This window comes from Nitrospirillum amazonense, from assembly GCF_007828035.1.
Lineage (GTDB): Bacteria > Pseudomonadota > Alphaproteobacteria > Azospirillales > Azospirillaceae > Nitrospirillum > Nitrospirillum amazonense.
Map to the genome: position 1 here is coordinate 1 of NZ_VITV01000017.1, position 57,671 is coordinate 57,671.

A 57,671-nucleotide genomic window follows, 5' to 3' on the forward strand; every position below is an offset into this window, starting at 1 on the left:
CTCAGCAATTACTCGGTGAGCTACGCCGACGGTACGCTGACGGTGAACCCTGCCGCACTGACGATCACGGCCAGCGGGGCGAGCAAGACCTACGGCACCAGTGCCAGCCTGACGGGGTACAGCAGCAGCGGGCTGGTGAATGGTGACAGCATCAGCGCGGTGACGCTGGCGTCCGGCGGCAGCGGCACCGCGGCCTCGGTGGGCAGCTACAGCATCACGGCCAGCGGCGCCACGGGCACGGGGCTGAGCAACTACTCGGTGAGCTACGCCGACGGCACGCTGACGGTGAACCCGGCGGCGTTGACGATCACGGCCAGCGGGGCGACCAAGACCTACGGCACCAGCGCCAGCCTGACGGGGTACAGCAGCAGCGGCCTGGTGAATGGCGACAGCATCAGCGCGGTGACCCTGGCATCCAGCGGTTCTGGCACCGCCGCGTCGGTGGGCAGCTACACCATCACCGCCAGCGGCGCCACGGGCACGGGTCTGAGCAACTACTCGGTGAGCTACGCCGACGGCACGCTGACCGTGAACCCGGCGGCGCTGACGATCACGGCCAGCGGGGCGACCAAGACCTACGGCACCAGCGCCAGCCTGACGGGGTACAGCAGTTCCGGGCTGGTGAACGGCGACAGCATCAGCGCCGTGACCCTGGCCAGCACGGGCAGCGGCACCGCCGCCTCGGTGGGCAGCTACACCATCACGGCCAGCGGCGCCACCGGCACGGGGCTCAGCAACTACTCGGTGAGCTACGCCGCCGGGACGCTGACGGTGAATCCGGCGGCGCTAACCATCACGGCCGGCGATGAAAGCAAAACGGCCGGTCTTGATCTGATCCTGGCGGGTTACGGTGTGACGGGGTTGACGAACGGCGACAGCGTCACCGGGGTGACGTTGAGCAGCCCCGGTGCCTTGGCCGCGGCGGCGCCGGGCAGCTATGGCATTACCGCCTCGGGCGCCATCGGCACGGGCCTTGGCAATTACACAATTCTATACCAGACCGGGTTGCTGAGCGTTGGCGCGTCTGCGGCGCTGACCACAAGCACCTTGCAGCGCCAAGTCGTGGCGGCTTTGCTGCCGACCGCAAGCCTGGCCGCCCCCGCCGTCACCGCCAGTCTCGGTGGGGGCGTGGCGAGCGTCAGCGCGCCATCCACCGTCAGCGGTACCGGCTCGACCAGAACAACAGCCACCTCCGCCACGACTGGCGCCGCGGCTTCGACATCGCCGGCAGGCGGCGATACTACGGCGTCGGGCGCGTCCGCTTCCTCGGGCACGTCCGGCGGAACCTCATCCGGCGCATCCGGCGGGACGTCGTCCAGCGACAGTGGCGCACCTTCGGGGAGCACCGCCTCGCAAGGCACACGCAGCGGCGAGAGCGGTGGCGGTCAAGTATCCTCCGCGCAGACATATGCGGTTTCTTCCGCCGGTAGCGAAGGCGGCGTCTATAATCAGCTACAAATGACATCAGCCCCCATTCAAGGCACGAAGCAGGATGAGCGGAAACAATAGCGGCGACTTTTCCATCCCGGTGGTCGAGCGCAGCGGCGACATGCTGATGGAATTGGGTCGGCGGGTTCCCGCCTTTGCCCAGGGGTTGCAACTGCAGTCTGCCGGAAGGACGGCCGAGGCGCGCCAGGTCTTCCTGCAGCTGACCGAGCGCCCGGAGGTGACGGCGCCCAGTTTGCACCAGCTGGGCGTCATGGCCGCGTATGAGGGAGACAATTTGCGGGCCGCCGGCCTGTTCGAACACGCCTTGAAGATCGAGCCGGGCGAGCCCCTCTACTACTGCTCGCTGGGCACCGTGTTCGAGCGCATGGGGGACCTGCCGCGCGCCGCTTCCGCCATGCTGAACCTGGCGGTCATGCTGCAGACCCGTGGGCAGCACGCGGATGCGATGCCCCTCTATCGTCGCATCCTGGCGTTGTCGCCCTTGAACTATTCCGCCTGGGTCAACATGGGCACGGGATTGGCCTGGATGGGGCAATCGCGCGAGGCGGTCGTGCCGCTGATCGTGGGCGTCATCCTCTTTGGCCGGGTGCTGCCCGAGGCGCGGGAGCTGGGCAGGCAACTGATCGACGAAATCGGCGACCGTCTGCCGGAACTGACGGCGGCGCTGGCCACCCTGCCGGAGGGGATGCCCGACGGCCGGCTGGAACGGCTGGAGGAAGTCCTTCAGACCCTGGACAAGGCCCTGCGCACCGCCGGCTTCATCGACGCCACGGTGATGGCGCTGGATGTGGCGCTGAAGCTGGCGCCCGGCAACGCGCTGGCCCGCTGGAACCACTCCTTGGCGTGCCTGGCGCGCGGCGACTTCGCCACGGGCTGGGCGGATTATGAGTGGCGCTGGGTATGGGACCAGTTTCCCGAGCCCCGTCGCATCCTGGCGGCACCGCAATGGCGGGGTGAGAACCTGGCGGGCAAGCGCATCTACGTTTGGGGGGAACAGGGCTTCGGCGACATCCTGCAGTTCACCCCGCTGGCCCATATCCTGAGGGATCGCCATGGCCTCGCTGAGTTGGTGTTGGAGGTGTCTTCCCCGCTGACCGGGGTCCTGAGTGCTGCCCTGGCCAAGGACGGCATCCGTGTGGTTCCCCGGCCCGACAACCCGCACATGTTCAGCGTCCAGGAATCGTTTGATTATCACGTGCCGCTGTTGAGCCTGCCGCACATGTTGTCACTCCGCGTCGCGGACCTGCCTCTGTTGCCCGGCTGGCTGACCCTGCCGGAGGATCAGGTGGCCCGCGGCCGGACCTTGCTGCCGCCGCCCAGCGGCCGGCGCCGCGTCGGCGTCGTTTGGGCCGGGCGTCCCCAGCATTCCGAGGACGCCCGCCGCTCTTTGCCGCTGGCCCATCTGGGGGCCGTTCTCGACGCCATTCCCGATGCCGACTGGTTCTCGTTGCAGGTCGGGCCGCGGGCGGGAGAGGCCCTGGCCTTCAAGGGCCGGTTGCATGACCTGAGCCCCAAGCTTCAGGACTTCATCGACACGGCTGCCGTCATCGCCAACCTGGACCATGTGGTGGCGGTGGACACCGGGGTGGCGCATCTTGCCGGTTCCATGGGCAAACCGGTCTCGCTGCTGCTCGCGCACTCCGTCGATTGGCGCTGGGGCATCGGCGACACGACGTCGCCCTGGTATCCCAACCACCGCGTGCACCGCCAACTCGCCCTGGGCGACTGGTTGAGCGCCATCGCCTCCTTGAAGGAGGAGCATGCGCAATACGGGATGACCGTCGCGGCACCAGCCTCCGACGCCCCGCTGCCGCAGGCGAGCCCTGGGCCGAGGCCGGCCAAACCAAGCCGCAAGGCGTCCGCCACCGCCACGGCCAAGTCGTAGCGGATTTTCCTATTCTGATCCGCCTCAACGGGAATGCGATAGCCAGGCGCTATGGCGCTGCGGGGCTGGCGCCGGCTCTCGTATCAAGGTCGCAGGGCCCCTTCGGACAGGTCTCGCCTACCCGGTCAGGCTGAACTGCCCAGACGATGACAATGTTACTTGACATAAAGGTGTTATCAAGCGCCCCGGGCACCGGCTTGGTGATGGTTGGCAAACCTCCCGTCGGCTGTGGGGTGGAAGCCGCAACGATAAATACTAACTCACTTGTTAGTTAGTATTGTTCTTCCATAAAGGATCTGAGAAGGTTCCTCCATTCGCGACAACCGGCGGCCTTCACCTGCGCCGATACGCGCCCTGACCCTGGGTCGCCTCATCGACCACGCGGGCCAAGTGCCACGGCAGCGCCCAGATGGCGCCGACCACGGGGCGGGGTAGCGGGACAGGAAACAGAAAGGATTTAAGGGGGGACGGAATGGCGACCACACGCCGGTCAATGTTGGCGGGGCTGGCGGCGGCAACCGCCTGGAGAGCGCTCCCCGTGCGGGCCGCCCGCCCGGCCATGCCAAAGGGCTTCCTGTGGGGGGCGGCAATCTCGGCCCATCAGAGCGAAGGCAACGACATCAATTCCGACAGCTGGCTTCTGGAGCACCTGCCGGAGACGGTCTACAAGGAGCCGTCGGGTGGCGCCTGCGACAGCTATCGTCGATACGAACAGGATTTCGCCATCGCTCGGGCCATCGGGCTTAACTGCTATCGCTTCGGCATCGAATGGGCCCGGATAGAGCCGGAGCCGGGCCAGTTTTCCCAGGTCGAGCTGGACCACTACACGCGGGTGCTGGCCGCCTGCCGGGCGCACGGGCTGTTGCCCATCGTGACGTACAACCACTTCACCGTGCCGCTGTGGTTCGCGAGCCGCGGAGGATGGGAGACACCGGACAGCCCCGACCTGTTCGCCCGCTTCTGCGAACGGGCCACGCGCGCGCTGGGCGCCCAAATCGGCATGGCCTCGCCCTTCAACGAGGCCAACATCCACCTGCTGGTGAAGGTCCTGCGGGGGGCGTCCACGCCCGAATACCGGGCCGCGCGCACCGCGATGATCGCCGCCGCGGCCCGTGCCACCCAGTCCCCACGGTTCTCCTCCATCCTGTTCGCCGACCCCGACCGCATCGATGCCCATCTGCTCGAGGCTCATGCCAAGGCTTACCAGGCCATCAAGGCTGGACCCGGTGATTTCCCCGTGGGCGTCACGCTGACCACGCAGGCGGTGGAGGCGGTGGGCGACGGCAGCCTCGCCCCCATCGTCGAGGCGACGCTCTACGGGGGCTGGTGGGATGCGGTGAATGCCAGTGATTTCGTGGGCGTGCAGGCGTACACGCGCCTGCGGGTCGATGCCCAGGGCCTAACCGCCGCGCCGCCGGGGGCTGAGATGACGGCGGCGGGATACGAATATTACCCGCAGGCCCTGGGACAGGTGATCCGGTTGGCCGCGCGCAAGACCGGCAAGCCCATATTCGTCACCGAAAGCGGCATCGCCACGGATGACGACGCACGCCGGGTCGCCTGGCTGGACGCCAGCGTCGCGGAGGTCGAGGCCTGCCTGCGCGGGGGCATCGACGTGCGCAGCTACATCTACTGGTCGCTGCTGGACAATTTCGAATGGACGCAAGGGTACGGCCAGCATTTCGGCCTGGTGGCCGTCAACCGCGACACCTTCGCACGAACACCCAAGCCCAGTTCCCGGCACCTGGCGGACATCATCCGCCGAAGCTGAGGGTGAGCCCAGGGCTCGGCGGGGGGCGGCCCCTCTCTTCGGCGAGCCAGTCGACGAAACCGGTCAGCAGGTTGCCGGCGTCGGCCTGGCGCGGAATGACAGCGACATAGCCCCGGCGCGGAACTTGGATCTGCGGCAGCGGTGTCATCAGATGTCCGCCGGCGATATCGATTTCCAGCATGGGCAGTGGGCCGATCCCGATGCCCAGGCCGTCTTCCACCGCCTGGCGCGTCACGAAGAAGTGATCGAACACCTGGCGCGGAAGCCCGGCGAGGTGATGCAGATCCGCCGCCTCCAGCCAGTCGGCCCAGTCGCCGCCGCGTGTCTCGGTCGCCAGCAGGGTGTGCCCCTCGACGTCGGCGGGGCGCAGGATGGGCCGGCGGGCGAACAGCGCCGGGCTCATGATCAGCGTGTCGACGTCATCCAGCACCGGAACGACGCGGTGCTGCGGCCACGTATGCTCCCGGGCGGTGCTCCGCCGGATCGCCACGTCCACACCTCCGCGCAACGCCTCAAGCACCGTTGAGACGGTGGTGACCACGACCTCGACATGCGGATGATCTGCATGATAGCGGCCGAGGCGCGGGATCAGCCATCGCATCGCGAAGCTGGTTGGCGCGCTGACACGCAGGATACGGCGCGCACCCGGCCGCCCGCAGGCCGCCGCGGCGACAGCCAGGCGGTCGAGGGAAAGGCCGACCTCCGCCGCGAATAGGCCCGCCATGGGCGTCGCCACCATGCGGCGGCCTTCCTTGGTGAACAGCCTCTGGCCCAGCCAGCTTTCCAGGGCGGCGATATGCCGGCTGACCGCCCCATGGGTTACGCCAAGCTCCGCCGCCGCCTCGGCGTAACTGCCCGTGCGGGCGGCGACCTCGAAGACGCGCAGCGCGTTGAGGGGGGGCAGGCGGCGCATTGAATCCCGTGACTAAAGCTGACGCATATCGTGACCAATGACAGGCTAGTTGAAAATTTATCGCCTATCTACCATCGCGCCATGGCATCCTCGACCAACCTTTCCGCGACGGTGGGCGACCCCAGCCCCCCAGCCACGACGAAATTGCGCAGCCTGTTGGCCGCGTGCCTCGCCCATGCGCTCCACGACGGCTATACCGATGGGCTCTATGCGTTCCTGCCGGTATGGCAGGCGCAGTTCGGCCTTTCCTACGCGGCGCTGGCCCTCATCCGCGCGCTTTATTCGGGAACGATGGGCGGGCTGCAATTGCCGGCCAACCGGATCCTGCGCGGGCTCCCCGCGCGGTCGGCGCTGATCCTGTCGACCCTCATCGCATCGACGGGGCTGCTGGTCGTGGCGTTGCCGTTCGGCTTTGCCGGCCTCTGTGTCGGCCTCATCGTGGCCGGCGCCGGGTCCAGCATCCAGCATCCGCGCGGCTCGATGCTCGTCGCCGACAGTTACGGCAGGGCGTCGCGCCGACCGCTCGGCATCTACAATTTTTCGGGCGATCTCGGGAAGGCCTTGTTGCCCGCGCTCGTCGCGGTCCTGCTGCCCGTCCTCGCCTGGCGGGCGGTGCTGGGCCTGATGGTGGTGCTCGGCGTCGCCGTCGCGATCGCGCTGACGGCACTGGCGCGGGGGGCGGTCGCCGTGGGGAAGGCTGCGCCAGGCGGCCCTTCCGGCCGTCGTGGTCGCGGCGGCTTCGGGGTTCTCACGGCGATAGGCGCGCTCGATACGGCGACCCGCATGGGCTATTTGCTGTTTCTGCCCTTCCTCATTCACGGACAGCACGGGGGATCGCCCACCGTGGGGTTGGCCCTTGGCTTGCTGTTCATCGGCGGCGCGTTCGGAAAGGCGACATGCGGCTGGCTGGGGGAACGGCTGGGTGTGGTCGGAACCGTCATCGTGACCGAGGCCGCGACCGCCGTGCTGATCCTGGCGACGCTGGTCACACCCCTGACGCAGACGCTGATCTTGCTTCCGCTGCTCGGCGTCGTGCTCAACGGCACCTCTTCAGTGCTTTACGGCACCGTGCCTGAGCTTTCGGGTGCTGATACGGGCCGCGCCTTCGCCGTCTTTTACACCAGCGTGATCGGCTCCGGCGGTGTCGCGCCCATCCTTTACGGCGCGATCGCCGACCACAGCAGCCAGACTGTCGGCGTGCTGGCCGCCGCCGCGACCGCCGCCCTGATTGTCCCGCTTGTTCTGGCGTTGCGGCCCCATCTGCGCGGTGCCGCCGCGTGAAGCAGGGCCGCGTGAAATAGAAAGGTTGATCCAATGAACACCGTCTCTGGCGCGCCGCTTATGCTGATAACGGGGGGAAGTCGCGGCATTGGCGCGGCGACGGCCCGGCTCGCGGCCACGCAAGGCTATGATGTGGCGATCAGCTTCCTGTCCGACGAGGCCGCCGCCCAGGCGGTCGCGGCGGATGTGGTGGCGGCCGGGCGCCGGGCTCTGCCCGTGCGCGCCGATAGTGCCGATCCGGCGCAGGTTGCCGAGCTGTTCGCCGCGATCGACCACGCGTTCGGGCGGATCGATGTCCTGGTCAACAACGCGGCCATGCTGGCGCGGCAATCCCGCCTGGAGGATCTGGCGTTCGAGCGGATGCGGCGCATCTTCCTGGTCAACGCGATCGGCCCCATCCTGTGCGCGCAACAGGCGGTGAAGCGCATGGCCTATCGCCACAACGGGCGGGGCGGCGCCGTGATCAACATCTCCTCGGCGTCGGCCCGGCTTGGCAGCCCCAACGAATATGTCGACTACGCCGCGTCCAAGGGCGCCGTCGAAACGTTCACCACCGGTTTCGCGAAAGAGGTGGCGCGGGAGGGGATCCGCGTCAACTGCATCCGCCCCGGACACATCTATACCGACATGCACGCCAGCGGTGGTGAGCCGGGCCGGGTTGACCGTGTCAAGGACACCATACCCATGGGAAGGGGCGGCCAGCCGGAGGAGGTCGCCCGCGCGATCCTCTGGCTGGCCAGCGCCGAGGCGTCCTTCATCACCGGCACCTTCCTCGATGTGACCGGCGGCAAATAAGCGGCGAGGTTTACTTGGTCCCTGCGCCAGCCACCGTCACGGCAGGGGCCGTAAAAGCGCTGTCAGGCGGTCGGGCGTGCTGGTGACGCGTTCCAGGCGGGGGTAGCGCAAGGTCCCGTGATAGTCGACAGTGGCGGTATGGTCCGCCCCGCCGCTGTCGAAGCGCAGTTCCACCGGACGGGTGGCCGCCTGCCGTACCGCCTCGATCAGCCGGTCGGCGCGGAAGGGTTGGCCGTTGACCGCGATGAGGTGGCTGCCGACGTTCAGGCCGGCACGGAAGGCCGGGCCGTTCCAGGCTACGGCGCGGGCCTGGCCCTTGGCGTCCACCACCAAGCCGATGGAGTAGCTGAGATCGGTGCCGCCGCCGTCCGTCTCCGTCTGCCGGAAATAGTCGGTGGGCGTGTCGGTGAAGACCAGGCGATAGCCGCCGCGCGTCAGGCCATCTAGCAGTCCGGCGTCGTCGTGCGCGTCCAGCCGCCGGCGCAGGAAGGCGGCCCAGTCGAAGGGCAGCACGCTGTTGAGGGCGGCACAGACGTCGTCGAAGCCATAGGTGCGGATCACCCGGTCCCCGGCCGGGCCGCCGAACAGGGCGCGCGCCACGTCGTCCAGGCTGCGCTTGCCGCCCGTGCGCTCGCGGATCAGGCTGTCGGCATCCAGCCACAGCAGCACGCCTTCGCCATAATAATCCTCCCGCCGCTGCCAATCGCGCCACACCACGGGCCGGCCGATGGCGATGGACGGGTCGTTGGCGCTGTCCTGCAGCGACTTCCACGCCCGGCCGACACGGGATTGGGCAACGGCGGCATCGATCGCCAGGGCATCCAGCGTCTGTGCCGCCGTTCTCAGGCCGGCGCGTGCCGCCAGCACACGGCCCCAGAACTCCGTCTGCCCCTCATAGACCCAAAGCAGGCTGCCATCGACCGGCTGGTTGTAGGTCGGGGCCCACAGGCCGGCCGGCTGGCGGTAACGGCCGTTCCAGGAATGGACGAACTCGTGCGCGAATAGATCCTGGTAGACGGCATAGCCGTCGGCGGCCTGGAAGAAGTCCGGCGGCACGGCGTTTTCGCTGGACTCCATGTGCTCGAACCCGCCGGGGCCCGGCAGCTGGTCGTTAAGGGCCACGATCAGCGCGTAGCGGCGATAGTGAGCCGGCCCCAGCAGGCGGTGGGTCTGCGACACCATGCGGGCCAGGCCCGCGATCTGCGCCGGCGTGGTCTCCAGGTCCTCGGCCTTTTCCGCCAGCAGCGCCAGGGTCACCGGTGCCGCCTTGTCCTGTGACAGCGGAATCTCGCGGACGTGGCGACCGGCATAAACCGGGGAATCGACCAGATCCTCCAGCGTCTCGGTCGCGAAGCTCAGCATTTCCCCGGCGCCGGACGTGGGCGCCAGGGTGGTGGCCGGGGTCATGCCGGCGGGCAGACGCAGGCTGGCCGCCACCGGAATGTCGCGGGTGAACCAGCCGGCCGGGTACAGCAACAGGGTCTGCCAGGCGACGGTGACCATGCCGGGCGTCATACGCATTGGCCCCTGGCGCGGACCGGTGGGGGACAGGAACTGAAAATCGGCCTCGACGGCGGTGACGCCGGCCGGCACCTCCACCTCGAAGGCATAGGGGTTCAGCGGGTCGCGACGCCAGACCAGGGGCTGGCCGCCCGCATGCAGCGTCAGGCCCGCCAGCGCCGCGATGGAGGCGGTGGCGGCGTGGCTGCCCGTTTCATATTCGGGGTACAGCAGGACCATGCGGCCGGCCTGCTGCACCGGGATGGTTTCATGGACGGTGAAGACCCTGTGCACGGTATCCGTCGCGTCCACGTCCAACCGGATGGTGCCGTCGAAAGGCCTGTCCTGGGGTGCCGGGACGAATGGCGCCAGCGTCACCGGCTGGGGGCCGGCGCCGGGTTGCGCCCAGGCGGAACCCGCCATCAGAAGAAGGGCGACGGCGGCGGAACCTAAGGTCTTCAACGCGGGATCCTTCCTTGCATGTCAGGCCTTGCCTGTTAGGCGGGCTTTATAGGCGCCACGTCCACCTCTAGCGCAACAGCGCAAAGCGCGCCGAGGAATAGCGGCTCAGGGTTTGAACACCTCAGCCTGCGCGCGGTGATCTCCACCAGCCCCATGCACATTCCCAGGCCCAGCCTGCCGCTGTCAGCATAATATTCACACACGTGAGAGTGAATGTTGACATCCAGATACGCCTGCCTCATGGTGACGCCCATACGCCGACGTTCGATCGGCGACGCACGGGAGGTTTAACACGTCATGAGAGCCAAGCTGCTCGTGTCCGCGTGCGCGGCCACGTTACTCACGTCCACGGTTTCGGCCCTGGCGCAGGATACCGCGTCGACGGCGCCCAAGGCGTCCGCTTCCGACGCCTTGCAGGAAATTGTCGTCACGGCCACCCGCCGGCCCGAGCGCCTGCAGGACGTGCCGCTGAGCGTCACCGCGTTCTCGCAGGAGGAACTGACCAAGCAGGGCATCGTCGGTTATGAGGGGCTGGCGCGCGAGACGCCGGGCGTGGTGCTGAACAAGCCCACCGCCAACTTCAACAATTTCACGGCCCGCGGCATCGCCACCAATGGCTATGGCGCCAATCTGCAAAGCAGCGTCGCCGTCTACATCGACGAGCTGCCCATCTCCACCACCGGCAACACCACCGTCCTGGACCCCAACCTGTTCGACGTAGAACGCGTGGAGTTCTTGCGCGGCCCGCAGGGGACGCTGTTCGGGTCGGGCTCGCTGTCGGGCGCCCTGCGCATCCTGCTCAAGAGCCCCGACGTGACCCAATATGACAGCAGCGCCCTGGCCGATGTCGCCCTGACCGGATCGGACTCCTGGCGCCAGCGCTATGACGCCATGGTCAACGTGCCGCTGGTGGAGGACAAGCTGGCGCTGCGCATGGTGGGCTTCTACCGTCATGAGGAAGGTTGGGTCGACAATTTGGGCACCGGCGTGCACAACGCCAACACGCTGATCGACACCGGCGGCCGCATGAGCCTGTTGCTCAAGGGGTCGGACCGCCTGCAGATCAAGCTGCTGGCCTCGTATGAGGACAGCAACCCGCATGATAGCGCCCTGGTCGATCCCCGGCTGGGCAAGTACAAGCGCAACTCCAACGAGCCGGACCTGTTCACCGGCAAGCTGGGCACCGTCAACGGCACCATCGACTACCAGTTCGACGGCGCGCACTTCACCAGCTCGACGACCTGGTCGGAATTCGACCAGCAGTTCTTCGTGGACCTGGCCGGCACCTTCGCCGGCGCCATTCCCTTCGGCCTGGATGCGTCCGCCTTCCAGAACACCTTCGTGGAGGAGGCGCGGCTGTCGTCCGATCCCGGCGGCAAATGGGATTGGACCATCGGCACCTTCTATTTGGATCGCCGGCTGGACATCAACTACCTCTACCGCTCGGACATCGCCTACCTTAGGGCGCACAACATCACCGGCGTGCCGGACCAGTATTATCAGCGGCTTTACACCTACACGAACTCGCATGAGCTGGCGGGTTTTGGTGAGCTGACCTACCACGTCACGGACAATTTTTGGCTGACCGGCGGCCTGCGCTATGGCGGCCTGGACGCCCAGGCATTCACCACGGGCGGCTACAACTCCAATTACCTGACGAACGCCTTGCTGGGCAGGTCGGGACCCTTGACCATCACCTCGACGCCGCCGGCCACCGGCACGAAGGCGGAGGGCAGCCAGCCGTCCTACAAGGTCAGCGCGTCGTTCAAGCCCATCCCGGAACTGACGACTTACGCGACCATCGCCACCGGCTTCCGCGCCCCCGTGGTCAACGCCTATGCCGGGCGGCCCAGCACGGTCAACGCCAACGACCTGATCATTCCCAACGGCGCAGATTCCGACGACCTGACCAACTATGAGATCGGCGCCAAGGGGCGGTGGTTCGACGGCCGGCTGTCGGCGAACCTGGCGCTCTACCTGATCGACTGGAGCAACATCCAGGTCCAGGCCAACCGCGTGTCGGACTCGGTGCAGTTCGCCACCAACATCGGCGCAGCGCAAAGCAAGGGCATCGAGTTCGAGATCGCCGCCGTGCCCGTGACCGGCCTCACCATCGGCCTGAACGGTTCGTTCAACGACGCGCGGGTGACGAAGCTCAGCCCCGCTGAGGCGGCGATTTCCGGCGCCGTGCTGGGTGCCAGCCTGTCGTCACCGCATTTCCAGGGATCCGCCTACGCCCAATACGCCTTCGACGTGACGCCGGACATGATGGGCAACGTCGCCATCAACTTCCAGCACGTGGGGTCCTTTCCCAGCGAGTTCCCGCGGGTGCCGGGACAGCCGCAGACCATCAACCCCACCTTCGGCTACACCGACAGCTACAACAATGTGAACATGAGCTTCAGCGTGGCGCGCGATAAATGGACGGCCACGGCTTATGTCGAGAACCTCTTCGACGACGCCTCCATCACCTACATCCACCCCGAGGCCTTCCTGGCCAGCCGCTACGGCACCATGCGGCCGCGCACCGTCGGCATTCGGCTGACCTATGGGATTTGAGGTGATGGCGGTACCCGAGACGCTTGCGCCGCCGGCGGCCGACGCCGGCACCACCTCCCCGGTCGCGCCGTCCGCGCGGCCGGGGGCACGCGCCTGGTTCGTGCTGGGCATGCTCTGCTTCGTCTATGTCCTGAATTTCCTGGATCGGCAGCTGCTGTCCATCCTGGCCAAGCCCATCCAGGATGACCTGAAGGTCACCGACGGCCAGTTGGGCCTGATCAGCGGGCTCTACTTCGCGCTCTTTTACTGCTTCATCTCCATCCCCGTGGCTTGGCTGGCCGACCGCACCAACCGGGTGCGGGTGCTGTCCATCGCCTGTGCCTTGTGGAGTGCGGCCACGGTGGCCTGCGGTATGGCCTCGACCTATCCGCAGCTGGTACTGGCGCGCATGACCGTCGGGGTGGGGGAGGCGGGTGGCGTGCCGCCCTCCTACGCCATCATCTCCGACTATTTCGGCCCGGGCCGGCGCGGCACGGCGCTGGGCTTGTACAACTTCGGTCCACCACTGGGTCAGGCCCTGGGGGTGGCCTTCGGGGCCGCCATCGCCGCCGCCTATAACTGGCGCGGCGCCTTTCAACTGCTGGGCGCCGTCGGCGTCGTCACGGCGCTGGCCGTGTACCTGCTGGTGCGCGAACCACGCCGAGGGGGGCTGGACGCCGGCCCGGTGGCGACGGTGCCGGCCGGTCCGGTCACGCCGTCGGCGAAGGCCGGGTTCTGGGAAACGGTGCGGATGTTCTTCACCCGCCCGGCGCTGCTGCTGGTGGCGCTGGCGACCGGCGCCACCCAGTTCGTCACCTATGCCCTGCTGAACTTCACCACCTTGTTCCTGATGCGGGAGAAGGGCATGGCCCTGGGCGAGGTGGCGATCTACTACGCCCTGTTGATCGGCATCGGCGTCAGCGCCGGCATGTATGTTTCCGGCCGGCTGATCGACCGGTTCGCCGCCCGGGCCAGGCACAGCTACGCGCTGGTGCCGGCGGTGGCCCTGTGCGCGGCGGTGCCCTTCTTTGTCGGCTTCGTCTGGGCGCCGTCCTGGCCCCTGGCGCTGCTGTTCCTGGCCGGCCCGACATTCTTCAACTACTTCTACCTGTCGCCGGCCGTCGCCCTGGTGCAGGAGGAGGTGCGGCCCGACCAGCGCGTGCTGTCCGGCGCCTTGTTGCTGCTGGTCATGAACCTGATCGGTCTGGGCTTCGGCCCCACCTATCTGGGCGCGGTTAGCGACCTGTTCCGCGCCACACACCCCCACCATTCGCTGCAACTCGCCTTCTACACGCTCGTCCCCTTCTATGGCCTGGCCGTCCTGCTGTTCCTGGCCTTGGCGCGGGTGTTGCGGAAGGAAGGGCCCCGGACTGGAGCCTGGACTGGAGATCGATGATGCGTCCGCTTCTGCGCATGGGCGTCTGCGCCGCCGTGCTGCTTCTTGCTCACATCGGTGCCGCCGGCGCCGCCCCGGGCGCGCCCGTCGTCAACGCCCCGGTAGGCTCGGTCGAAGGCCAGGTCATGGGCGACTTGGCCGCGTTCAAGGGCATACCCTATGCCCAGCCCCCGGTCGGGCTGCTGCGGTGGAAGCCGCCGGTGCCGGTCCAGTCCTGGACGGGCGTGCGACCGGCCCATGATTTCGGCGCCGCCTGCGTGCAGCCGCCGCCCCGCCCCGGCAGCCTCTATGCCGACCCGCCGGCGAAAATGGGCGAGGACTGCCTGTCGCTGAACGTCTGGGCGCCGAAGGCGGCGAAAAAGGCGCCGGTGCTGGTGTGGATCCACGGGGGCGCCTTGGTCGGCGGCGCCAGCAGCGAGGGGCTGTACGACGGCGCCCGCCTGGCGGAGCACGGCGTGATCGTCGTTTCCATCAACTATCGCCTGGGCGTCCTGGGCTATCTGGCCCATCCGGATCTGAGCGCTGAATCTCCCGATGGCGTTTCCGGCAACTACGGCCTGCTGGACCAGATCGAGGCCCTGCGCTGGGTTCAGCGCAACATCGGCGCCTTTGGTGGCGACCCCGCCAACGTGACCATCGCCGGTGAATCCGCCGGGGCACTCAGCGTCATGTACCTGATGGCTTCGCCGCCGGCCCGCGGCCTGTTCACCAAGGCCATCGCGCAGAGCGCCTACATGATATCCACCCCGACGCTGAAGGAGGCCCGCTACGGCGAACAGTCGGCGGAGGAGAACGGCAGGCGGCTGGCGGTGGCGGTCGGCGCCGCCGATGTCGCGGCGTTGCGCGGCATAGACGCCGAAGCCTTGACCGTCGCGGCCGTCAAGGCCGGCTACGGCCCCTGGGGCAACATCGACGGCCACGTTCTGACCGGCCAGCTGGTCGACGTGTTCGACCAGGGGCGGCAGGCGCCCGTACCCCTCCTGGTTGGCTTCAACAGCGGAGAGATCCGGTCTTTGCGGTTCCTGGCGCCACCACCGCCGACCGACGCCGCGACCTATGAAACCACTATCCGCCACCAGTACGGTGACCTGGCCGACGCCTACCTGGCGCTATATCCCGCCCGCGACATGGGCGAGAGCATCCTGGCCAACACCCGCGACGCGCTCTACGCCTGGACGTCGGAGCGCCTGGCGATCAAGCAGACGGCGCTGGGCCAGCCGGCGTTCCTCTACCTGTTCGACCACGGTTATCCCGAGGCGGATGCCAAGGGCCTGCACGGCTTCCATGCCTCGGAAATTCCTTACGTCTTCGGCACCGCCCACGGCACGCCGCCGTACTGGCCCAAGGTGGCGGACACCCCGGCCGAAGCCCGCTTTTCGGATGCGATGATGGATTACTGGACCTCCTTCGCCCGCACCGGCACGCCCAGCGCGGCCGGCCAGCCGGCGTGGCAACCTTATGACGGCGCTGCGGCCTATATGCATTTCGCCGCCACGCCGCAGCCGGAAACCCACCTGATGCCCGGCATGTATGCGCTGCACGAGGCGACGGTCTGCCGCCGCCATGCTGCCGGCACCCTGCCGTGGAACTGGAACACCGGCATCATGTCCCCGGCCCTTCCGGCCAAGACCGCGGGTTGCCCGTGATGCGGGGAGCGATGCAAGACTACGCCCTGACGCTGGACCAGTTCCTGCGCCATGCCGCCAAATGGCATCCCCGCGCCCAGGTCGTCACCGCCCGGGAGGGCGGCAGTGCCGACCGGATCGGTTATGCCGACCTGAAGACGCGCAGCCTGGCCGTGTCATCCGTGCTCGCGGGGTTCGGCATCACGGTCGGTGACTGTGTGGCCACGCTGGCTTGGAACACACAGCGCCATGTCGAGGCGTGGTACGCCATCATGGGCATGGGCGCCATTTGCCACACGCTGAACCCCCGCCTGACGGCGGAACAGCTGGCCGCCATGCTGACGCAGTCCGGAGCGCGGCTGCTGGTCGCCAGCGCCGATCTGCTGTCCCTGGCGCGCCAGATCCAGCAGGGCGTGCCAGGCCTGGAACGCATCCTGGTCATCGATGGGGACGCCGAGGGGGCGGGCTGGCCGTCCGACGGGCCGCCGGTTTCCGTGCTGGAGCCCCTCATCGCCGAAGCGGGGCATGGCGTCGCCTGGGGGGAGTTCGCAGAGACGGCGCCATCGGGCCTTTGCTTCACCTCCGGCACCACCGGTGCGCCGAAGGGGGTGATGTACACCCACCGTTCCAGCTTCCTGCACACCTTGCGGGTGTTGCAGACCGACGTCATGGCCATTTCCGGCAGCGACAGCGTGCTGGCGGTGGTGCCCATGTTCCACGCCAACGCTTGGGGCCTGCCTTTCGCAGCACCGGCCGTGGGGGCGAAGCTGGTGCTGCCCGGCCGCCATGCCGACGGCGCCAGCCTAGCCAGGCTGATCACCGCGGAAGGCGTGACCGTCGGCGTGGGCGTGCCCACCGTCTGGCTGGGCCTGGTGGAACATCTGGAGGCCGTGGGCGGCGAGTTGCCCACCTTGAAGCGCATCCTCATGGGCGGTTCCCCCCTCGCGCCCGCCCTCATGGAACGGATCGAGCGGCGCCTGGGCGTGGCCGTGCAGACCAGCTGGGGCATGACGGAGATGTCGCCCACCGGCACGGTGACGCCGGCGCACGACCCCGGGCGGTCGGCCTCCCTGGCGGGCCGGCCCGCCGTGGGCGTGGACCTGCTGTTGACCGATGCCGACGGCCGGCCGTTGCCGGAGCAGCGCGAGGTTGAAGGGCATCTGCGTGTCCGCGGCTCCGCCGTTATCGCCCGCTATTTCGGTCACGACGCGCCCGCCACCGACGCCGACGGCTGGTTCCCCACCGGCGACCTGGCGCGCATCGACGCCAATGGCAACCTCATCATCACCGGCCGGGCCAAGGATTTGATCAAGTCCGGCGGCGAATGGATCAACCCGGCGGAGATCGAGGCCATCGTCGGCGCGCTGCCCCAGGTGTCACTCGCCGCCGTCATCGGCCGGCCGGACCCGAAATGGGGCGAACGCCCCATCCTGCTGGTGGAGACCTGCGATGATATCAGCGACGAGGCGCTGCTGGCATCCCTGCGGGGCCGGGTCGCGGCCTGGTGGATACCCGACGCGGTCATCCGCTTGGACAGCATGCCCCAGGCCTCGACCGGCAAGATCGACAAAATCCGGCTGCGTGCCCAATATGGAGGCTGATTGAACGAACGGGTGGCGCGCGAGCCACCCGGGCACACGTCAGGACGGAAGATTGCGTGGTGAGTGAACAGGTGAAACCGCGTCGGCGCACGACCAAGGCCGAGCAGCGCGCCGAGATGATGGAGCAGATCCTCGATGAGGCCGAGTATCTTTTCTCCAAGCATGGGCTCTACGGCGTCACGTTGAAGGATGTGGCCAAGCGCGTCGGCGTCCATCACACGCTGTTGAACTACTACTTCGAAGACAAGAAGAAGTTGTTCGACGCGGTCTTCGCCCGGCGCGCGGAGGTCACCAGCACCCGACGCATGAAGGCGCTGGACGAATACGACGCGGCCACCGGCGGCAAGCCCACGGTGGAGGGGGCGCTACACGCCTTCCTCGACACCGACCTGGACCTGTACATCAAGGGGGGGGAGGGCTGGAAGAACTACGCCGCCCTGGGGGCGCAGGTGGCGAACACGCCGGAATGGGGGGCGGAGCTGATGGACCAGCACTTCGACCCTGTCGTGCTGCGCCTGATCGGTCTGTTGAAGAAGGCGCTGCCGGACAGTCCGGAGGAGGACATCTTCTGGGGCTATCACTTCGTCACCGGCGCCCTGTTGCTGACGCTGGCGCGCACGGGGCGCATCGACAAGCTGTCGGGGGGCCTGTGCAAGTCTGACGATTTTGCGGCGGTCAAGGCGCGCATGGCCTCGTTCATGGCCGCCGGCTTCCTGGAGGTCTGCAGGCAGCGGCGGCAGGAGCCCTGAGTTTGGGCGCGTTTAAGCAGACCGCCCATCATTTATTCACTCACGGGAGAGTCAAAGTAAAATGTCAAGACTGGAGAACGAAATGGCGAAGGGGGAACGCATGTCGCTGGAGGGTCGGGTTGCCATCATCACCGGAGCCGGTGGCGGCCTGGGGCGCGCCCATGCCCTATACCTGGCGGGGCAGGGCGCGCGGGTGGTCGTGAATGACCTGGCACAGGCCGCCGCCGACACGGTGGCAGCGGAGATTGCCGCGCAGGGGGGGCAGGCCATCGCCGTCGCCGCGTCGGTGACGGACGAGGCGGGGGTGGCGGCCATGGTGGCGCGGGTCATGGATACGTGGGGCCGCATCGACATCCTGGTGAACAATGCCGGCATCCTGCGCGACAAGAGCTTCGCCAAGATGAACCTGGATGATTTCCGCCTTGTGGTGGACGTGCACCTGACCGGGGCGTTCATCTGCGCCAAGGCGGTGTGGGATATCATGCGGGTGCAGCGCTATGGCCGCATCGTCATGACCACGTCGTCATCCGGCCTGTATGGCAATTTCGGCCAGGCCAACTACGGCGCGGCCAAGATGGCGCTGGTGGGGCTGATGCAGACCCTGGCCATCGAGGGTGAGAAATACGGCATCCGGGTCAATTGCCTGGCCCCGACGGCGGCGACGCAGATGACCCACGGCGTGCTGTCGGAGAACAGCCTGGATCTGCTGGCGCCCAGCCTGGTCAGCCCCGGCCTTCTGGCGCTGACGGGCGAGAACGCGCCCACCCGCGCGATCCTCTGCGCGGGGGCCGGCCATTTCGCCACGGCCAGCATCACCCTGACGGCTGGCCGCTACATCGGGGCGGGCGCCGGCGCGGGCGAGAAGGTGGTCGCCAATTGGGACGGCATCTCCGACCGTAGCGACGAGATCGTGCCGGCCTATGGTTTCACCCAGGCGGAACGGGAACTGGCCAACGCCGGCATGGGCGGCGACCGGGTGATGGCGGTGCCGCGCTAGGTGCTTATGCGCCATTCACGCCGGCAGGCCGTTTCGGATGATGTCGGCGCCGATATTGAGGTGATCGGCCAGCGGCCGATCATCGCGATAACGGCCGACGCAGGCGCGCACATGGTCGTGGATGGCGGCGGTACCGGGCGCGCGGTCCGCCGGATCAACCGCCAGGTCGTGCGCCTCGGTCGCCGCCAGCAGTTCAATTCCCAGGATGTATTCGGTGTTGTCGATGACGGCCAGCAGTTTGGTGGCCGCCGCCGTGGGATGGGCCAGGTAATCCTCCTGCAGCGCGGAGTTGATGCCGCCGTCGAGACTGGCGGGCGCGCACAGGCGGCGGTTGTCCGCCACCAGCGCGGACGCGGTGTACTGCGCGATCATGAAGCCGGTGGTGGCGCCGGGATCGCTGGCCAGGAAAGGCGGAAGGCCGCTGACCAGCGGATTGACCAGCCGGTCGGTATGACGTTCGGAAATGGCCCCCAGGTGCGCGATGGCGATGGCCAGCGAGTCCAGGGCGATGGCCAGCGCGGGCGCCACCGCGTGCGCCTCGGACTCGACGACCGGCGCCGCCGGCGTGCCGGAGACGATGGGGTTGTCCGTGACGGATTGCAGTTCCCGGTCAATGACGGCGCAGGCGCCGTCGAAGGCGTCCCGGGCGGCACCATGCACATGCGGCACGGCCCGCAGGCTGAGCGCGTCCTGCAGGCGGGTGCCCGCGGCGCGCTCCAGGCGGCGGCTGCCCGCCAGGTAATTCCGGAGGGCGGCGCCGGTGCGGTGCAGGCCGTTCGACATCCGTATCTGCAGCACCTGGGCCTCATACGCCGACATCTGGGCGCCCAGCGCCTCCAGCGTCAGCGCCGCCACGGCGTCCGCCGCGGCCAGCAGCCGCTCGATCCGCGACAACGCGTATCCGCCCAGGCCGGTGGCGCAGGGCGAGCCGTTCACCAGGCTCAGCCCTTCCTTGGAATCAAGCACCAGGGGGGACATGCCGATGGCGTCCAGCGCCTCCCGCCCCGACAGGCGGCGTCCGTCCATATAGGCCGAGCCGGCGCCGATGAGGACCAGGCCGATATGGGCCATGTGGGTCAGATAGCCCACCGACCCGCGTGACGGCACCTCCGGTATGCAGCCCCGGGCCAGCAGCGTCAGCAGGCCCTGCACCAGGTCGGGCCGCACACCGGAGCGGCCATGCGCGAAATTGTTGATCTGGGCGGCGATGATGCCCCGCACGGCGGCCGTCTCCAGGGGCTGCCCCATGCCGCAGGCATGGCTCATGACCAGGTTGCGGGACAGGTCACGCTGTTTGGCGCGATCCACCACCGTGCTCACCAGCGCGCCCACCCCCGTGTTCACGCCATAAGCCCGGATGCCCTGCGCCACAATGGCCTCGACCACGGCATGGGCGTTCCCGATGCGGGCCCAGGCGTCTGGGGACAGCACCAGTTCGCGGCCCCGGGCGACGGCGCTGAGGTCGCGCCAGGTCAGGGGACCATTCAGCAGGACGGATGGCGTCATTGTTTGCTCCTCGGGTCCATAAGTCGCAAGATTCATGCGGCGGACAGCGCGATCTGGCAATTATGTATAGACTAAATCGAAGCGGGAATGTATAGACAATATGTGTGAACAGGCGACATCGGCAACGGAACCGGGCCCAGCTGGGACAAATGGGCCATCCCAGACGAAGCAGGAGTTGGCATCCCATGTCGGACCTTGCATATCCCCCCCATCCCGGTCCGCAGGCGAGGGCCGCATGAACGGCGCTACGCCGCCCCTAGTTTCCATCGATACGGCCCTGGACCGTGCGGCCGCGCTGGTCGATCGCGCCCCGGCCCTGGCCATCGCGCAGGTCGCGGAAGTGCTCGATGCGGCGCCTGGCCACCCGCGCGCGCGGCTGATCCAGGGCCGCGCCCTCAGGCTGGCGGGGGACATCCAGGCGGCGGCGGAGGTTCTCCGTCAATTGGCCGCGGCGGAGCCGAGATCGGCCGCCACGGCCCTGGAACTGGGCCTGACGCTGCGCGACCTGGGCCAGCTTCCGGATGCCCTGACTGAAATGCGCCGCGCCGGCGCGCTTAGCCCCGACCTGGCCGCCGCCTGGCGGGCGCTGGCCGACACGCTGGCTCTCGCCGGTGAGCATGAGGAGGCGGAGCGGGCCCACCTGGCCGGCGTGAAGGCCTCCACCCGCGATCCCGTCCTGGCCCAGGCCGCCATGGCCATGATCGAGGGCCGGTTGAACGTGGCGGAGCGGGCACTGCGGGACCGGTTGCGCGCCCATCCCACCGACGTGGCGGCCATCCGCATGATGGCGGAGCTGGCCGTGCGCCTGGGCCGGTACGATGATGCCATCACCCTGCTGCGGCGCGCGCTGGAATTGGCGCCCGCCTTCACCGCGGCCCGCGAGTTGCTGGCCCGCACGCTGCAACGGCACAACCGGCCGGCCGAGGCCCTTGCCGAGGTGGAGCATCTGCTGGCGGCCGAGCCGGACAATCCGTCGGTGCTGATGCTCAAGGCCTCGCTGCTGGTCCGCATCGGCGACCAGGACGCCGCCGCCGCCGTGTACGCCCACGTCCTGGCCCGCCATCCTCAGCAGGCCAAGGGCTGGATGAGCTACGGCCATGTCCTGAAGGCGATCGGCCGGGTGGACGACGCCATCGCCGCTTATCGCACCGCCCTTGAGCAACAGCCCACGCTGGGCGAGGCGTGGTGGAGCCTGGCCAATCTCAAGACCTTCCGCTTTTCCGCGGACGACACGGCGGCCATGGAACGCGGCCTGCGGGCCACGGTGGATGACGACAACCGGTTGCACCTGCATTTCGCGCTGGGCAAGGCGCTTGAAGATGCCGGAGGTGATGACGCGGCCGCCTTCCGGGCCTATGCCGAGGGCAACCGGCTGCGCCGGGCCCAGCTCAACTACGACCCGGATGAGACCCATGACCAATGCGCCCGCATCGCCGCCATGGTCGACAGGGGATTCCTGGCCCGGGCGCGTGGCGGCTGCCAGGCGCCCGACCCCATCTTCATCGTCGGCCTGCCCCGTTCGGGTTCCACCCTGGTGGAGCAGATCCTGGCCAGCCACAGCATGGTCGAGGGCACCAGTGAACTGCCCGACATGATGGCGATCGCCGCGCGGCTCGCGTCCCCCGGCAAAGGGGCCGCTGCCGGGCGGTATCCGGAATGTCTGGATGATCTTCCCTCCGAAGCCTTGGAGGCGTTGGGCGCCGAATACATCGCGCGGACGCGGGTGCACCGGCACGAGGCCAAGCCTTTCTTCATCGACAAGATGCCTAACAACTGGATGCACGTGGCGCTGATCCGCGCCATCCTGCCCAGGGCACGGATCGTCGATGTCCGCCGGCATCCCCTGGGCGTCGGCTGGTCCGCCTACAAGCAGCATTTCGCGCGCGGCCAGGCCTTCACCTATGACCTGACGGAACTGGGGCGTTACTACGCGGATTACGCCACGCTCATGGCCCATGTGGACCGGGCGGCCCCCGGCTGCGTGCACCGTGTCATCTATGAACGGCTGGTGGCCGATACCGAAAACGAGGTCCACGCGCTGCTGGACCATCTGGGCCTGCCGTTCGAGGACGGCTGCCTGGCCTTCTGGGACAACAGGCGCACCGTGCGTACCCCCAGTTCCGAGCAGGTGCGCCAGCCCATCTTCACCGAGGGGCTGGACCACTGGCGGCGTTTCGAGCCCTGGCTGGCGCCGCTGAAAACGGCGCTGGGCACTGTGCTGCACACCTATCCGGAAGTTGAGTTGTAGTTGCGTAAGTCAATATAAAGTAAAACAACAAAAATACCTAAGGGCGGAAGACCCACAAGAACAGGGACAGAAGCGGAACTTCATGGGAAAGGGCGATCATAATGCGAGTTAAGACCAAGCGGGCCGGCAGGCTGGTCCTGCTTCTGGCCTCCACGGCGCTGGCGCCGATATGGGGAATGCAGTCCGCCATCGCCGCCGACACCACGCCCGCCGCACCGGCGACCCCGGACTCGGCGGCGAATGAAGGCCTGATGGAAATCGTGGTGACGGCGCAGAAGCGCAGCGAGAACCTACAGAACGTGCCCATCAGCCTTCAGGCCTTGGGCACGGCCACGCTGGAACAACACCAGGTCCAGTCCTTCGACGACTACGCCAAGCAGTTGCCCAGCGTGTCTTTCCAGTCGTTCGGTCCCGGCCAGAGCCAGCTGTTCTTCCGCGGCATCTCGTCCGGTGGCGACGGCCTGCCGTTCGGCGCGCTGCCCACCAGCGGCTTCTACCTGGACGAAATCCCCGTCACCACCATCGGCTCCCTGTTGGACGTCCATATCTATGACGTCGCCCGGGTCGAGGCGCTGTCCGGGCCGCAAGGCACGCTCTACGGCGCCAGTTCCCTGTCCGGCACCTTGCGCATCATCACCAACAAGCCCGACACGTCCAAGTTCTCGGCCGGTTATGACGTCCAGGGCACCCGCTTCGACAAGGGCAGCCTGGGCGGCACCATCGAAGGCTTCGTGAACATCCCCCTCAGCGACAGGGCGGCGGTGCGCATCGTCGGCTTTGATGAGCATGACGGCGGCTACATCGACAACACCTACCACCAGCGCACCTACCAGAGCCCCCATACCCTGGACGACGGCACGGTGGTCAACAGCCCCATCACCGTGGACAACTCGAAGTTCGTCAAAAAGAACTTCAACGATGTCGACACCTATGGCGGCCGCGTCGCCCTGGGCATCGACCTGGACGACGACTGGACGGTCACGCCCCAGGTCATCGCCCAGCACCAGCGGTCCAACGGTTCCTTCCTCTACGACCCCAAGGCGGGTGACCTGCAGGTTCACGACTATGCGCCGGAACGCAACATCGACAAGTGGTACCAGGCGGCCCTGACGGTCGAGGGCAAGGTCTGGGATTGGGATGTGCTCTATTCCGGCGGCTATATGCAGCGGTCGATCGACACCCACGCCGACTACAGCTATTACACCGTCGCCTACGATGCCTACCCCAACTATGGGTATTTCACCAATTCGATGGGGAAGCAGATCGATCCCACCCAATATTATTATGGGCATCAGGATCTGACCAAGCAAAGCCACGAATTGCGCTTCAGTTCGCCCTCAACCAACCGCTGGCGGGTCACTGCCGGCCTGTTCTATCAAGAGCAGACCAACCAGTTCCAGGCGAACTATTACGCGCCGGGTTACGGGTCGTCCCAACAGGGATCGCCTGTGTATGAAGACGACATCTTCCTGACCAACGTGCACATCGTCGACCGCGACTACGCGGTGTTCAGCCAGGCCTCCTACGACATCCTGCCCAGCGTCACCCTGACCGGCGGTGTGCGCGGATTCATCGCCGACAACACGCTGACCGGCTTCTCGGGCTTCGCCAGCGACGCGGCGAAGGCCGGCTGCGTGACGCCCTTCCCGTCGCTGAACAGCTGTTCCTACCTCAACAAGAAATTCAGTGACTCGGGCGAGACCCACAAGCTGAACGTAACGTGGCAGATCGATCCGGATCGCATGGTCTATGCGACATATTCCACCGGCTATCGCCCTGGCGGCAACAACCGGCGGGCGGCGGTCGAGCCCTATGGATCGGATACCCTGGACAATTACGAGCTGGGCTGGAAGACATCCTGGTTCGATCAGAAGCTGCGCTTCAACGGCGCCGTCTATTACGAGGAATGGAACAACCTGCAGTACGCCCTGGTGGCGCTCAACTCCGGCAGCGTGACCAACATCTACAATGCCGGCGACGCCCGGGTGTACGGCGTCGAGACGGACATCACCTGGGCCGTCACCCGCAGCCTGACCCTGTCGGCATCGGGCGCCTTCAACGATGCCCGCTTGGCGACCGACTTCTGCGCCATCGGCGCCAACAGCAACCCGGACTGCGCCTCCGGCATCATCGCGGCGCCGAAGGGCACGCGGTTGCCGGTACAGCCCCGGATCAAATTCAACACGACGGCCCGCTATGAATTCCTGCTGGGGGAGGTGGACAGCTTCGTCCAGGGAAGTGTGAACCACCAGACCAGCACGCGCAGCTTCCTGGGAACCACGGCGAATGACCTGGTCGGCGACAGTCCCGGCTTCACCACCGTGGACATCTCCATGGGCGGCAAGATCGGCAACACCAGTGCCGAGTTCTATGTCCAGAACCTGTTCGACGAACGCGGGGGGCTGACCCGGAACACCTTCTCCGCCCCCGAAATCTCCGGCCAGTACGCGCGCATCTATCCGACGAAGCCGCGACTGTTCGGCGTCAAGTTCGGTCAGAAGTTCTGATGTCCCGTCCGGCCTGCGGCCCCGAAGGGCCGCAGGCCGTCACGGACGGCTGCTGCCGAACCGGGCGACCAGATGATAGGCCGTGCCCAGGAAATACTGACGCACGGCCGTGATCCGTTCCGAACTGCGCCAGGTCTGCCGTTCCACCAGCAGGCAGGCCGTGCCGGCCGGCGTCTTGAGAAGACGCGCGATCTCCGCATCCGCGGGAACGGCGGAGATGCGGGTTTCCGCCTCCGTCCACGGCACATGCCGCAGCAGCCAGGTTCCGGGCGGTTCCTTCTCAAGGTCCGCCTCGGCGATTGCCGGTACGGCGGCCAGGCTGACCAGGCGGCGTTCCACCGCGAGGGGCGCGCCGTCGGCGAAATGCAGGCCGTCCAGCTGCAGCAGCCGGCGACCGCCGGCCAGCAACTCTTCCTCGGCGTTTCCCCGGGCGGCGGCCCGCAGCTTCCGCACCAGCAGCTGATAGCCGTAGACATGGCCGCGTTTGGCCACCTCGACCGGCAGGTCGGGGACGTCCAGGATCATGGAATGGGCATGCGGGCGGCCCACGAAGGAGCCGGCGCCCTTGCGCCGTTCGATAAGGCCCGCCGCGGCCAAGGCGGACAGCGCCTTGTTGACCGTCATGCGCGAGCATTGATAGGTCTGCATCAGCTCATGCTCGACGGGGAGCCGGTCTTCCGGTGCCAGCTTCCCCGACAGGATGGCCGACTCTATGTCCGTTCGAATGCGCTCATGCAGGGAAAGCGTCACTGGGTCAATCTTTCGAGGACTTGGCGGTAACGGGTGACAATGGCGTCCCGCCGCTGGTGCCGGCCAGTATTAACCACCTGCTTGCCCCGGCGCCAGACCCCGTCAATGGCCGCGCGGCCGGCCGCGAAGATCAAGGCGTCCAGCAGCGCCGGGCCCCGGCGGCCGTGCAGCGACGGGTGCTGGGTGTCGATGCTGACCAGGTCCGCCGCATGGCCAACCGCGATGGCGCACGGCGCGCCCAGGGCGGCGGCGCCCCCCGCCAGCGCGCCCTCCACCAGATCCTGGCCCGTCGACCGTCCCGGCGCCTGCGCGATCACGTTGCGGCTGCGGCCCGCCAGGCGCTGGCCGTATTCCAACAGCCGCAGTTCCTCGGTCGCGTCGATCAGGACGTTGGAGTCCGATCCGACGCCGAACCGGCCGCCGGCGGACAGGTAGGCGGTGGCCGGGAAGATGCCGTCGCCCAGGTTGGCCTCTGTGATGGGGCAGAGACCGACCACCGCGCCGCTGGCCGCCATGTCCGCGACCTCCGCCGGCGTCACGTGGGTGGCATGCACCAGGCACCAGCGGGCGTCCACCGGCGCATTGGCCAGCAGCCATTCCACCGGCCGGGCCCCGCCCCAGGCCACGCAGTCCTCGACCTCCTTCACCTGCTCGGCGATATGGATGTGCACGGGGGCGGCGCCGGCCAGGCCGGCCACCTGGGTCAATTCCTCAGGCGTCACCGCGCGCAGGCTGTGCGGCGCCACGCCGACGACCGCGTCGGGCAGGGCCCGCGCCTTGGTCCGCGCCGCGTCCAGCAGGCGGGCGAAGCCGTCCAGGTCATGCAGGAAGCGGCGCTGCCCATGCCCTGGTGCCGCCCCGCCGAAACCTGAATGCGCATAGAACACCGGCAGGTGGGTCAGGGCGATGCCGGTCTCGTCCGCCGCCGCGACGATGGCGGCGCTCATCTCCGCCGGGTCGGCGAACCGGCCGCCGTCCCGATCATGATGAAGGTAATGGAACTCCCCAACGCGGGTGAACCCGGCCTCCAGCATTTCCATATAGGCCAAGGCCGCGATGGCGTGCAGGTCGTCGGGTGAAAGGCGATCGACGAAGCGGTACATGACGTCGCGCCAGGTCCAGAAGCTGTCGCCCGCCGGCCCCCGCACCTCCGCCAAGCCGGCCATGCCGCGCTGAAAGGCGTGGCTGTGCAGGTTGGGCAGGCCGGGCAGGGCCACCGGCCGCCGCTCGTCACCGGCCTGGGGCGCCGCGTTCCATTCCAGGGTGGCGATGACGCCATCCCGGACCGTCAGCCGCACATTGTCCGCCCAACCCTGGGGAAGCAGGGCCTGCTGGAAGTGGAAAGCCCCGTCCGAACCGCCGTCAGTGCCCATGGTGCATTCTCCTGTTGCGCCATATGTCTATACATTCTAAGGTGCGAACGCAACCATTGAGGCGGACTTGGGATCCGCCAGGAGAACGGGCATGCGTTGCGACAAGCTGTGGACGAACGCCCATTTGGCGACGCTTGCCGGGGCTGAGCATGGGCTGGGGATCGTTCGCGATGGCGTCGTCGCCATGCGTGACGGCCTGATCGTCTACGCCGGTCCCGCTGCCGACGCGCCCGGTTTCGACGCCGGTGTGGTGATGGATTGCGCCGGCCGTTGGATCACCCCGGGCTTGATCGATTGTCACACGCACCTGGTCCATGGCGGAAGCCGGGCGCATGAGTTCGAACTGCGGCTGGCCGGCGCCTCTTACGAGGAGATCGCCCGGGCCGGCGGCGGCATCCTTTCCACCATGCGCGCTACGCGCGACGCCGACGTGGCGGCGCTGACGGCCGGCGCGTTGCCCCGGCTGGACGCTCTGATGGCGGAAGGGGCCACGACGGTGGAGATCAAGTCCGGATACGGGCTGAACCTGGAGGCTGAGCTGCGCATGCTGCGCGCCGCGCGCCGGCTGGGGCAGGCGCGGCCGGTCCGGATCACCACCACCTTCCTGGGCGCCCACGCGCTGCCGCCGGAATTCAGCGGCGACGCCGACCGCTATGTCGACTTCCTGTGCGACACCGTGCTGCCGGCGGCGGCGGGGGAGGGGCTGGCCGATGCCGTTGACGCCTTCTGCGAAGGCATCGGCTTCACGCCGGATCAGACGGCGCGGATGTTCGCCGCCGCTGCCGCCCATGGCCTGCCGGTCAAACTGCATGCCGACCAGTTGTCCAACCTGTACGGCGCCGCTCTGGCGGCCCGGCATGGCGCCCTGTCGGCCGACCATCTGGAACACACGGACGCCGATGGTGTCGCGGCGATGGCCGCGGCCGGCACCGTGGCGACGTTGCTGCCCGGCGCCTTTTATTTCGTGCGGGAAACAAAGCTGCCGCCGGTGGATGCCTTCCGGGCGGCCGGCGTGCCCATGGCCCTGGCCACGGACTGCAACCCGGGCACGTCGCCCCTGACCTCGCTGCTGCTGGTCATGAACATGGGCGCCACCCTGTTCCGCATGACGGTGGATGAATGCATCGCCGGTGTCACCCGCAACGCCGCCCGCGCCTTGGGGTTGCACCAAGAGATCGGCACGCTGGAGGCGGGCAAGTCCTGCGACCTGGCGATCTGGGATATCGAGCGGCCGGCGGATCTGGTCTACCGCATGGGGTTCAACCCCCTGCACGCGCGTGTCTGGCGGGGCAATTGAGATGGCGGACTGGTGAGATGACGGACTGGCTGGAAATCCGCCGCGGCGACGCGCCCCTGGTCGTGACCTTCCCCCACACCGGCACCGACATACCGGATGGGCTGCTGGGCCGCTTCGCGTCGCCCTGGCTGGCGCGCAAGGACGCCGATTGGTGGATAGACCGGCTGTACGCCTTCGCGGCGGACATGGGCGCGACCACCATCCGGACGCGGCTGTCGCGCAGCGTCATCGACGTCAACCGTGACCCCTCCGGCGCGTCGCTCTATCCGGGCCAGGCGACAACCGACCTCTGCCCCCTCACCACCTTCGACGGTGAGCCGCTTTACGCCGGGGCCACGCCCGATGCCACCGAGATCGCCGCGCGGCGCACGGCCTATTTCGATCCCTATCACGACGCCATCCGGGCGGAGCTGGCGCGGCTGCGGCGGAACCATGGCGCCGTCGTCCTGTATGACGCCCATTCCATCCGCAGCGTCATCCCCCGTCTGTTCGACGGCCCCCTGCCGCAGTTCAACATTGGCACCAACGGCGGCGCCACCTGCGACGGGGCGCTGGCGACCGCCATCCACGACCGCTGTGCCGCCAGCGGCCATAGCCATGTGCTGAACGGCCGGTTCAAAGGCGGTTGGACGACGCGCCACTATGGCCGCCCCGCCGAGAGCATCCACGCCATTCAGATGGAACTGGCCATCCGGGGCTATCTCGCCGAGCCGGACGAGCCTGGCCCCGACACCTGGCCGCCCCCTTTCGACCCCGCTTACGCGAGGCCTCTCGTCACGGTCCTGACCGGTATCCTGGACGACTGCCTCGCCTTCGCCACCAGCCTGGGAAGGACCCTATGAGCCGCATCGACAACACCCGCGTCATCCGCCCCGCCACCGGCACGGAACGCACCGCCAAAAGCTGGCTGACCGAGGCGGCGCTGCGCATGCTGATGAACAACCTGCACCCCGACGTGGCGGAGCGCCCGGAGGAGCTGGTGGTCTACGGTGGCATCGGCCGCGCCGCCCGGGACTGGCAGAGCTACGACCGGATCGTCGAAACGCTGACGCGGCTGGAGGCGGACCAGACCCTGCTGGTCCAGTCCGGCAAGCCGGTGGGCGTCTTCCGTACCCATCCCGACGCCCCGCGCGTGCTGATCGCCAACAGCAACCTGGTTCCCAAATGGGCGAATTGGGAGCATTTCCATGAGCTGGACCGCAAGGGCCTGGCCATGTACGGGCAGATGACGGCCGGATCCTGGATCTACATCGGGTCCCAAGGCATCGTCCAGGGCACCTATGAAACCTTCGTGGAAATGGGCCGCCAGCATTACGGTGGCGACCTCTCGGGCCGCTGGCTGCTGACCGCCGGCCTGGGCGGGATGGGCGGGGCGCAGCCGCTGGCCGCCGTCATGGCCGGCGCGTCGTGCCTGGCCATCGAATGCCAGCGCAGCCGTATTGAGATGCGCCTGCGCACCGGTTACCTGGACCACGCCGCCGAGACCATCGATGAGGCGATGGCGATCATCGAGCGGGCGTGCGCTGAGAAAAAGGCGGTCTCCGTCGGCTTGCTGGGCAACGCTGCCGAACTGCTGCCGGAATTGTTCCGGCGGGGCATCCGCCCGGATTTGCTGACCGACCAGACCTCCGCCCACGATCCCGTCAACGGCTATCTGCCGGCGGGCTGGACGGTGGCCGAGTGGGTCGAGCGGCGGGAACGGGAACCGCAGGCGGTGGCCGCCGCCGCCCGCGCCAGCATGGCGGTCCACGTCCAGGCCATGCTGGACTTCCAGGCGGCGGGGGTGCCCACCGTCGATTACGGCAACAACATCCGCCAGGTGGCGAAGGACGAAGGCGTGGCCAACGCCTTCGACTTCCCCGGTTTCGTGCCCGCCTACATCCGCCCCCTGTTCTGCCGTGGCGTCGGCCCGTTCCGCTGGGCCGCCCTGTCGGGCGATCCCGAGGACATCTACAAGACCGACGCCAAGGTGAAGGAGCTGATGCCGGACAACCCGCACCTGCACCGCTGGCTGGATATGGCGCGGGAAAAGATCCGCTTCCAGGGCCTGCCCGCCCGCATCTGCTGGGTGGGGCTGGGCGACCGGCACCGGCTGGGCCTGGCGTTCAACGAGATGGTGGCCAAGAGCGAGCTGAAGGCGCCGGTCGTCATCGGCCGCGACCACCTGGACAGCGGCAGCGTCGCCAGCCCCAACCGCGAGACGGAGGCGATGAAGGACGGGACCGACGCCGTGTCCGACTGGCCCCTGCTGAACGCCTTGCTGAACACCGCCTCCGGCGCCACCTGGGTGTCGCTGCACCACGGCGGCGGCGTGGGCATGGGCTATTCGCAGCACAGCGGCATGGTCATCGTCGCCGACGGCACGCCCGAGGCGGCCAAGCGCCTGGAACGCGTGCTGTGGAACGACCCGGCCACCGGCGTCATGCGGCACGCCGACGCCGGCTACGACATCGCCCAGGACTGCGCCCGCGCCATGGGCCTCGACCTGCCCGGCATCCTGGGATGAGCGGTGTCAGGCCGCTGCCGGCGGCGCAACGGACCGCGAGCCCGTGGAAGAACGGCGGCGGCGTGACCCGCGAGGTCGCCCGCCAGGATGACGGCGCCGGCGATTTCCTCTGGCGCGTCAGCATCGCGGAGGTGCGGCAGGCGGGACCGTTTTCCCACTTCGCCGACACCGACCGCATGCTGGCCGTCCTGGAGGGCCGCCTGCTGCTGGACTTCGGCGGCGGCGTGGCCCCGGTGGTGGTGACGCCGGAGACGGCGGCCCACCCCTTCCCCGGCGACGTGCCGGTGTCGGGAACGCCGGACGGCGGGCCGGTGGTGGACCTGAACCTCATGGTTCGCCACGGCCGGGCGCGCGGCGCGCAGCGCAGGCTGCCCGCCGGGACCGCCACCCTGCCGCTGGCCCCGGCCGCGACCCACCTGTTGGTCGCGACCGGCGCCGCGCAGGTGACGCACGGCGGCGGCACCCACACGCTGGGCCCGCTGGACGCCCTGCTGTTCCACGCTGGGGCGGGGGCGTCCGTCACGGTGCAGGCGATGGCGGCGTGCTGGTTGGTGGAGATCGTCCCGTTGACGGAGCGGCTATGAGCAAAACCCTGCGCGGCGCCGTTCTCGGGCTCGCAATCCTGCTGTCCCTTCAGGCAGCGCGGGCGGCCGATGTTCCCGCCCAGCAAGCTCGCCGGACCGTCGTCATCGGGACGGAGGGGGCGTTCCCGCCCTGGAACATGACCCGGCCCGACGGCAGCCTGATCGGCTTCGAGCCAGACCTGCTGCAGGTGCTTTGCCAACGGGCCAACCTGCAATGCCAACTGGTGGCCCAGGACTGGGACGGCATGATCGGCGCCTTGCAGGCCCATAAGATCGACGTTATCGCCGACGCGTTGCAGATCACGCCGGCGCGCAAGGCCGTGCTGGCCTTCTCCCTGCCGTACGCCATCACCACCGGGGTCTTCGTCACCCAGAAGGACAGCCCCTTGGCCCGCATGGCCAACCGCGGCTTGGTGCTGGATCTTGATGCCAGCCCGGCCCCGGAGCGCCAGGCCCAAGCGCTGGCGGCCCTGCGCGAGGAGCTGCGCGGCAAGACCCTGGGCGTCGCCATCTCCAGCACCTACGACGCTTTCCTGGACAAGTACCTGGCGGGCGTCATCACCATCAAATCCTACCGCACCATGGGGGAACGGGACCTGGACCTGTTAAGCGGCCGTATCGACCTCACGCTGGATGACACCACGTATCTGCGGCCGCTGCTGGCGGCACCCGACGCGCAGGACCTGGTGCTGGTCGGGCCTGAACTGATCGGCGGCGAGCTTGGCGCCGGCGAGGGCTTCGGCCTGCGCCAGGACGACACCGCCTTGGCGGAACGCCTGAACGCCGCGATCCGCTCCGCCGTCGCCGACGGCACGGTGAAGCGGCTGAGCCTGAAATGGTTCAAGGCTGACGCAACACCCGACCTGGGACCCGATCCCACTTCAACACCCTCCGGAACCCCCAAGCCATGATGGACGATCTCGCGATCCTCGGCTTCGGGCCGGACGGCTGGGCGCCCTTGCTGCTGAAGGGCTGCCTGCTCACCCTGGCGGTGTCCGCCGCCTCCATGGCCATCGGCACGGTGCTAGGCATCCTGCTGGCCTGGGCGCGGCTGAAGGGGCCGCGCTGGCTGCGGCGCGCGGCGTTGGTCTATGGCGTGATCCTGCGCGGAGTGCCGGAGCTGTTGGTCATCCTGCTGCTGTATTTCGGCCTGCCTTCCCTGATCCTGTCGCTGTCGGAGACCTTCGGCTGGGAGGCGCCGGGCCTGCCGCCCCCCTTCCTGATCGGCAGCGTGTCGGTCGGCCTGGTGTCGGCGGCCTATCAGGCCGAGATTTTCCGGGGCGGGGTCGGCGCCATTCCCAGGGGCCAGTTCGAGGCGGCGCGGGCCATGGGCTTCAGTGACCTTATGTGCTTCCACCGCATCGTCCTGCCGCAGGTGGCGCGCGTCGTCCTGCCCGCGCTGGGCAATGTCTGGCAGTTCAACCTGAAAGACAGCGCCCTGATCGCCGTCACAGGGCTGAGCGAGCTGATGCGCACCAGCCTGGTGGCCGCCGGATCGACCCGGCACCCCTTCCTGTTCTTCGGCGTGGCCATGGCGCTTTACCTGGTGCTCACCACCCTTTCCAGCACGGCCTTCCACTACGGCGGCCGCTATTCCAACCGGTGGGACAGGGGCTGACCGCGATGGGGGAACACCTGACGTTCATCGGGTCGGTCACCGCGCAGCTGGTGCGCGCCGTGCCCGTGACCCTGCTGATCCTGGCGGTCTCCGGCGTTTGCGCCACGGTGCTGGCCACCGGCCTCACGGCGATGTCGGTGGCGCGGTCGCCGCTGCCGCGCCTGGTCCAGCGGACCTGGACCTTCCTGTTCCGGGGCACGCCGCTGATCCTGCAGATTTTCATGATCTATTATGGGTTCGCCATGGTCCCCTGGATACGCCACGGCATCCTCTGGGCGGCGTTCCGGGACCCGGTTTTCTGCACCTGCCTGGCCATGACCTGCTGTTGCTCCGCCTATATCGCCGAGATCTTCCGCGGGGCCTTGGCCGCCGTGCCGCGTGGGGAGATCGAGGCCGGCCGCGCCTGCGGCATGACCGGGTTCATGCTGCTGCGGCGGGTGATCGCGCCGTCGCTCATCCGCATCGCGCTGCCCAGCTATTCCAATGAAATCATCATGATGACCAAGTCGACCTCGCTGGCCAGCACCATCACGGTTCTGGACATCACCGGCGTGGCGCAACAGGTCATCGCCCACAGCTACCGCACCCTGGAGGTGTTCTGCGCGGCGGCGGCGCTGTACCTGCTGATCAACGCGACGCTGTCGACCCTGCTGACGGCGCTGGAGCGCCGGCTGGACGTCGATCGCGCCCCCACCCCGCTCGCGCCCATACCGCCCACCCTGGAGCCGCTGTCATGACCGTGCCACCCCCTGTCCTGACCGCCACCAACATCCGCAAATCCTTCGGCGACAGGGAAGTACTGGCCGGCGTCTCGCTGGAGGCGCGGGAGGGGGAGGTCATCTCCATCCTGGGGGGCAGCGGCTCGGGCAAAAGCACTTTTCTGCGCTGCCTCAATCTGCTGGAGGTTCCCGACGAGGGGCAGATCGCCATCGGCGATGTGCAGGCGCCCCTGGCGCGCAACCGTCACGGCCGCCTGGAGGTTTCCGACAGCCGAGCCGCCGCCCGCCTGCGGACCCAGACGGCCATGGTCTTCCAAGGCTTCAATCTCTGGCCCCACCTCACGGTGCTTCAGAACGTCATGGAGGCGCCCTTGCGCGTCCATCGCCGTGACCGGGAGGAGGTTTTGGCCACCGCGCGGTCGCTGCTGGAACGGGTGGGCATGGCCGGCTTTCACGCCGCCTATCCCAAGCGGCTTTCCGGCGGCCAGCAGCAGCGGGTGGCCATCGCCCGGGCCCTGGCGACGAACCCGAAGCTGGTCCTGTTCGATGAGCCGACCTCCGCCCTCGATCCGGAACGGGTGCGCGAGGTCCTGGCCCTGATGCGATCCCTGGCGGATGAGGGGCGGACCATGATCGTCGTGACCCACGAAATGGCGTTCGCGCGCGATGTGTCCAGCCGGGTGGTGCACTTGATGAACGGGCGCGTCGAGTCCAGCGGCCCGCCGGCCCATATGTTCGGGGCCGACGCGTCCCCGGCGTTTCGCGCCTTCCTGTCCCCCGCGGCCCTTTGACAAGGCCATGCCTTCCGGCGGTGGCTTCAGTCGCCAATCCAGGAAATGTGGGCTGGATTACGGGGCGGTTTTGGCGGGGCGCCATCCCTGGGATGGCCGATGATGATGGGCGCCACGACCGGCATGGTCGGCGGCAGGGCCAAGGCGTCCTTGCCATCGGCGCTGTTCAGCCAGGCGTGCGACAAGCCGATCCAGCAGGTCGCCAGGCCATGGCCATGGGCCGCGAGCATGAGGTTCTCCGCCGCCAGGCAGCAGTCCTGCTGGGCCATGGCGTCCGGCACCGTGGCACAGATCGCGATCATGGCGGGCGCATCGTAGAAGATGTTGAAGGCCGGGTCGGCAAGATGGCTTTCCATCGGCTTCAGCTCGGGCTGGTTATCCAAGGACCGCAGCAGAAAGGCTTTGGCATGGTCCGACCACAGGCGCAGCCGGGTGCGGTCCATCACCACAATGAATGACCAGGGCTGGCGGTTCATGCCGCTTGGGGCGTCCACCGCCGCCTCGATGACCGAACGGATTTGGTTCGCGGCGACGCCGGCTTCGCTGTAGGCGCGGACGGCGCGGCGGTTATGCAGGGCGTCGAAGAGATCCATGGTTCCCTCCTGTGCGGCATGACCCTTCCGATTACGGCCGGCGCGTCGGGTCCAGCGTGCGCCGATGGTTCGCACATTCCCATGGTCCGGCGCCGCACACCTTGAGATGGATCAGGCCGCCGCTGTTCACGGGTAGAGCAGGTATTTGGCGCGCAGGGCCTTGAAGGCCGTCAGGTCCGCGTCCCATCCGGCGGCGATGGCGCGGGGGTCGACGCCCGAACGGATGGCCTCAACCGTGGCCTTGGAGCCGATCAGGCCCAGTGTGTCATCCAGGGTGAACCGCTGCGGGTAGAACCGGTGGAGCGCCGCCGCCAGTTCCACACCCAACAGCGGGCTGTCCAGGGCGGTGCGATCTGTCACCGTCAGGCGCACCCCCTGGCACGTCAAGCCGGCGTAGCGGTCTCCCGTTGGGATGAAGGTCGTGGGCGCGAACTGGATGCCGGGGATGGCCCTGGCCCGCAGCACTTCAGCCAGGGCCGGTCCGTCGACCCATGGTGCGCCGACCACTTCGAATGGGGTGGCTGTCCCGCGCCCCACGCTGACGGCGCTGCCCTCGATGAGAGCCACGCCGGGATAGAGAGTGGCCTCGTTAACGGATCGGAGGTTGGGCGATGGGTTGATCCAGCGGAGGTCCGTCTGGTCGTACCAGCGGTCGCGGCGGTAGCCCTGCATGGGAATGACGGTCAGCGCCGCGCCGATATTGTTCTCGGCATTGAACAGCGAGGCCAGTTCCCCCAGGGTCATGCCATGGCGGACCGGTAAGGCGAAATAGCCGGTGAAGGACCGGCGGTCCGCGTCCAGCACCGGCCCCTGGACTGCCGTGGCGGTGATGGGGTTGGGGCGGTCCAGCACATAGACCGGAACATGGGCCACGGCCGCCGCCTCCAGGACATAGGCCATGGTGGTGGCGTAGGTGTAGAAGCGCGCGCCGGCATCCTGGATGTCGATGACGATAGCGTCCAGGCCCGCCAACGCTTCCGGTGACGGGCGGCGGCTGCTGCCGTAAAGGCTGAGGATGGGAACGCCGGTGGCTGCGTCCGTGCCCGAGGCGACCCGGCCCTCGCGGTCACCCGCCGGCCCATGTTCCGGGCTCAGCAGCAGCGCCAGGTGCACGCCCGCTGCGCGTGCCAGCAGATCGGCGGTCCTGCGGCCCTGCCGGTCCACGCCCGTCTGGTTGGTCAGCAGTGCCACTCGCTTGCCCAGCAATGGGCTGAACCCCTGGGCGGCCAGCACATCGATGCCAGTCAATACCGGGGGCGCCCAGGCGACGGCCACTACTTCGGCCAAGCGCCGCCGCAAGGGGCGTGCGTCGCCCTTTCCATCAGGATGCAGGCGGCTTGTCAGGATGATGAGGTAGCATCCGCGGCCCGGATCCACCCACAGCGATGTGCCGGTGTAGCCAGTATGTCCATAGGAACCCGGACCGAATGCGGTGTCCTGCCCACCGGCATAGGGGGAGGTCCTGTCCCAGCCCAGCCCCCTGGTTGTTCCCCCTGGCAGCACATTGGGGGCAATCATCCGGGTGACGCTGCTGGCCTTCAGCACGCGCCGTTTCCCCAGCGTGCCGCCGTTCAGCAGCATACGGGCGAAGCGGGCCAGGTCCGCCGCCGTACCGAAGGCGCCGGCATGTCCGGCCACGCCCCCCATGCGATAGGCGGTTGGGTCGCTGACTCTCCCCCATCGCAACGCCCCATCCTGAACGTCCGTCGGAGCGATGCGGGGATGCAACGCGGCGGGGGGCAGGAACCGTGTGTCCGTCATGCCCAAGGGGCGGAAGATATGCCGGGCCGCGTACCGGTCCAGCGGCAGGCCGCTGACCCGCCGCACCACCTCGCCCAGGACCAGGAAGTTGATGTCGCTGTAGCGGAAACGCTCTCCGGGGGGGCTGACCGGCGTCTCCGCCAGCAGCAGGGCCCGCGCCTCGGCGGCACCGTCCCACCGGCGGGTCCGATCCAGGTCCGCGCGCAGGCCAGATGTATGGGTCAGCAGCGCCTCAACGGTGATGGCAGCCTTGCCGTTGGTGGAGAAGGCCGGCCAATAGCGGGATACCGGCGCCTCCAGGTGCACCTTGCCCCGTTCCACCAATTGCATGATGGCGGTGGTGGTCACCAGCACCTTGGTCAGCGAGGCCAGGTCGAAGATGGTGTCGGCTGTCATGGGTGCGGTGTCCGGGACCACCCGGCGCAACCCCCAGGCGCCTTGGTACAGGATGCCGTCGCGGTCGCCGACCAGGATCACGGCTCCTGGGATATGGCCGGCGGTCATCTCCTCCCGGACGGCGCTCTCGATGAAGGGCGCCAGCGAGGCCATGTCCGGCCGGGCGGCGAACGCCGGTGTGATGCCCAGGGCCAGCAGGGCCAGGCCCAGGAGGAGGTGGCTGCGGAGCCACAGGGACATGCCGGTCCTCAGCGCGCGGCCTGCTGTTCCACGCCCAGGTCGCCGTAAACGTTGCGCGGGTTCCACAGCATCCATCCGTCCACCCCCACATCATCGGCCGCCTTGGTCTGCAACCGTATCTCACCACCGCCGAAGGACCGGCGATCAAAGGCGTAGTCCTTGAAGGCCTGCAGCCAGGGGCGGAACCGCTTGGGCGATATGTTCAGGCGTGACAGCGCGTTTTCCAGGGACAGGCGCACGATCTCATAAGAATGGCTGACCGGGTTGCGGTATCCGGGAATGCCGAACTGGAAGCCCGACGGGTAAAGCATGGGGGACAGGTAATCCACCTGCGGCGCCAGTTCCTCCAGACGCTGCCCGATACCGGTATCGTCCAGGTTCCAGCAGACATAGCCGAAGATATCCGCCGCGACATAGACGTTGTACGGCAGCAACCGGCCGCGCGCTTCTCCCAGGAAGCCGGCGATGGCGGCCAGCCGGTCTTTTTCCGTGGTGGGTCCGGCGAAGCGCAGACGCTGGTTGGCGTCCGGGAAGCGCACATAGTCGAACTGGATCTCGTCGAAGCCGGCCTGGGCCGCCTCGATGGCGATGCCGATGTTGTAGTCGCGAACCACCTGTTGCAGCGGGTCGGTCCAGGCGAGATGCTCCCGATCGCGAAACAGCTCGCCATTGCCGCGCTTCACCGCCAGGTCGGGCCGGCTGGCCGCCAGCAGCGGGTCCTTGAAGGTGACGATGCGGGCGATGGCATAGATTCCCTGCGCGTGAAGCGTCGCCGCCAGCTCCGCCAGGTTGGGGATGGTGGTGATTGCGCGGGCGCCGGGCACCGTCATGGCGGTCGCACTAGGGAAGGGGACCAGCCCCCTGTCCCCCTTCACGTCGATCACCAGGGCGTTTAGGCCTTTCTCCCGCATCAAGGCCAAGGCGGGATCGCGCAGTGAACTGGAGCCGATGCCGTAGACGGTGAGATAGAGCGCCTTGGGCGTAAAGGGCTCCAGGCGCAGCACGGCATCCGTAGGTGGCGATGCCGCGGGGTTGAAGGTGCCTGCCCGGTAGCCCGGGGCGCGGGCGAACACCGGGCCCGTGGTGTCGACGGTGAAGCGTCCCATCCCGTCCACCGGCACCAGCTGACCGCCGGCGACGATCGTGGCGCCGGCGATGGGCGCGCCGGTGGCGCCATCGACAATCCGCCCCGCCATGGCCGCCGCCGGATGGACCAGCGTCAGTCCCAGGCAGATGGCGAGCACGGCGCTCTTGAGGAACCGTCGGATCATCGTGGCTGGCCCTTTTTCGCGGGTGCTGGTGTCAGCAACGCGGCGAAGGCGGCGTCGCGGTCGTGGTTTGAAACCGGAATGCGGGGAATGGCGTAGAGCGGCCCCCCCGGTGCCGCCCATCCACCCTCATAAGCGAAGGCGGCGCGGTAGCCGGCGCGCTGCGCGGCGGCCTGAAGATCGGCATCGATGATTCCGAACGGCCAGGCCAGCAGGTCGACCTTGATGCCCAGGTGCTGCTCCAGCGCCGCCTTGGACCGGACCAACTGGGAGTTCACGAAGATCCGGTAATCGTCCGGCGTGCGACGGGCGCGTTCCTTGCGGAAATTGGGGTGCCAATAAGTGTGGGACTGAACGTCCACCAGGCCGGACCGGACCATCTCCGCCAGCTGTTCCCATGTCAGGGCGTAGGCGGCGTTGGAAATGGCCGAAGGGTAGATGAACAGGGTGACCGGCACATGACGGCGGCGGATGATGGGGTAGAGCTGGGTGTAGACCGAGACGTGACCGTCATCCACGGTGATGGCGGCCGCCGGGCCAGCGGTCCCGGTGGGCCACTGGCCGCCGCGCACCGCATCCACCACGCTTCGCAGGGGCATGACTTTGATGTCGTGAGCGTCCAGCCAGTCGAGCTGCCGCTCGAATACGGGCGTCGTGATGGTGGTGGGGCCGGGCGTGGTCGGATCGAAACGGTGATAGGCCAGGACCGGTGTGCCGCCTTCCCCCCGCGCGGCCGGCGCCGCCACTGCGGACACCAGGAGGAGGATCACGGGAAACAGCACTCGGCACCGCATGGCGCCCCTCCTATTCCCGGCCATCGACGGCCACGTCGAAGGTGAAGATCCCGTCCGCCGTTTCCGGACGCCGCGTCACCTCTGGATGACGCAAGGTCCGCACCGTGTCCTGGTAGCCGATGGCCCAATGCTCCCCGACGCTCAGCCGGGAGAACTCGAAATCCTTGGTGCTGCCCTGGTGGCGTTTGGCGTGATAGATCAGGTGGATGATGTTGAACACCTTGTGGTCCGCGTCGGGCTCCAGGTGGCGGGCCGCCGGCAGGTCGCGGTAGTCGGCGGGCAGGGCGGCCAGCAGGGCGGCGATGGCATGCCGCAGCCGTTGCTTGCGCCGGAATTCATCGGTCACGGCCCGGGTCCGGCTGGAATACTGTATTTCCTTCTGACGGGTCATGGCCTCGGCCAGGCTTGTCGGCATGTCGCCCCTGGCGCTCCACAGGTCCACCTGGAACGCCAGCGTGTCCTCGTGCGCATCGCCTTCCAGCACCCATTGCAGGGGCGTGTTCGACACCAATCCGCCATCCCAATAAAACTCGCCGTCGACCTCGATCGCCGGGAAACCCGGCGGCAGGGCGGCGCTGGCCATGACATGTTCAGGACCGATGGTATGGGTGGCGGTGTCGAAATAGACGAAGTTGCCGGTTTCGATGTTGACGGCGCCGACGCTGAAGCGCAGGCCGCCAGCGTTGATGCGATCGAAATCCACCAGCCGCTCCAGCGTGCGGCGAAGGGGGGCGGTGTCGTAGAAACTGGTCGCCGCCGTGCTGCCCGGCCACGACGCCCAGGGTGGGACCAGCCGGGGGGTGCACATGCCGGGCACGCCGGCTACGGTCGCTATGAGGGCGCTCAGTTGGTTGAGGGTGGATCGCGGTGCCTCGCCGTCCACTTGCGACGTCGCCAACGCTTCCAGGCAATCCAGGGCCCGGGCCGCTCCGGCCACTTCGTCCCAAAACTGCCGCAGCTTGGCCACGCGCTCCCCGGGCGGGTTGCCGGCGATCAGTGCGGCGTTGATGGCGCCGATGGACATGCCGGCTACCCAGTCGGGGTGCAACTCCGCCTCGGCCAAGGCCTCATACGCGCCGGCCTGGTAAGAGCCCAGGGCGCCGCCGCCCTGCAGAACCAGCGCGATGCGCCGGAACGGGGGACGCGCAGTGGACCGATGGGTCCGGAGCAGGGGCATGTCGGGCATGGTTCCGGTCCCGCCCGTCAAAGCCGCCCGACTTCGAATTCCTCGCAGGAGTGGCCCAGCGCCGCCAGCCCTTCCTCCAGGTAATCTCCCAGCGCCGGCATGCCCATGAGGTACGAGGCGGAATGGCGATGGTGGCGCTCGCGGGCCAAAGCCCGGACGGTGGCCCAGTCGTCATCGCCGCGCCCCAGCCAGGCCAGGGCGATCAGGTCGATCACTTCATCGTCGTTCAGGGCGTTGATGGCGGCACGAAGCTCGGCGGCCGTCGGATCGTCGGCATAATCGCCGAGGATGGAGCCCTCGCCGTCATCGGCGGGATTGGAGCCGGGATCCGGTTCCACCGGCGCCACCTTCACGTCGAATTCCCGGGCCTTCACAATGATGTAGAAGACTTTCTCAACGCTGATGTTCAACTCGACCCGCTGGGGTGTCTCGACCGTGGGCATGGTCCTCTCCCTTGTCCGGCCAATGGTGACCGGCTGCGTGCGTGCTCCTCAACGCTTAAGGGAATTGGCGGGATATATCCTTGACGTGGCTCAAGGGTGGGCTTTTTGCTTTCCAGCCGTCACGGCGCCAATCAAGAAAATCTCTTAAAGAACAGCCTTTTAACGCCCTCCGCCAGCGTGAGGTAGACCACGATGGCCCCGACCAGAAACAGATAGAAGGCGGGCGGCGGCGCGACCAGTCCGAATAGCCCGCCCAACGGCGTCAGCGGCAGCAGCGCGGCCAGCACCGCCGTGGACACGGCCAACCCGGCCAACAATGGGTGGGGCCGGCCGCGCCAGGGCGCGCGGGGTGTGCGGATGACGAAGATCACCAGCACCTGTGTCGCCAGGCTCTCGATGAACCAGCCAGTCTGGAACAGGGCCTCCTGGGCATGCAACAGGTGCAGCAGGACATAAAAGGTCAGGAAGTCGAACAGCGAGCTGACCGGGCCCAGCACCAGCATGAAGCGCAGGATCAGGGGCAGGTTCCAGTGCACCGGCCGCGTCAGCGCCTCCTCCTCCACGCGGTCGAAGGGGATGCCTGCCTCCGACGCATCATAGAGCAGGTTGTTCAGCAGAACCTGCACCGGCAGCATGGGCAGGAAGGGCAGGAACAAGGCCGCGCCGGCCATGCTGAACATGTTGCCGAAATTGGAACTGCTGCCCATCAGGACGTACTTGGTGACGTTCAGGACCGTGCGGCGCCCCTCCAGCACGGCCTCGTGCACGACGGAAAGATCCTGGTCCAACAGGATGAGGCTGGCGGCCTCCTTGGCCACGTCGGCGGCGCTGTCCACGGAAATGCCGACATCGGCGGCGTGCAGGGCGGCGGCGTCGTTGACCCCATCCCCCATGAAACCCACGACGTGCCCCGCCCGGCGGCAGGCTGACAGCACACGCTCCTTCTGCTGCGGCGTCACGCGGCAGAAGACGTTCACCTGCTTCAGCCGCGCGTGTAATGCCTCACTGGTCAGGGCCTGCAGTTCCTCGCCCGTCAACAGTCCGATGATGGGCAGGTTCAGCTGTGCGCACAGGTGCCGGGTGACCGCCTCGGTGTCGCCGGTCAGTATCTTGATGTCGACGCCGGATCGCGCGAGCGCGGTCACGGCGGCCGTGGCGCTGGCCTTGGGCGGATCCAGGAAGGCGAGATGCCCCTCGAAGACCAGGTCGTGTTCATCGGTGCGGTCGATGTGTTGGCGGTCGGGTGGCAGGGGCCTGGTGGCGACGGCCAGCACGCGGTAGCCCTCGCGGCCCAGCGACTGGAATTGGGCGTCCAACTGTGCCCGGGCTTCCTCATCCAAGAGGCGAAGCATTCCCTCCGGTCCACGCCACTGGCCGGACAGCCGCACCATGTCCTCCGGCGCACCTTTGACCACCAGCAGTTTGGTATCATGGTTTTCCGCCAGGACCGACACGCGCCGGCGCTCGAAATCGAAAGGCACCTCGTCGCACTTCCGCCAGGCGGTCATATCGACCTGGCCGTGGGCCAGAATGGCCTCGTCCATGGGGCTGTGCAGGCCGGTTTCGAACCGGCTGTTGATGTAGGCCAGCTCGAAAAGGCGGGGGGCATCGTTGCCCTCACCATCCAGCGTGCGCACCAGTTGAATGGCGGCCTGGGTCAGTGTTCCCGTCTTGTCGGTGCACAGCACATCCATGGCGCCGACATTGTGCATGGACGCCAGCCGCTTGACGATCACCCTGCGCTTGGCCAGCCGCAGGGCGCCGCGCGCCAGGGTCACCGTGACGATCATGGGCAGCAGTTCGGGCGTCAGTCCCACCGCCAGGGCCAGCGCGAACATCAGGGAATCCAGCCAGGGACGGTGGAACAGGGAATTTACCGCCAGCACGAACAGGACCAGGAAAAAGGTGAGCCGCAGGATCAGGAAGCCGAACCGGCGGACCCCGGTTTCAAAAGCCGTCGGTGGCGCCGCCGATTGCAGGCTGCGGCTCATCTGTCCGAACAGGGTGGCGCCGCCCGTTTGGCAGACGACGGCCGTGGCGCTGCCGGCGAGGACGGAGGTGCCCATGAACAGGCAGGCGGTTGCCTCCCCGGGCGCGCCGGTGAGCAGGGGCCCCTGGTCCGCACGCTTTTCCACCGGATAGGGCTCTCCCGTCAGGATGGCCTGGTTCACGAACAGGTCGCGCGCCTCCAGCAGGCGGCAGTCGGCGGGGACCAGGTCGCCGGCCGCCAGCCGGACCACGTCACCCGGCACCAGTTGCTCCAGCGGCACGGTCGTCTCATGGCCGTCGCGCCAGAGCTGCACCCGCACGGCGACGGTGCGGCGCAGGGCCTCCACCGCGGCTTCGGCCTGTCGCTCCTGGATGAAGTCCAGCACGACGCTGAGCAAGACGACGGCCAAGACGATGACGAAGCTGGAGGTGTTGCCGGTGGCTGCCGACAGGGCGCTGGCGAACAGCAGGATCAGCACCAGCGGATTGGCGAAACGGGCCAGGAAGTCCAGCCACGCGGGTCGCCGGCGACGAGCCAAAACCTGGTTGGGGCCCCATCGCCGCTGTCGTTGCTCCGCCTCCACTGTCGTGAGGCCGCCGGCATTGGCCGGCAGTGCCGCCAACAGGTCGGCCAGCGGCAAGGCCCAGATGGCAGGTGGGCGGGTGTTCAACATGGCCCCCTGCATGGCCCCACTGCGGCACCGTACGCCATCAGAGTCTCCTCCTGATGTTGTCGGCCCTGGAAGGGCCGGGAACCCTAATGGGCTAGCAAGGCCGGTATCGGTGTTTTGGTCAGAATGTCCCGGGTGACACCGCCCAACGCCCATTCCCGCAGACGGGAATGGCTGTAGGCGCCCGCCACGATCAGGCCGGCGTTCAGCAGCTCCGCCTCGTTGAACAGCCCGGCGGCGACATTGTCCCATTTGCCCAGCCGCCGGATCTCGGCGGCCACGCCATGCCGCTCCAAATAGCTGGCCAGATCGCGATCGCCGGGAACCTCCTCCGGCCCGTCGGTGGCGACCGTGGCGATGACGACCTTTTTGGCCCGGCGGAGAAACGGCATGGCCTGGGCCACCGCGTTCGCCGCTTCGCGGCTGCTTTTCCAGGCGACGAAGATGGTATCCATGGGGCGCAGCCGCAAAGGGTCTTCTTCCGGAATGACGAATACGCCGCGGCCCGATCCGAACAACGCCGCCTCCACCACGGTGCTGGCGCGGTTCGGTTTGTCGATCCGGTAAGGGGTGCGTACCACCATCAGGTCAGCCGTCTGGGCCTGGGCCATGACGACATCGCCGACATTCGCCGCGATACAGTCGAAGCGGCGCAGGTCATGGGATGCGGAGAGCTTTGCAAATCGCCGCTCCAGCGCGTGTTCGACCGACCGGCACTGTGTCCGGGTCTCATCAAGCCGCTGGGACATCAAGCTCCGGCTGATGGCGTAGTGTGAGATGCTGACCGGCGGTTCAGGCAGGAGATTGAGGTAAACGCCCCGGATGTGGGCCTGGTGCATACCCGCCAGATGGTCGGCATGGATGATCCGGCTTTCGTCGTCGGCGCTGCCGTCCAGATGAACGAGAATTTCCTTGATCATCACGCCCGCCCTCACTCCATGCGGCGGCCGGAGAGGGGTTCCCAACCGTGAATTGCAATCTGACGCAAATTGGTGGCTGGTACCTTGATTCATCTCAACCAATCCCGGCCGAGATGCGTATGAAACCTAGGCTAACCATAGGTGGGGCGCTTCCTGGCGCAATGCATAGCAAAGTAAATTAAGACGGCATTATTTTAATTTGAATAAAAAAAATTTATTAAAAATAAATGGGGTCGACCAGACTTTGTAAGTGAATTATTGGATTATTGAGCAAATTGTTTCGGTGTATGTCAAATTAATAGCATATGTTGTGTCATTTTTAAAATAAAACACAATCCACTATCACTTTTGTATTTATCTAACGTGTATGTATGCCTTTAATCATAGATCTTGATTCCCTGTGACAATAGATTGAAGCGTCTCCGATGACTTCCCGTCGACGCGTCAAAGGGAGAACTGACTGATGGGCTTCTCCAATTCACAGGAATCGCATCCCGCCGACCTGCCTGCCGCCTTGACCATCGCCGACTCCATTCGGCACCACAATCTGCCGGGTGCCTTCACAGAGCCCGTCGCTTATGCCAAGGAACAAAGCATCTTGAGTGAAGGGGAGCTGGCGACGGACATCCACATCGTCGTGTCCGGTGCGGTCCGGCTATTCAAGATGATGCCGGACGGCCGGCGTCAGATCATCGGCTTCGCGTTTCCGGGTGACATGCTCGGTCTGTCGCTGGACGATCGTTATCTGCATTCCGCCGAGGCGATCTCGCCGGTCATCCTGCGCCATATGGGCCGCCGGCAGCTGGCCGCGCTGCTGGAACGCGACCATGGGCTGCGCAAGGCTCTGCTGGCCTGGACGATGACGGAGTTGCAGATCGCCCAGGACCAGATGCTGCTGCTGGGGCGCAAAGACGCCACGGAGCGGCTCTCATCGTTCCTGCTCACCCTTCTGCAGCGGCGGAGCCATTCCACCGAAGACCGTCACCTGCCGCTGGCCATGACAAGGACGGATATCGCCGATTATCTGGGTCTGACGATGGAAACGGTGTCCCGCACCATTTCCCTGCTCAAAGGCAGGCGGCTCATCCGACCCCTGGCCGACCATTCCATTGAGCTTCTGAACGTCCCGGGCCTGCAGGACCTTGCCGCCGGCAACGCGATTACCGTCCAGCTGGACCCGCAGCGGCCTGCGAAGGCCTGACCCATCCGGTATCTGAGACCCATCCGGTATTTCAGACCTATCCGGTATTTCAGAAAGGAGGCGCGCCATGAAGGCCAGCGATCAACCGGCGGTGCCATCGCGAGGACGCCGTATTTCCGGCCGGGCCCAAAATCCCGCGTCGAATGACCCCTATCATTCCGTTGAAAAGATGCCGGACGGCACCTGTTGCCCCGATTGCGGCGCGGTTTTCAGCGAAGGCCGCTGGCATTGGGGGGAGTGCGCCGCCCTGGGGCCGGCGCAGACATGTCCGGCATGCCGGCGGATCAGGGAAGGCGCCGCCGGGGGCATACTCACCCTGAAGGGGGACTTCGTGCGGGCGAAGCAGCAGGAACTGCTCAGCCTCATCCACCATCAGGAGGAACTGGAAAAGGCCGAGCACGCCTTGAACCGCATCATGGACATCGCGGTGGATGACGATGGGATCACCGTCCGCACTACGGATCCGCGCCTGGCCTGCCGCATGGGTGACGCGCTGGAACGGGCCTATGAAGGCGCCCTGGAAATCCATCATGAGGAAGATGGGTTCTTCGCAAGGGTGGCTTGGGAACGCGCCTGACCTGGCGGTGGCCGGCGTGTCTCAGCGATCGCGCCGGTCACCCATCAACTGCAGCAGTGCCAGGAACAGGTTGATGAAATCCAGATACAGCGCCAGCGCACCCATGAGGGCCAGCTTTTCCCGCGCCGTGCTGGCGGCCCAGTGCCAGTAAAGTTCCTTGATGCGCTGGGTGTCCCAGGCCGTAAGGCCGGTGAATACGATCACCCCGCCGACGGACAGCGCAAACTGCAGCCCGGTCGAACCCAGGAACAGGTTGACCACCCCGGCGATCAGGATGCCGACCAGCCCCATCATCATGAAGGCGCCCAACCGTGTCAGGTCGCGCCCGGTCGTATAGCCCCAGAGGCTCATGGCCAGGAACATGGCTGCGGCGATGAAGAAGACGCGGGTGATGCTGGTGGCGGTGTAGACCAGGAAGACGCCGGCCAAGGACAGGCCCATGGCCACGGCGTAAACCCAGAACAAGGCGCGCGTCGCCCCCAGGCTGAGTCGCTGGAAGCCGAAGCTGAACACCAGGGCCAGGGCGAGCGGCGCCAGCAGGACCAGCCATAGCCAGGCGGAATGGGCGATGACGGCGTAAAAGCCGGACTGGATGGCCAGAAGGGCGGTGGCGCCGGTTACGGCCAGACCCAGACCCATATGGCGATAGACGGACAGCATATAGCGCCGCAGGCCGCCGCCGTCCGTCTGATCCAGGGCCATGTCCCGCCATACGAACTGTTCAGACATGTCTTCCTCCTCCACTGGTCGTCCGGGTATCGGCCATCGCCGCCCGACAGATCAGAAGTCGGTGGGCGGGTGGTCGTGCGCGCTATCGCCGACCTCACCGACCAGCACCTCGGTGGTGATCAGCAGGCCGGCGACCGACGCGGCGTCCTGCAGGGCCAGCCGCACCACCTTGACCGGATCGATGATCCCAGCCGCCATCAGGTCGGTGTATTGGCCGCGCTGGGCGTCGTAGCCGAAGTTGGGGCTGCCGGCCGCCAGCAGCCGGCCGACCACGACGGCGCCGTCCGTGCCGGCGTTTCCCGCTATGTCGCGGATGGGGCGCTCCAGCGCCCGACGGACGATGTCCACGCCCACGCGCTGGTCCTGGTTTTCCGTATCCAGGGCGGACAACGCCCGGGTGGCGTAGAGCAGGGCCACGCCCCCACCGGCCACGATGCCCTCCGCCACCGCGGCGCGGGTGGCGTGGACGGCGTCATCCACGCGGTCGTGGCGCTCCTTCACCTCCAGTTCCGTGGCGCCGCCGACGCGGATGACCGCCACGCCGCCGGACAGCTTGGCCAGCCGTTCCTTCAACTTGTCCTTGTCGTAGGTTGAGGTGGCGGTCGCCACCTGGTCGCGCAGCTGGGCGCATCGGGCCTCGATGGCCGCCTCGGCGCCGGCGCCGTCGATGATGGTCGTCTCCTTCTGGGTGACGACGACACGCCGCGCCCGGCCCAGCATGGCCAGCGTCACGCTGTCCAGATTCATGCCCAGGTCGCCGCTGATCACCTGTCCGCCGGTGACGATGGCGATGTCCTCCAGCTGCGCACGCCGGCGGTCGCCATAGCCGGGCGCCTTGACGGCCGCGACCCTCAGGCCCCCGCGCAGGCGGTTGACCACCAGGGTGGCCAGGACGTCCTGTTCCACATCCTCGGCGACAATCAGCAGGCTGCGGCCGGCCTTCATTACCTCCTCCAGCAGGGGCACCAGCTGCTGGATACCGGCCAGTCGCTTCTCATGGAGCAGGAGATAGGGCTCCTCCAACGTGCAGGTCATCTTCTCCGGGTCGGTCATGAAATAGGGGGAGATGTAGCCCTGGTCGAACTGCAGTCCCTCCACCGCGTCCAGCGCCGTGTCCAGCGATTGCGCATCCTCGATGGTGATGGCGCCCTCGCGTCCCACGCGGGCGATGGCGTCCGCCACCAGCTGGCCGATCACCCGGTCGCCGTTGGCCGAAACGGTGCCGACCTGCACGATCTCCTCCTGTGTGTCGACCGGCTTGGCCCGCTTCTTGATGTCGGCTACGGCGGCGGCGGTCGCCAAATCGATGCCGCGCTTGAGGTCCATGGGGTTCAGGCCGGCGGCGATGGCCTTCACGCCCTCATGCAGGATGGCCTGCGCCAGGACGGTGGCGGTGGTCGTGCCGTCGCCCACCTCGTCCCCCGTCTTGGCCGCGACCTCGCGCACCATCTCCGCCCCCATGTTCTCGAACACGCCGGGCAGGGTGATGGCCCGGGCCACGGTCACGCCGTCGTTGGTCACCCTGGCGGGGCCGAAGCCTTGCTTGATCAGGACGGTGCGGCCCTTGGGGCCCAGTGTGGCCTTGACCGCCCGGGCCAGGACGTCCGCGCCGTGCAGCAGTTGGGCGCGGGCTTCATCGCCGAAACGTAGATCGGTATGGCTCATGGCTGTTCTCCCTAGGCTGGCGTGGGGGCGGTGGGCGAGTGTCAGTCGCCCGCCACGGCCAGTTCATTGAGCACTTCCCGCGTCCCGGGCGCGGACCAGGCGGCCCAGGCCGCCGCTTCACGTTCGTAGAGGCTGTGGACGGTGCCGGTCAGGGTGACGACCCCGTCGGCGACCATGACGGCGACCTGCCCGGCATCGATCAGGGCGTTGCGTCGCAGGGCGGCCTCGATCCGCTGCTGCACATCAGCGGGACTGACGACGGCGGGCCTCAGGGTCAGGGCGTTGACCACCATGCGTACGCCCGGGATGTCACGCACCTCCGCGGCCGCGATCTCGCGCTGCCCATGGTTTTCGACCTGGCCGGTCAGCATGACGCCGCCGTTTTCCACCGAAACCTTGATGGCTTCGGCTGGAATGCCGGTTCGCCAGCTGAGGCGGGCGACGGCGGCGGTGGCGATGTCCGCGTCATCAGGCCATAGCGGGTCCGTCAGCTGGACGTGCATATCCTGGACCAGCGCGCGCACCCCGCGCACGCGGCGGACCGCTTCCGCCGCCGCATGCTTTTCCGCGAAGCTGGTGACGTGGCCCGTCAGCGTGACGACGCCATGGTCGACGGACACGCCGATGTGGGCGGGGTTCACAAACGGCTCCCAGTCCAACTCGGCCAGGATGTCCTTCTGCAACTGCTTGTCGTTCATGCCGCTTCTCCGCCGCAGTATTCCCGCGGGTCGCCGCTCAGGGTTCGACCTGGATCAGGTTGTTGACCTCGGTGACGCCGGGGGCGCCCCAGGCTGCGCGTTCCGCGATGTCATGTTCCTGCCAGCTGCGCACGCGTCCGCGCAGCGTCACCACGGGGCCGTCGGCCGTGACACTGAGGTGGTCCGCCGCCAGGTTGGCGTTGCGGCGGAAAGCGGCCTCGATCTTGTCATGGACATCGGCCAGGCTCGCCTGGCTGGACACGATAAGGTGGTTGTCCACCCGCACGATGCCGTGCAGCCGGTGCACGTTACGCTCCGCCTCCATGCGGTCGAAGAAATGCTCCACCGTGCCCTCCAGGGTCAGCACGCCGGCGGTCACGGTGATCTTCACGCGGGGGGCGACCTGGGGGCAGGACCAGTGCAGGATGTCCACGGCGCGCTTGGCGATCTCATCGTCGTGCCATTTGCGGTCGGCGGGCAGGCGGACCTCGATTTCATTGGCGACCGCGCCCACGCCCCGAACCCGCCGCGCTGCGGCGACGGCCGCCCGCTTCTCCGCCCAACTCGTCACGTGGCCGGTGAGCGTGACGACGGCGCCCTCCGCCGCCACCCCGATATGGCTGGCGTCCAGGTGGGGGTCCCAGGCCAGCTCAGCCATCACATCCAGCTGTAAGGTCTTGTCGTCGCTCATCTTTATCTCCTGTGTGAGGGGTTGCGTCCGGGGAATCACCGTGTTCCGCCACGGTCTGATGGCGAAGCCGGAGCTTGGCGGCCAAAGAGGGCACGCGCCGGAAGCCGTCCATGAAGCCGGGCGCCGGTTCCGCCAGTGTTTTCTGGGCACGGCGCAGCAGCAGGCGGGCCGCCGCCATGCGGCGCGCGGCGATGGCGGGGTCGGATTGCCGGCGCGCTGAGGCCGCGGCGGCGTAGGCCATGGTGCCCAGCCGAACCGCCATGAACAGCGGCATGACCCTGAGGCTGGCGGAATCGCCCGTCAGCTCGATGTATTGGCGCAAGGCCGCGTCCAGGAGCTGTATCAGGCCCCGCCGGCGCAAGTCGGCCAGCAGGAAGGCCAAGTCGTACAGCGTGTCGACGCAGCCGATGTCGTCGCTGAACTCGATGCCGTCGAACAGGGTGACGCGGCCCTTGTACAGGCAGATGTTCGCCAGCCGCAGGTCGCCATGGCCCCGCTTGACGAAGCCGGTGGTGCGGCGGTGCTCCAGCAAGTCGGCGACGGTGGTCAGCCTCATCTGGCACTCGTCGTGCAGCGCCATGGCCAGGGTGCAGCCCTTGAGGTCCAGGTGCTTCAGTCCCTCCTGCAGGTTGCGGGCGATGGCCCGTCGCACGCCGTCGGCGCCGCCCCAGGTGGTCGTGGTCTCGGCGATCGCGTGCAGGCTGGCCAGCTCCGCCGCGGCGTGGCGCACCAGGGCGGCGGACAGGCGCCCCTCGCGGGCCATGGCGTCGAACAGGTCCCGGCCGTTGAAGCGCCGCATCACCACCACCCAATCGACCGGAGGCCCCTGGCCATCGAACTCCAGACCGCCGCCCGGCGCACGGGTGATGGCGCGCACGGTCAGATAGAGATCCGGGGCCGTCCGTATGTTCAGGGCGATCTCCCGACGGCACGCTCTCTCCCGCTTTTCCAAGGTGCTGTAATCCAGCGCCGAGAAAATGAGGGCGTGCTTGAGCTTGTAGGCGTAGCCGTCGACCAGGAAGACGCTGGAGCAATGGGTGGTGATCCGTTCCACAGCCGGCGTGCCGCCATAGGAATGCGGGTTGGACAGGAAGGCCAGGACCTCGGACTGGGCGGTGAAATCGGCCATGTCATGGCTCCACGTCGACCAGATTGTGCACCCGTGCCACGCCGGGCACGGCCCAGGCGATATGCTCCGCCAGGGTGCGCAGCGGCCAGTTGTCGACACGGCCGCGCAGGGTCACCTCCGACCCGGTCCCGCTCACGCTCAACCATTGCAGGGACAGCAGCGAGTGGCGGCGCAGGGCGGCACTTACCACGAAGGCCAAGGGGACTTCCGGCAACCTCGGCACCGCTGATGCCCCCCTCCTCCCCTGAAGGGCGGGGGGATCGGGCGTCTGCGGTGATAAGGGCCGGACTGCGAGGCATGGCATTGTCTCCCCAGGCATGCCGGTTTGGCGGTTCAGCGGCTCATGTCCCGGCGCGTAGGCGGCGGATGGCGGCGGCGATCAGGGGGCTGGTGTCCAGGATCGTCAGCTTGCGGTCGCTGAAAGGCGGCCTTTCGACGGGCGTGACCGAATTGGTCACCACCACGCTGTCCACCTCGTCGCTGAACAGCGTGGCTGCGCCGCCATTGAACAGGCCGTGCGTGGCGGCGATGTGGACCAGGCGGGCCCCGCCCAGGCGGCAGGCGCGGGCGGCGTGCACCATGGTGGCCCCGGTGCTGATCAGGTCATCCAGAATGATCACGGCCCGGTCCTTGACGTCGCCCAGGAACGCGCCGCCGGTGATGAATCCGCCGCTGCGGTTCTTTTCGACGAAGCCGCTATCGACGGCGCGTCCTGCGGATGCCTGCAGCGCCTGGCGGAACCGTTCCGCCCGCTTCGCGCCCCCGGTGCTGGGAGAGACGACGGTCACCGGCAGGTCCCGGGCCAGGCCCCGGAAATGATCGGCGAACAGGCCCGCCGTCTCCAGATGGATGAAGGGCCGGCGGAAGGCGTTCTCGGCGGCGGCCGGATTGTGCACCTCCAGCGCCATGACGCGATCCACGCCCATGGCCTCTAGCATCATGGCCACATAGCGCATGGTCACCGGGTCGAACAGCTGGGTGCGCCTGTCCTTGCGGGCATAGCAGAGATAGGGGGCGGCCAGCGTCACGCTGGCGGCGTCGTTGTCCTTCAGGCAGGCGATCAGGAAGGCCAGGCGGCACAGACGATCATGGACGCTGGCCGCGCCATCGCCGTGCAGCGACTGCACGACATGGACGTCATGGCCGGCCACATCGACCAGCGGACGGATCTTGACCTCCCCATCCTCGAAGCGCCGCTCTTCCAGAGGGAAGGGCGACAGGGCGAGATGGGTGGCAACGCCCTGGGCGTAGTCGTGGCTGTCCTGCAAGGCCAGGATGGTGAGCGGGCGCGCGGTCATGGCAATCCCCCCGATATGGATTTCAAGATCGCCGGGTGGCCTTAATGCGCCAGCAGGGCGGGGATCGGCGTTCTCGTCAGGATGTCCCGGGTGACGCCGCCCAACACCCATTCCCTAAGCCGGGAATGGCCGTAGGCACCGGCTACCAGCAGGCCGGCGCCCAGCCGTTCGGCCTCGTTGAAAAGCGCTTCGGAGGCGTTGCGCCATTCGCGCAGGTGGCGAAGCTCGACCTTGACGCCGTGCCGGTCCAGATAGCGCGCCAGGTCGGCGCCCGGCTCCTCGCCTATGGCCTCCGGCGGACGGCCGTCCTCCACCATCGCGGCCACCACCTGGGTCGCCGCCTGCAGGAAGGGCATGGCCCGGCTGACTGCGTTGGCGGCTTCCCGGCTGTCGGTCCAGGCGACCAGGACGGTGTCCATGGGACGGACGCGCACCGGCTCTTCCTCCGGCACCACGAACACGCCGCGACCGGATCCGAACAGGGCCGCCTCCACGATCTCCGGGGCCCGGCCCGGCACGGCGAAACCGGGCCGGTAAGGGGTGCGCACCACCATCAGGTCGGCGGTCCGGGCCTGGTTGGCCACGATACGCTCCACCCCCTCGGCCAGGATATCGAAACGGCGGAGGTCATAGGGAACGCTCAGCCTGTCCAGCCGGGTCCGCAGATCCTCCTTGGTCTTGTCCACCTGGGCCTTGAACTGCGCCATCTGTTCCGATGCCACGTCCCTGCTGATGGCGTATTGGGGCAGGTTCAGGATGATTTCCGGCAGAAGTACGCAATGGAGCCCGCGAATATGGGCGCCACGCGCGGCCGCCAAATATTCCGCATAAACGATGCGGGCCTCATCGTCAGGCGTACCGTCAAGATGAACGATGATTTCTTTGATCATGACGCCGGCCCTCATCTTCAGGGGAAGCGGCCTGTCCACGCCAGTGCGCGGTGCCGGGTCGCCAGCACGGTTTGAGTATTGGCGTCATCCCGCACGCCCGCTTTGATGCAAGTCAACAAGGCCCGCGCCCGTAGGAGGTACGCAAATGGAACAGTCGGAGGATGTTGGTGGTGGCCTTCACGGCACCGGTCATCATCGTCGTGGGGACTGCTCCCCCGCCGCTGCCGTGTCCGGAGACTTCAGGATGGGGACAGGCAGGCCGTTGCGACTTGAAAGGATGTCGTCGACCAGTCCCCAATCCACCCGGTCCACGGCGTCGCCCGCCAGGCGGGCGATCCACAACCGGGTGTCCATGGTCGATTGGGCCGACAGGTGCGGGACGAAGGTGCCGTTCCGCTCTATCTCATCCGCCTGGTCGCGGTCGGGATGGGCCTCCAGATAAAGCTCGCCATCGATCCATCCCAGCTTGACCGGCTGGTCCACCATCACGACCCGCGTGCCTATACTCACCTGGGGGAAAAGGCGCGCGATGTCCTCCGGATACAGGCGGATGCAGCCGTGGCTGACGCGCCGGCCCACGCCGTCGGGCTTGTTCGTCCCGTGCACGGCATAGGCCGGCCACGACATGTCCAGGGCGAAGGCGCCCAGGGGATTGTCCGGCCCTGGACCCACCGAACGGGGAAGGTCGGGGTGCTCCGCCCGGACCGTGGGCGGTGGTGTCCAAACCGGATTGACCCTTTTGCCGCGGATGTGGCCTTCGCCCATGGGCTCGGGGTAGGGATCCGCCGCGCTGCCGATGGGCATGCTGGTCGGTTCCCCTTTGGCCGGCAGCCAGTACAGGCGGAAGTCGCCCAGGTTGATGATGATCAGGGAGCGGCGGGCGGGGGCGGGCGGCACATCCGGCAAAAGATGCGCCAGGGGCAACAGCACCACGGCATCGGGGCGGGGCTGCCAAGGGTCGATGTCCGGGTTCACCGCGCGCACTTCGACATAGCCGAGGTCGAAGCGGCGGGCGACATCCATCAAGGTCTCGCTGGGGGATTCTATGCGATAGGCGGCGGTTTCGCCGATCAAGGTGCCGGCCAACACCGGGTGCCAGTGGGGGAGAAGCGCGAGCAGGGTGGCCACCCCCACGCGTTGCCAGCCCGTCGGCCAGCCAGCGGGCCGGCCGCGCGTGGGCCGGCCCAGCCGGGGTTTGATCATTTGCGCAGGTTCCGCTGGAATATCTTGTCGATCTTGTCGGCGGCCGCGTTGGCCTTGGCGGCGGCTTCCTGCGCGGCGGCGGCGGCGGCTTGGGCGGCGGTGGCGGCCTGGGCGGCACTGGCGGCCGCTTGGTCGGCAGCGGCCTTGGCCGCCGCCGCCGTGGCCTGCGCCTGTTCCGCGACGGCCTTGGTGTTGGCCAGCAGGGCCTTGTCCTGCTCGCTCAAGGAGGTGCAGCCGGCCAGCAAGGTGCTGCCGATCAAGAGCACCGAGAAGGTTTTCAGCATGGTCAATTCTCCTGCATGGATTGGAGGCCCGCGCCGACGAGGCAGCGGTGTCACACGAACAGAAATCCAGGCGGCGACGAAGACATGTGGTCGCGGCGGTTCTTCAATGGACTGCTCAAGGTCTTGAGAGGCTCAAAACCGCCCAGCCGCCAATAGAACTCTAAGGGAATGCCTGGTTCGGCACCTTGAGTTGGATCAAGTCGAGATGGTTGCCATGATTACTTGATTTTTCTAAAAAGCCTGCGATCTCACGGCATCGCGAAGTCTTGGCCCGGCGCCGGGAACGACGACCACCGTCGCGACGTGTCGCTGGCGGGCGGCGCGCACGGCGCCCGCATCCTGGCGCCGGTGGCGATACCATCGTCCACCAGGATGACGGTCTTGCCGTTCAGGTTGGGGGCGGGCCGGCCATCCCCGTACAGGCGGTGCCGTCGGTCCAGTTCCCGCATCTCGCCAGCGACGATCCTGTCCACCTCGGCTGGGGAGATCCGTGGGGCGGACAAGGTCGTTTCAACCAGCACGACGACCGGTTTGCCGCCTTCGGCACCTTCGGCGAAGGTGCCCATGGCGGTTTCAGGCTCGATGGGAACCTCCAGCTTGCGGACCAGCATCAGCACCAATGGCACGTCCAGGGCATGGGCGACCTGATATGCGACGGGTACGCCGTCCCGAGGCAGGGCCAGGACCACGGTGATCCCGTTCTTGCGGTCTGCCAGGCGGCCTGCCAGCCGTTGACCGGCGTCGCGTCTATCCATGAACCGCATGCACAGGCCCTCGGCTATAGGTGCCGGTGCAGAAACTCGTTGACCATCGGTCGGACCCGCTCACGCCAGACAGTGCCATGGAAAAGATCGAAATGCCCGGCACCTGGGAGAAGGCTGTGGCCGCGCCTGTCCTGGGGGATGTCGGGGCACAGGTCATGGGCCACCCGGCATTGCCCGGGGCCGGCGATATCGTCCCGGCCACCCTCGACGGTGAGCAGGGCGGTGTCTCGTACGGCCCTGGCGTCCACCGGCAAGTCAAACCAGACCATCCGACCCTCTGGCAGCGCATGGGCGTGATAGACGGTGCCGATGACGTCCAGAAAAAACTCCGCCGGCACGTCGATCAGGGCCCCCAGGCTGGGCAGGAAGGGGTGTCCCTTGGGATCGCTCCCATCATCGTGAAGTGCCTTCGTGATGATGTCGCATCCGTCGGCGAGGTGGCGGTTCACGTAGGACCACAGCACCTTTTCTTGCGTCGTCCCGGCATAGACCGGGCGTCCCGCGCCGGGGCGTCCGGCTGTAACGGCTGTGATCGCATGCTCGCGAAACCAGTCCAGGGAATGGGTCATGGCGAAGCGATCACCGGGGGTGGAGTTGACGCGGGGATCGATCTTGCCGCCGATCAGGACCAGGCCGCGCGGTTTGGCCAAGGTCCGGCTGGATGCCAGCAGAGCGGTGGCGGCCAGGGCCGGCAGGGCCGACTGGCACAGACCGATCAGGTTGACCTCTTCTCCCAGATCCTGGACGGCTTCCAATACCTGCGACAGGCAGTGGGGCAAGCCGAAGCCTCCGCATGCCGCGGGCACCTCCGCCGCGTCACGCCATTCCAGCAGGTGCAGGTCGGTCCCTGCTACCAAATCCGCGACCATGTCATACAGGAGGCGAGGGTTCACGCCTGATAACGGCGCAACCAGCAGAGTGCGTGGGAGGGGCGCGGGCTCCCGGTCGCCGGTGACATGGAAGCGCAGCAGGCGGCCAAACGCGCCATCCCGCAGGATTTCCTCCGTGAAGCCGCCTGGGGCCTGCGGAATGTCATGCGGCAAAGGCAATGGTTCCGGCACGCTCTCCTCCGTTGGGTCGAGGGGCAGGCAACCTGGAAGGCTGATGGTTGGCTGATCAACGCATCATCGCGGCGGCCATCGTTAAGCATCTTGGGTCAATCGTTGGTCGACGACATTGACCTAGCGCAAGGAAGGGGTGCCGCACTCGAATCTGCTCGCCGGGCCGCGCGTCAAAGATCGCGCCTGCAGGCTCGACAGTTCTGCACCGCAGCCTACGAAGAATATCGGAGGCCGGTATGATCCTGTGAACTGATGGTGTGGATCCCCCTTTTCCGGCATCCCTGAACGTGCAGGCCGCGCAGTTGCAGGCGGCCGTGGCGGCGTTGAAGACTGAGCGCGCTAACCACACAGATGCAGGT

48 protein-coding genes are annotated in these 57,671 nt (G+C 67.5%); 23 read left to right on the forward strand and 25 right to left on the reverse strand.

Annotation, left to right across the window (positions count from 1 at the left end):
• From FBZ87_RS29390 to FBZ87_RS27170, 3 genes are all read left to right on the forward strand, one after another.
• On the forward strand, positions 1-1,509 hold a 1,509-nt coding region (locus FBZ87_RS29390), incomplete at its 5' end, for a beta strand repeat-containing protein (protein WP_281289019.1).
• A complete protein-coding gene (locus tag FBZ87_RS27165) occupies positions 1,493-3,334 on the forward strand; it encodes a tetratricopeptide repeat protein (protein ID WP_145613716.1) in 1,842 nt (613 codons plus the stop codon). The genes FBZ87_RS29390 and FBZ87_RS27165, both read left to right, overlap by 17 nt.
• 538 nt (positions 3,335-3,872) lie before the next feature.
• Positions 3,873-5,105: a glycoside hydrolase family 1 protein gene (locus FBZ87_RS27170; RefSeq protein ID WP_211107236.1), complete on the forward strand. Its 1,233-nt coding sequence runs from the start codon at positions 3,873-3,875 to the stop codon at positions 5,103-5,105.
• On the opposite strand, the gene FBZ87_RS27175 is transcribed toward FBZ87_RS27170, so the two are convergent.
• Entirely contained in the window at positions 5,089-6,018 is a 930-nt protein-coding gene (locus FBZ87_RS27175; protein WP_145613718.1) for a LysR substrate-binding domain-containing protein, read from the reverse strand. The two genes, FBZ87_RS27170 and FBZ87_RS27175, sit on opposite strands and share 17 nt — an antisense overlap.
• Positions 6,019-6,099: 81 nt before the next feature.
• Between FBZ87_RS27175 and FBZ87_RS27180 the strand changes: the two genes are divergently transcribed.
• Together FBZ87_RS27180 and FBZ87_RS27185 are read left to right on the forward strand one after the other, a co-directional pair.
• A complete protein-coding gene (locus FBZ87_RS27180; RefSeq protein ID WP_145613719.1) occupies positions 6,100-7,299 on the forward strand; it encodes an MFS transporter in 1,200 nt (399 codons plus the stop codon).
• A gap of 33 nt (positions 7,300-7,332) precedes the next feature.
• Positions 7,333-8,094, forward strand: a complete 762-nt coding sequence (locus FBZ87_RS27185; RefSeq protein WP_145613720.1) for an SDR family oxidoreductase — start codon at positions 7,333-7,335, stop codon at positions 8,092-8,094.
• 36 nt (positions 8,095-8,130) lie between these two features.
• Here the strand turns inward: FBZ87_RS27185 and FBZ87_RS27190 are convergent, their stop codons facing one another.
• Complete coding sequence (locus FBZ87_RS27190; protein WP_211107237.1) at positions 8,131-10,056, reverse strand: M61 family metallopeptidase; 1,926 nt, start codon at positions 10,054-10,056, stop codon at positions 8,131-8,133.
• Positions 10,057-10,353: 297 nt separating this feature from the next.
• Here FBZ87_RS27190 and FBZ87_RS27195 point away from each other — a divergent pair, with 297 nt between their 5' ends.
• The 6 genes from FBZ87_RS27195 (at position 10,354) to FBZ87_RS27220 (ending at position 18,962) form a co-directional block, all read left to right on the forward strand.
• On the forward strand, positions 10,354-12,615 hold the full coding sequence (locus FBZ87_RS27195; protein ID WP_145613721.1) for a TonB-dependent receptor: 2,262 nt from the start codon (positions 10,354-10,356) through the stop codon (positions 12,613-12,615).
• Between the two features lie 4 nt (positions 12,616-12,619).
• Positions 12,620-13,990, forward strand: a complete 1,371-nt coding sequence (locus FBZ87_RS27200) for a spinster family MFS transporter (protein ID WP_186455016.1) — start codon at positions 12,620-12,622, stop codon at positions 13,988-13,990.
• Complete coding sequence (locus FBZ87_RS27205; protein WP_246134627.1) at positions 13,987-15,636, forward strand: carboxylesterase/lipase family protein; 1,650 nt, start codon at positions 13,987-13,989, stop codon at positions 15,634-15,636. The genes FBZ87_RS27200 and FBZ87_RS27205 overlap by 4 nt, the downstream gene beginning before the upstream one ends.
• A gap of 11 nt (positions 15,637-15,647) precedes the next feature.
• Positions 15,648-17,216, forward strand: a complete 1,569-nt coding sequence (locus FBZ87_RS27210; RefSeq protein ID WP_145613722.1) for an AMP-binding protein — start codon at positions 15,648-15,650, stop codon at positions 17,214-17,216.
• Between the two features lie 71 nt (positions 17,217-17,287).
• Entirely contained in the window at positions 17,288-17,965 is a 678-nt protein-coding gene (locus tag FBZ87_RS27215) for a TetR/AcrR family transcriptional regulator (RefSeq protein ID WP_211107241.1), read from the forward strand.
• 82 nt (positions 17,966-18,047) lie between these two features.
• Positions 18,048-18,962 (forward strand): SDR family NAD(P)-dependent oxidoreductase, encoded by a 915-nt coding sequence (locus FBZ87_RS27220; protein ID WP_246134628.1) that lies wholly within the window; start codon positions 18,048-18,050, stop codon positions 18,960-18,962.
• Positions 18,963-18,977: 15 nt separating this feature from the next.
• Here the strand turns inward: FBZ87_RS27220 and FBZ87_RS27225 are convergent, their stop codons facing one another.
• Positions 18,978-20,468, reverse strand: a complete 1,491-nt coding sequence (locus tag FBZ87_RS27225) for an HAL/PAL/TAL family ammonia-lyase (protein WP_145613723.1) — start codon at positions 20,466-20,468, stop codon at positions 18,978-18,980.
• Positions 20,469-20,703: 235 nt separating this feature from the next.
• Between FBZ87_RS27225 and FBZ87_RS27230 the strand changes: the two genes are divergently transcribed.
• Together FBZ87_RS27230 and FBZ87_RS27235 are read left to right on the forward strand one after the other, a co-directional pair.
• Positions 20,704-22,716: a tetratricopeptide repeat-containing sulfotransferase family protein gene (locus FBZ87_RS27230; protein WP_145613724.1), complete on the forward strand. Its 2,013-nt coding sequence runs from the start codon at positions 20,704-20,706 to the stop codon at positions 22,714-22,716.
• Between the two features lie 101 nt (positions 22,717-22,817).
• Positions 22,818-25,223 carry a TonB-dependent receptor gene (locus FBZ87_RS27235; protein ID WP_145613725.1) on the forward strand — a complete coding sequence of 802 codons (2,406 nt, stop codon included), beginning with the start codon at positions 22,818-22,820 and terminating at the stop codon, positions 25,221-25,223.
• A 39-nt stretch (positions 25,224-25,262) separates the two neighbouring features.
• Here the strand turns inward: FBZ87_RS27235 and hutC are convergent, their stop codons facing one another.
• Positions 25,263-25,973: a histidine utilization transcriptional repressor HutC gene (hutC, locus tag FBZ87_RS27240; protein WP_145613726.1), complete on the reverse strand. Its 711-nt coding sequence runs from the start codon at positions 25,971-25,973 to the stop codon at positions 25,263-25,265.
• Complete coding sequence (locus tag FBZ87_RS27245) at positions 25,970-27,346, reverse strand: formimidoylglutamate deiminase (RefSeq protein ID WP_145613727.1); 1,377 nt, start codon at positions 27,344-27,346, stop codon at positions 25,970-25,972. Before FBZ87_RS27245 ends, hutC begins: the two co-directional genes overlap by 4 nt.
• 91 nt (positions 27,347-27,437) lie before the next feature.
• Here FBZ87_RS27245 and hutI point away from each other — a divergent pair, with 91 nt between their 5' ends.
• The 8 genes from hutI to FBZ87_RS27285 are packed head-to-tail and all read left to right on the forward strand — an operon-like array spanning position 27,438 to position 34,861.
• Entirely contained in the window at positions 27,438-28,643 is a 1,206-nt protein-coding gene (gene hutI / locus FBZ87_RS27250; RefSeq protein WP_145613728.1) for an imidazolonepropionase, read from the forward strand.
• Positions 28,644-28,660: 17 nt separating this feature from the next.
• A complete protein-coding gene (hutG, locus tag FBZ87_RS27255) occupies positions 28,661-29,485 on the forward strand; it encodes an N-formylglutamate deformylase (RefSeq protein WP_145613729.1) in 825 nt (274 codons plus the stop codon).
• Entirely contained in the window at positions 29,482-31,149 is a 1,668-nt protein-coding gene (hutU, locus tag FBZ87_RS27260; protein WP_145613730.1) for a urocanate hydratase, read from the forward strand. The genes hutG and hutU overlap by 4 nt, the downstream gene beginning before the upstream one ends.
• Positions 31,146-31,733: a HutD/Ves family protein gene (locus FBZ87_RS27265; RefSeq protein WP_145613731.1), complete on the forward strand. Its 588-nt coding sequence runs from the start codon at positions 31,146-31,148 to the stop codon at positions 31,731-31,733. Before hutU ends, FBZ87_RS27265 begins: the two co-directional genes overlap by 4 nt.
• A complete protein-coding gene (locus tag FBZ87_RS27270) occupies positions 31,730-32,644 on the forward strand; it encodes a transporter substrate-binding domain-containing protein (RefSeq protein WP_145613732.1) in 915 nt (304 codons plus the stop codon). Before FBZ87_RS27265 ends, FBZ87_RS27270 begins: the two co-directional genes overlap by 4 nt.
• A complete protein-coding gene (locus tag FBZ87_RS27275) occupies positions 32,641-33,351 on the forward strand; it encodes an ABC transporter permease (RefSeq protein WP_145613733.1) in 711 nt (236 codons plus the stop codon). Before FBZ87_RS27270 ends, FBZ87_RS27275 begins: the two co-directional genes overlap by 4 nt.
• 5 nt (positions 33,352-33,356) lie before the next feature.
• Positions 33,357-34,088: an ABC transporter permease gene (locus FBZ87_RS27280; RefSeq protein WP_145613734.1), complete on the forward strand. Its 732-nt coding sequence runs from the start codon at positions 33,357-33,359 to the stop codon at positions 34,086-34,088.
• A complete protein-coding gene (locus FBZ87_RS27285) occupies positions 34,085-34,861 on the forward strand; it encodes an ABC transporter ATP-binding protein (RefSeq protein WP_145613735.1) in 777 nt (258 codons plus the stop codon). The genes FBZ87_RS27280 and FBZ87_RS27285 overlap by 4 nt, the downstream gene beginning before the upstream one ends.
• A 26-nt stretch (positions 34,862-34,887) precedes the next feature.
• On the opposite strand, the gene FBZ87_RS27290 is transcribed toward FBZ87_RS27285, so the two are convergent.
• The 8 genes from FBZ87_RS27290 to FBZ87_RS27325 all read right to left on the reverse strand — a co-directional run bounded on the left by FBZ87_RS27290 (position 34,888) and on the right by FBZ87_RS27325 (position 45,122).
• Positions 34,888-35,454 carry a nitroreductase family protein gene (locus tag FBZ87_RS27290; protein ID WP_145613736.1) on the reverse strand — a complete coding sequence of 189 codons (567 nt, stop codon included), beginning with the start codon at positions 35,452-35,454 and terminating at the stop codon, positions 34,888-34,890.
• Between the two features lie 126 nt (positions 35,455-35,580).
• On the reverse strand, positions 35,581-37,851 hold the full coding sequence (locus tag FBZ87_RS27295; protein WP_145613737.1) for a serine hydrolase: 2,271 nt from the start codon (positions 37,849-37,851) through the stop codon (positions 35,581-35,583).
• A gap of 8 nt (positions 37,852-37,859) precedes the next feature.
• The gene (locus FBZ87_RS27300; RefSeq protein WP_246134629.1) at positions 37,860-39,122 is read right to left on the reverse strand and encodes a putative glycoside hydrolase; all 1,263 of its coding nucleotides are present in this window, start codon (positions 39,120-39,122) and stop codon (positions 37,860-37,862) included.
• Positions 39,119-39,913 (reverse strand): polysaccharide deacetylase family protein, encoded by a 795-nt coding sequence (locus tag FBZ87_RS27305; RefSeq protein WP_246134630.1) that lies wholly within the window; start codon positions 39,911-39,913, stop codon positions 39,119-39,121. The genes FBZ87_RS27300 and FBZ87_RS27305 overlap by 4 nt, the downstream gene beginning before the upstream one ends.
• A gap of 10 nt (positions 39,914-39,923) precedes the next feature.
• A complete protein-coding gene (locus tag FBZ87_RS27310) occupies positions 39,924-41,099 on the reverse strand; it encodes a patatin-like phospholipase family protein (protein WP_145613738.1) in 1,176 nt (391 codons plus the stop codon).
• Between the two features lie 17 nt (positions 41,100-41,116).
• Complete coding sequence (locus tag FBZ87_RS27315; protein WP_088874923.1) at positions 41,117-41,542, reverse strand: DUF3775 domain-containing protein; 426 nt, start codon at positions 41,540-41,542, stop codon at positions 41,117-41,119.
• A 131-nt stretch (positions 41,543-41,673) separates the two neighbouring features.
• On the reverse strand, positions 41,674-44,205 hold the full coding sequence (mgtA, locus tag FBZ87_RS27320) for a magnesium-translocating P-type ATPase (protein ID WP_145613739.1): 2,532 nt from the start codon (positions 44,203-44,205) through the stop codon (positions 41,674-41,676).
• Positions 44,206-44,288: 83 nt separating this feature from the next.
• Positions 44,289-45,122: a universal stress protein gene (locus tag FBZ87_RS27325; RefSeq protein WP_186455018.1), complete on the reverse strand. Its 834-nt coding sequence runs from the start codon at positions 45,120-45,122 to the stop codon at positions 44,289-44,291.
• A 463-nt stretch (positions 45,123-45,585) separates the two neighbouring features.
• Here FBZ87_RS27325 and FBZ87_RS27330 point away from each other — a divergent pair, with 463 nt between their 5' ends.
• Entirely contained in the window at positions 45,586-46,323 is a 738-nt protein-coding gene (locus FBZ87_RS27330) for a cyclic nucleotide-binding domain-containing protein (RefSeq protein WP_145613740.1), read from the forward strand.
• A gap of 67 nt (positions 46,324-46,390) precedes the next feature.
• Positions 46,391-46,900 (forward strand): BCAM0308 family protein, encoded by a 510-nt coding sequence (locus FBZ87_RS27335; RefSeq protein ID WP_145613741.1) that lies wholly within the window; start codon positions 46,391-46,393, stop codon positions 46,898-46,900.
• A 21-nt stretch (positions 46,901-46,921) separates the two neighbouring features.
• Here FBZ87_RS27335 and FBZ87_RS27340 read toward each other — a convergent pair whose 3' ends face one another.
• From FBZ87_RS27340 to FBZ87_RS27395, 12 genes are all read right to left on the reverse strand, one after another.
• Positions 46,922-47,629: a Bax inhibitor-1/YccA family protein gene (locus tag FBZ87_RS27340; RefSeq protein WP_040846462.1), complete on the reverse strand. Its 708-nt coding sequence runs from the start codon at positions 47,627-47,629 to the stop codon at positions 46,922-46,924.
• Between the two features lie 51 nt (positions 47,630-47,680).
• Positions 47,681-49,294 (reverse strand): chaperonin GroEL, encoded by a 1,614-nt coding sequence (gene groL, locus FBZ87_RS27345; RefSeq protein WP_145613742.1) that lies wholly within the window; start codon positions 49,292-49,294, stop codon positions 47,681-47,683.
• Between the two features lie 41 nt (positions 49,295-49,335).
• Positions 49,336-49,992 carry a BON domain-containing protein gene (locus FBZ87_RS27350; RefSeq protein WP_088874915.1) on the reverse strand — a complete coding sequence of 219 codons (657 nt, stop codon included), beginning with the start codon at positions 49,990-49,992 and terminating at the stop codon, positions 49,336-49,338.
• A gap of 37 nt (positions 49,993-50,029) precedes the next feature.
• The gene (locus FBZ87_RS27355) at positions 50,030-50,683 is read right to left on the reverse strand and encodes a BON domain-containing protein (protein ID WP_088874914.1); all 654 of its coding nucleotides are present in this window, start codon (positions 50,681-50,683) and stop codon (positions 50,030-50,032) included.
• Positions 50,643-51,812, reverse strand: a complete 1,170-nt coding sequence (locus FBZ87_RS27360; RefSeq protein ID WP_145613743.1) for a phosphotransferase — start codon at positions 51,810-51,812, stop codon at positions 50,643-50,645. Before FBZ87_RS27360 ends, FBZ87_RS27355 begins: the two co-directional genes overlap by 41 nt.
• Before the next feature lies 1 nt (position 51,813).
• A complete protein-coding gene (locus FBZ87_RS29395) occupies positions 51,814-52,002 on the reverse strand; it encodes a BON domain-containing protein (RefSeq protein WP_246134633.1) in 189 nt (62 codons plus the stop codon).
• A gap of 151 nt (positions 52,003-52,153) precedes the next feature.
• Complete coding sequence (locus FBZ87_RS27370; protein ID WP_145613745.1) at positions 52,154-53,110, reverse strand: ribose-phosphate diphosphokinase; 957 nt, start codon at positions 53,108-53,110, stop codon at positions 52,154-52,156.
• Between the two features lie 41 nt (positions 53,111-53,151).
• A complete protein-coding gene (locus tag FBZ87_RS27375) occupies positions 53,152-54,000 on the reverse strand; it encodes a universal stress protein (protein ID WP_186455020.1) in 849 nt (282 codons plus the stop codon).
• Between the two features lie 192 nt (positions 54,001-54,192).
• Positions 54,193-55,203 (reverse strand): L,D-transpeptidase family protein, encoded by a 1,011-nt coding sequence (locus FBZ87_RS27380; protein WP_145613747.1) that lies wholly within the window; start codon positions 55,201-55,203, stop codon positions 54,193-54,195.
• The gene (locus FBZ87_RS27385; RefSeq protein WP_145613748.1) at positions 55,200-55,487 is read right to left on the reverse strand and encodes an alanine-zipper protein; all 288 of its coding nucleotides are present in this window, start codon (positions 55,485-55,487) and stop codon (positions 55,200-55,202) included. The genes FBZ87_RS27380 and FBZ87_RS27385 overlap by 4 nt, the downstream gene beginning before the upstream one ends.
• A 248-nt stretch (positions 55,488-55,735) precedes the next feature.
• Positions 55,736-56,242, reverse strand: coding sequence for a phosphoribosyltransferase (locus FBZ87_RS27390; protein WP_186455021.1), 507 nt, complete (start codon positions 56,240-56,242; stop codon positions 55,736-55,738).
• Between the two features lie 23 nt (positions 56,243-56,265).
• A complete protein-coding gene (locus FBZ87_RS27395) occupies positions 56,266-57,312 on the reverse strand; it encodes an alpha/beta hydrolase family protein (protein ID WP_145613750.1) in 1,047 nt (348 codons plus the stop codon).
• Between the last annotated feature and the right edge of the window lie 359 nt (positions 57,313-57,671).

Coding starts and splice junctions, on each gene's coding strand:
- FBZ87_RS27165 (WP_145613716.1), top strand. CDS start 1,493: ATGAGCGGAAACAATAGCGGCGACTTTTCCATCCCGGTGGTCGAGCGC.
- FBZ87_RS27175 (WP_145613718.1), bottom strand. CDS start 6,018: ATGCGCCGCCTGCCCCCCCTCAACGCGCTGCGCGTCTTCGAGGTCGCC.
- FBZ87_RS27180 (WP_145613719.1), top strand. CDS start 6,100: ATGGCATCCTCGACCAACCTTTCCGCGACGGTGGGCGACCCCAGCCCC.
- FBZ87_RS27185 (WP_145613720.1), top strand. CDS start 7,333: ATGAACACCGTCTCTGGCGCGCCGCTTATGCTGATAACGGGGGGAAGT.
- FBZ87_RS27195 (WP_145613721.1), top strand. CDS start 10,354: ATGAGAGCCAAGCTGCTCGTGTCCGCGTGCGCGGCCACGTTACTCACG.
- FBZ87_RS27200 (WP_186455016.1), top strand. CDS start 12,620: ATGGCGGTACCCGAGACGCTTGCGCCGCCGGCGGCCGACGCCGGCACC.
- FBZ87_RS27205 (WP_246134627.1), top strand. CDS start 13,987: ATGATGCGTCCGCTTCTGCGCATGGGCGTCTGCGCCGCCGTGCTGCTT.
- FBZ87_RS27210 (WP_145613722.1), top strand. CDS start 15,648: ATGCAAGACTACGCCCTGACGCTGGACCAGTTCCTGCGCCATGCCGCC.
- FBZ87_RS27220 (WP_246134628.1), top strand. CDS start 18,048: ATGGCGAAGGGGGAACGCATGTCGCTGGAGGGTCGGGTTGCCATCATC.
- FBZ87_RS27225 (WP_145613723.1), bottom strand. CDS start 20,468: ATGACGCCATCCGTCCTGCTGAATGGTCCCCTGACCTGGCGCGACCTC.
- FBZ87_RS27230 (WP_145613724.1), top strand. CDS start 20,704: ATGAACGGCGCTACGCCGCCCCTAGTTTCCATCGATACGGCCCTGGAC.
- FBZ87_RS27235 (WP_145613725.1), top strand. CDS start 22,818: ATGCGAGTTAAGACCAAGCGGGCCGGCAGGCTGGTCCTGCTTCTGGCC.
- FBZ87_RS27245 (WP_145613727.1), bottom strand. CDS start 27,346: ATGGGCACTGACGGCGGTTCGGACGGGGCTTTCCACTTCCAGCAGGCC.
- hutI (WP_145613728.1), top strand. CDS start 27,438: ATGCGTTGCGACAAGCTGTGGACGAACGCCCATTTGGCGACGCTTGCC.
- hutG (WP_145613729.1), top strand. CDS start 28,661: ATGACGGACTGGCTGGAAATCCGCCGCGGCGACGCGCCCCTGGTCGTG.
- hutU (WP_145613730.1), top strand. CDS start 29,482: ATGAGCCGCATCGACAACACCCGCGTCATCCGCCCCGCCACCGGCACG.
- FBZ87_RS27265 (WP_145613731.1), top strand. CDS start 31,146: ATGAGCGGTGTCAGGCCGCTGCCGGCGGCGCAACGGACCGCGAGCCCG.
- FBZ87_RS27270 (WP_145613732.1), top strand. CDS start 31,730: ATGAGCAAAACCCTGCGCGGCGCCGTTCTCGGGCTCGCAATCCTGCTG.
- FBZ87_RS27275 (WP_145613733.1), top strand. CDS start 32,641: ATGATGGACGATCTCGCGATCCTCGGCTTCGGGCCGGACGGCTGGGCG.
- FBZ87_RS27280 (WP_145613734.1), top strand. CDS start 33,357: ATGGGGGAACACCTGACGTTCATCGGGTCGGTCACCGCGCAGCTGGTG.
- FBZ87_RS27285 (WP_145613735.1), top strand. CDS start 34,085: ATGACCGTGCCACCCCCTGTCCTGACCGCCACCAACATCCGCAAATCC.
- FBZ87_RS27290 (WP_145613736.1), bottom strand. CDS start 35,454: ATGGATCTCTTCGACGCCCTGCATAACCGCCGCGCCGTCCGCGCCTAC.
- FBZ87_RS27295 (WP_145613737.1), bottom strand. CDS start 37,851: ATGTCCCTGTGGCTCCGCAGCCACCTCCTCCTGGGCCTGGCCCTGCTG.
- FBZ87_RS27300 (WP_246134629.1), bottom strand. CDS start 39,122: ATGATCCGACGGTTCCTCAAGAGCGCCGTGCTCGCCATCTGCCTGGGA.
- FBZ87_RS27305 (WP_246134630.1), bottom strand. CDS start 39,913: ATGCGGTGCCGAGTGCTGTTTCCCGTGATCCTCCTCCTGGTGTCCGCA.
- FBZ87_RS27310 (WP_145613738.1), bottom strand. CDS start 41,099: ATGCCCGACATGCCCCTGCTCCGGACCCATCGGTCCACTGCGCGTCCC.
- FBZ87_RS27315 (WP_088874923.1), bottom strand. CDS start 41,542: ATGCCCACGGTCGAGACACCCCAGCGGGTCGAGTTGAACATCAGCGTT.
- mgtA (WP_145613739.1), bottom strand. CDS start 44,205: ATGTTGAACACCCGCCCACCTGCCATCTGGGCCTTGCCGCTGGCCGAC.
- FBZ87_RS27325 (WP_186455018.1), bottom strand. CDS start 45,122: ATGATCAAGGAAATTCTCGTTCATCTGGACGGCAGCGCCGACGACGAA.
- FBZ87_RS27330 (WP_145613740.1), top strand. CDS start 45,586: ATGGGCTTCTCCAATTCACAGGAATCGCATCCCGCCGACCTGCCTGCC.
- FBZ87_RS27335 (WP_145613741.1), top strand. CDS start 46,391: ATGAAGGCCAGCGATCAACCGGCGGTGCCATCGCGAGGACGCCGTATT.
- FBZ87_RS27340 (WP_040846462.1), bottom strand. CDS start 47,629: ATGTCTGAACAGTTCGTATGGCGGGACATGGCCCTGGATCAGACGGAC.
- groL (WP_145613742.1), bottom strand. CDS start 49,294: ATGAGCCATACCGATCTACGTTTCGGCGATGAAGCCCGCGCCCAACTG.
- FBZ87_RS27350 (WP_088874915.1), bottom strand. CDS start 49,992: ATGAACGACAAGCAGTTGCAGAAGGACATCCTGGCCGAGTTGGACTGG.
- FBZ87_RS27355 (WP_088874914.1), bottom strand. CDS start 50,683: ATGAGCGACGACAAGACCTTACAGCTGGATGTGATGGCTGAGCTGGCC.
- FBZ87_RS27360 (WP_145613743.1), bottom strand. CDS start 51,812: ATGGCCGATTTCACCGCCCAGTCCGAGGTCCTGGCCTTCCTGTCCAAC.
- FBZ87_RS27370 (WP_145613745.1), bottom strand. CDS start 53,110: ATGACCGCGCGCCCGCTCACCATCCTGGCCTTGCAGGACAGCCACGAC.
- FBZ87_RS27375 (WP_186455020.1), bottom strand. CDS start 54,000: ATGATCAAAGAAATCATCGTTCATCTTGACGGTACGCCTGACGATGAG.
- FBZ87_RS27380 (WP_145613747.1), bottom strand. CDS start 55,203: ATGATCAAACCCCGGCTGGGCCGGCCCACGCGCGGCCGGCCCGCTGGC.
- FBZ87_RS27385 (WP_145613748.1), bottom strand. CDS start 55,487: ATGCTGAAAACCTTCTCGGTGCTCTTGATCGGCAGCACCTTGCTGGCC.
- FBZ87_RS27390 (WP_186455021.1), bottom strand. CDS start 56,242: ATGGATAGACGCGACGCCGGTCAACGGCTGGCAGGCCGCCTGGCAGAC.